Origin of the sequence: Otoolea muris (genome assembly GCF_943193115.1) — a bacterium.
In the GTDB taxonomy this organism is placed as follows: Bacteria; Bacillota; Clostridia; order Lachnospirales; family Lachnospiraceae; genus Otoolea; species Otoolea muris.
The window spans coordinates 1-44,821 of the sequence record NZ_CALPCY010000040.1; the positions used below are offsets into that span (position 1 = coordinate 1).

Genomic DNA, 44,821 nt, shown 5'->3' on the forward strand with positions numbered 1-44,821 from the left:
CGACCGCAGTTTTCTGGATGACCTGCTCCCCTGGTCACCAAGCCTGCCAGCGAATTGCCGCAAGCCTGATAAAAGTGAAGTGAAATAAAGACTGGAGCAAATCTGTTTCTATCATACAGGTTTGCTCATGTTTTGTATAGGTACTCACTATCTACCGTTTACGTTGCCTCTGACATTTCAAATCTGGCCCCTCCATCATAGATCGTTTGTATAGCAAACAGGGTATTTTCATCGTATGTAACCGCAATCTTGTTAAACTCAGAATCATCCCCGCTGCCAGGAGACACTACGATATCACCTCCATTATCTGACTTTTCTGTAATGGCCTCTACCACGGTAAGCTGCCCATCCTTCAGCTCTTTGATATCCCCTTCCAGACTGGGAGTACTGTCCACCCATTCTGCAGATGTGCCAGACGTACTTTGACTTTGTGCTTCCGGCTGTTCTTTCTGTGTGCTGTCTGTTCCCTGGCTGCCGCTTTCACCGGATTGCGGTTCCGGTGATGATTCCGGTGACTCCGGTTCATTCCCGGTGTCGGTTCCTTCTGCATCCGCTTCCGGTTCCGGAGCAGAAGCATCGTCCTCTGTATCATCCTCCGGGATCGGCTCGCCCTGAACCACCTGTGGTTCCTGGGTATCTGATGCTTCCTCCGTCTTTCCACAGGCACATACCGCAAGGCTTAGGATGCACAGCACCCCTGCCAATAAGATCATTTTTCCTGTTTTCTTTTTCATGTTGCCCTCCTCTCATATAAAATTCAATCCACAGTTTATCCAGTATTTCTGCGGATTTTTGTCCATTCTATCAGAGTAGTCTCTAAAAAGCCTCTTAAACATCTTAAAAAAGAATGAACTTAATTTTATTATTGCTCCATTGACCGGTTTTGAGAAGACATTTGTTTTCGGCCCTTCCCAAAATCGGTCAATGGCAGTAAAATTGACAGAAGAGGATAAAATCAGAAACCATGGTGCAGGGACGTGGTCATTACTCCAATTTTGAAAGGGAAAAAATATGACAGGTATCTATTTAAGCGGTACGGGAAACACAGAACATTGTATCAAAAAGCTGCTTTTTTTACTGGATAAAACTGCGCAGGCAGTTCCGATGGAGCAGAAAGACGCGGTACATTTATTATCACAGCATGACTTTATTGTTTTTGCATATCCTGTTCAGTTTTCAAACGTTCCCGTCATGGTAAAAGATTTTATCAAAAGCCATCCGGATCTTTGGAAGGGTAAAAAAATACTCTGCGTTGCCACTATGGGATTGTTCAGCGGAGACGGCGCAGGCTGCTCGGCACGGCTGCTCAAAAAGTATGGCGCAGAAATCGTTGGCGGTTTCCATATCCGTATGCCTGATTCTGTCTGCGATGTAAAGCTGCTGAAAAAATCCTTTCAGGAGAACCGGGAAATCATCCGGAAAGCAGACAGAAAGATTGAGAAATGCGCAGAGGAAATCAGGAAAGGCAGGTATCCCAAAAACGGCCTGCATCTTTATAGCCAAATCACCGGATTACTCTGCCAGCGTTTGTGGTACTACAGCAAAACCAAAAGTTACTCGGATCAATTAAAGATCAGTAATGCCTGTACAGGCTGCGGGCTTTGTACCCGGCTCTGCCCGACAGACAACCTTACCCTGAAAAATGGAAAAGCGGCTGCCGGAAAACACTGTACGATGTGTTACCGGTGCATCAGTTCCTGTCCGGCAAGGGCAATTACATTACTGGGGCACACAGTCATTGAGCAGTGCCGCTATGATAAATATATCCAAAACGGGAAAAAGAACGAGCCTTTAAAATGAAATGAAACATAAAGCAAAGGGAGCAACAAATCAATGAAAATCGAAACATGCAAAAAAGAATCCTTTGTTGTAATCGGAAAAGAAGGGGCGACAACGGACGGAGCCGGCTTTATTCAGAAGTTATGGGATGAGGCGAATTCCCATTTTGGAGAAATCGCGCATCTGGCAAAGAAAGATGAAGATGGGAACATCAGCGGAATATGGGGCGCAATGTCTGACTTTTCCCGTTCCTTCCAGCCATGGGAAGGCTTTCAGAAAGGACTTTACCTTGCAGGGGTGGAGTGTAATGAGGATGCAGAGGCTCCCGATGGCTGGACAAAATGGGTGATACCCGGCTATGAGTATATTTATATGGAACGTGAAAATGATAATACCTTTTCAGAAGTAATCCAATATCTGAAGGACAAAGGTATTGCTCTGGCTGGCGCCGTCCATGATTTTACCTGTCCAAAGACCGGGAAAGGGTATATATTTTTTCCCATAAGGAAGCTGTAAAAAAGAGAATTTGAGGAGGAAAACAGAATGAAATCTATCTGCGGAATTGATTGTACGAACTGTGAATTATGCAGCACTTGTAACGGATGTGCAGCAACAGAAGGGCAGCCTTTTGGGGCGGAATGCCTTGTTGCACAGTGCTGTAAAAAAGGGAAAACAGCGTTAAGCGAATTAAAAGAAAAGCTGATTGCGGCCTTCAATACGCTACAGATTCCAGATATGGAAGAAGTAACAGAGCTGAATGCGCTGAAAGGTTCCTTTGCGAACATTGAATATACCCTTCCAAACGGCCAGACCGTAAAGTTTTGGGATGATAACAGGATTTATTTAGGGAATCAGCTTCATAAAAAGGACAGCGACAGATGTTATGGAATTATCGCTGATGAGAAATATCTCATGGTATCTGAGTACAGCGGCTATGGAACTGATGCGGAAATAATTGTATTCAAACGTTGGAATAAAATAGAGAAAAGCGGAATTATTGAAAGAGTATAATATAAATGATTTCTGCAATTTACAATAAACAAAGCATTAGAAAATTCATAGATAAGCCAATATCCCAAGAAAATATTATAAACAATGGAATGAAAGCGTCTTCTTCAAAAAACAGGCCGCCATGGAACTACACTGTTGTTAACTCTTGGGAGAAAGGGCTGTCTTGGTAATGGAGGCGCACCGACAGAAGTTGGAGGAAACATGTATATAGACAAACAGTTAAAATAGAATGTAAACGGTGTGCCGCAGTTTGTTTCGATACGTGCAGAAAAGGAAAAGGCTCCTTTGCTTATCTATCTGCATGGCGGCCCCGGAGACGCTGCGTTTCCCTTGGTGATGACGTACAATACAATGTTAGAACAGCAGTTCACGGTTGTTATATGGGAGCAGCGTGGCGCGGGAAAGTCCTATTATAAATTTGACGGGCCCGTTACGATTGACATTTTTCTCAATGACCTCTACACACTTGTGGATTATTTGCTGCCCCGGTTTCATCAAAGTTCGGTGTATTTGGTCGGTCATTCATGGGGGAGTATTCTGGGACTGCGCTTTGTCCAGGCATACCCGGAATTAGTGCATACTTATATCGGCTGTGGGCAAGTCGTCAATATGAAAAAATCCAGCAAATCAGCCTATGAATATGCTCTGGCACATGCTGATAAAAAGGACTTGGAAAAACTTAGGAGGATTGATTGCTCCTATCAAACGGACAGTTGGCTGAATGACCTGCTTTTTGTGACCAGGCAGGTTGTTAAACACAAGGGTTCCCTCTATGGAAGAACAAATTATAATAATTTAGCCATTCCCTTTTTGCTCTCTCGATATTACACACTCGCCGATTTGATTCGGCGCCAGAGGGGCAGTCTGCAAGCCATACAATATTTGTGGCAGGAAGTCATGCAGACAAACTTTGAAGCCCAAACACAATATGGCGCTCCAATCATTTTTATCGAGGGAAGATATGACAACCATGTGTCCTCTGCTCTTGCGAAGGAATACTTCGACCGGATTGAAACAGAAAAACAGTTTTATTGGTTTGAGGAATCCTGTCACTTTCCTCAATGGAGCGAAAGCGACAGGTTTAATAAGCTAATTTGCAATTTGCTTACATAACAGATAATAATTTAGTGCGTCTTAATGCTATCAGGTAAAGATGACAAATCGGGGGTTGCAGAAGGGAAATTACAACATGGAAATAATAGCATATGAAATGAAATATGTAAAAGATGATATTGAAAAAAGCAATATCTTGTGTATTCCTTTTGAGCAAAAGTATTTTCAACAATACATGAAAATATATAATACTTGCTTTTATGAAATGCGAAAATTTCTTGCTATTGAGCCGTATAATTTTTTGAATGATTATAAACAAGTTCGTGAAAAAAGTAAGGATATTTTCCTGCTTGTAAGTGGGGAAGAAATTATTGGTTCTATTGCCTGTTATGGAAACGAAATAGACGATTTGATCGTCAATAAGGAATTTCAAGACAGGGGATATGGAAAACAACTTTTATTATGGGGAATGAACCATATTCGCCAAACCAGTAATGAGCCTATTTTGTTACATGTTGCTAAATGGAATGATAAAGCTTTCATGCTGTACAAAAAAGTAGGATTTGTTCTTACAAATACCGTGAGAGTACGTTAAATTTATTTTTGCATTATCCATGCAACAAAACGGACGCGTCACCGTTTAGATGATACGCCCGTTTTGCTTTCCCATATATGGCAGCCGCCCTAATTTAATTTCTCCAGGTTTTCATTCATCTTTTTCAGGATAGAATCCTTTTGGTCTAAAGTTACGGTCTTATCTTTTACGGCCTGGTCCAAAAGCTTTGTTACATCCTCAATATCCTTTTTATAGTTTTCCGCTGTCAATTCCTCAGCGCTCTTTACCAGATCCGGCCTCATAACGATTGTGGGATTGAAGGCAACGATGGTAGTTTCTGTGGATACGGTAAAAGCGCCTTTGTAAATGACAAATTCACCTTTGCCGTTATCCGCCTTCAGTTTGGCCAGGTCCGCTTCCATGGCCTTGACATCCCCATGGTCTGCGCCCATGTATTTTTTAATCTGGTTGATAGATTCCTCATATTCTTCCGGGGTATAAAGCTCAAAAAGCCCTCCCAAAGTAGGATCCGCCGCCGGGTTCTGAACTTCCTGGGCCCAAACTGTAGATACCTGCGGGGCAGGCGCTGCCCCATAGGCAGTCTGTCCGGCAGCCATAAGCATAAGACACATGATTCCTGAAGCTGTAAGGTTTCTCTTTGTATGATGGAACATGGTATAAATCCTTTCTTTTTATTAGTTTATCTTCACAGGTGCGCACCTTTTGAAAAAACAGACTACTATGATAGTCTGTATAAACATTAGACTATCATAGTAGTCCAAGTGCGTCAACGAATATTTTCTGACGAATCTCTTAAGAATTCCGATTACAGCCCGCTTTTTTAATTGGGATAGAAATTTACCACCATAAAAGTAAGCATTACATCCTGCTCATTGATATAGGTGTGCTTGACAGACGAGTCAAAAATAAGAGCGTCACCGCTGTTTAGTGTATAATTTCCCATCTCTGTGTGCAGCGTTTCCCGGCTCGTTTCGCTGAAATGGATATGTATGTCAAAGGTGGTATTTCCTATCCGCTTCACAAGATCGGGCTTCACATCCAGAAGGGCGGTGGTGTGGCTGGTCTTGCTGCTGTCTTTGTTCATAGACTCTCCTTTGCAAAAGCCATTGAAAGAATACATGATGTGTTCCTTGTATGCTTTTGTTGCATTATTTACTTTTTCTTCTGTTGAATTTTTCTTTTGCAAAATCATAGGATTCTTGTATCATTGCTTTGAAATCCTCAAAGGTCTTATCAGAGGGATTTAAAACACATACCCAGCTCATCCATGCGTAGACAGGGTGGGGAATAATGGTATCTAAAACGGTAAAATCATAATCCATTTTTACGATTTTTCCAGCAGGCGGACGCTCTGGAATATACCCAAATTTTTTAATAAAGGTCTGTTTCCTTAAACCGACATTCACACGATATACATTATCACGGTTCAACATAGAGCCTTTATCATTATCACCGTCTTTTTCTTTAACAGTTAAAACATATACTCCCCGTTTCAAAACTCCGTTTGGATTATAAAAAATCCCTCGTTCTCCCCAACTTTCTACCAATACAACATCTTTCAAATTAGACTGGCAGTAGGAAAGAATATCGTTTGGTGTCATGCCATTTCCTCCAAATGGAACATCATTGTTCCCTTGTCTGCTAAAGCAGAACAATACTCCTGAAATTCCGTAACCTGCGGCAACTCTTCCAAAGCCCCCTGTGCTGCCTCCATTGATGCCCACCAAATCATTTCAACCCATTTATCCTGCTTTAAATCCTTTGTTAATGACCGTTTTACAAATCCGGCAATATCTTTTTCAAGCACCTCATTCAATTTGTGATACATTCGTAAAAAATGTTCCTCGGTCACTTCTTGGTTTGTCTGAAAAATAACCATTTCTATCACGTTTTTATTCATAACATCTTGTCCTTTCGTTTGAGTATCATATTGCATTTGGTACATAGATAGTCTATCATGGAATAGTGACAACGGCTGTCATCATTCGGAAAGGAGTTTTTAAAAATGTCAAAAGCAGAACGGCTTATTGAAATGATGATAACGATAAATACCAAAAAGGATTTTACAGTAGGCGAATTAGCAAAAGAATTTTCTGTGTCAAAGCGAACAATACTCCGTGATTTGCAAGAATTAGAACAGGCTGGATTCCCCCTTTATTCTGAAGTCGGTGCTGCTGGCGGGTATCACATCTTGAAAGAGCGCATTTTGCCGCCTGTCACTTTTTCAGAGAATGAAGCCAAAGCTATATTCTTTGCCTGTCAAGCCTTGAAATTCTATCACGATTTACCTTTTGAACAGGAAACAATATCTGTTTTGAAAAAATTTTTGAACTGTCTGCCCTTAGATATACAAAGCAGTATTACACAAATTCAAAATAGTGTAGTATTTTGGATTCCAGACAGGCATTGCGATTCACCACTACTTAAATCAATGTTTCATATTGTCGTTAATCACCATTCAGCAACAATACAGTATTCATCAACACATTCTGAAAGTATACGCACAATTATACCGATTGGGCTATATGCTATGAATGGGCTTTGGTATTGCCCTGCATATTGCACCGTTGCTAATCAAATCAGAGAGTTCCGTATTGACCGTATAAAGGAAATAATAGAGGAAAAACCATATCCCAAAGGGAAATTTCCTGTTCCTGCGTCCATTCAAGAATATCTCGAAAGGTTAGAAATCGGAAATGATTACCACATAAAGATTCAGCTAACCGATATAGGTGTTAAACGCTGCGAAACTGAATTTTTACTGGCAAGGGGATTAAAAACATTCCCAACAGGCGGCGGTATCATCGACATGGAAATACGTCACGCAACCTTGGATTGGGTTGCCGATTATTTCCTGCCATTTGGAATCAATGCAACTGTCTTAGAACCACCAGAACTTGTGGAGCTAATGAAACAAAAGATATACGAATTACATCAGCATTATTGTAGGTAAGCTTCCCTATAACCCTATTATACTTATCGTTTCAATTATATTATCAGCCACATCCAGTGGTTATTCATTGACATCAACAGGCTACTATCAAAAAATGTATAAAGAAAGCCTTGTCAAAAGCGGCGCTCATAAAACAGCATAGGATTGTTTTCGGGAAACGGCGTAGCCTCGGCTATGCCGTTTCTCCGTTTTTCAGATCATTGAGCAGGGAGTACTTCCACAAGGCCATAGGAAATATCAATCTGTTGTCGGAGAATTTTCCGTTGGCATTATCTTTGTGAACATGCTTTATGGAATAGAATTCACTACATCAAGGATTTCTTCCGCAGAAAGGTCATCTGGAGAAACCCCAATATACACATCCTCATAGGCAAAATGAAAGATTCCATTGTCGTCTTTTGTTTCTAAATATTCCCGTAAATCCTCAAAAGAGTAAATGGGGTTATTTGTCCTTGGCTCATAGTCCATAATGAGAACAACAAAACTTGAACCAAACAGGCTTGGGTCTGCAACTGCAGCTCCGCCATCATCGTTAGCGGGAGCCGTTGTTATTTCATCATTGCCTGTTGTATAAGTTACCCGAAGTAAGTGATATTTTGTTCCGTTTTTCATAGTTGTTTCATATAGACTGGCCTTGCCAAAATGATAGCCAGCGGGCAAATCAGCAGGCAAATGATTTCCTAATCCCGGTATTCCGTAGGCGGTATTCTCATCAACGCTTTCTATGGTTGCATCTAAAGCATCCCGAATATCCTCGGTGACCGGATATACAGCCATACTTTCAATTACCGGGTCAACACCCTCCGGATGTTCCCCTGGAGTAACAATGCCGCCGGGAATGTTCGGGCCGCCGCCCGGTTCCCTCAAAATGCCCGGTAGTGTCAGTGCTGTTGCTGTGATAATCAGGCCGGCACAAGCTGCCATAGCCCCCCATTTGACCGCTTTATTGTATCGGGCCCGCTTATATGCTTTCGCATCTTGCACAGCCTCGTCGTTAATCGCTCCAACAGCATCCAAAATATTTTCAACTTTCATTACAAAAATTCCTCTCTTTCCAACCGGTTTAGAAGATTTTTCCGTTGCCTGTGTAACATCATTTTTACTTTGCTTTGTGAAAACCCAAATCTTTGAGCAATCTCGCTAATCGGGTCAAAATACCAATACCTGCAGATGAAAACCCGGCGTTCCATAGGAGATAGCGACATAACGAAACTGTCAATTAGCTGTACCAATTCCGCGGCCTCCACCTCATGCTCTACGTTTTGGTTAGAGGGAATAGCAGTAATTTCCGTACTTTTTAGATGTTTCTGATATTGCATTTTCAGAGCGCGCCCAATAAAGGTTGACAATGCTGTCATCTTCCATTTCCATACCTCCTTTGTCCCCAGATAGAGTTCTTCATCTATCTACTCGAAAAATAATCGTTTAGGTCACAGTCATTTTGAAAAAGTTTAGAAAAACGAACAACGGCCTTACATCCCGAAGCACAGTCGCCCCATGTTAGCGTTTGTAGAACGAACAGGGTACAGGACATATAAACAGCCAGAGGCTGTCGCAAGTTGACAGCCCCTGGTTATGGAATAAATATGTGATTCGCTCAAAGCAATCGAAATGTGTTTTTATGACAATCAATGACCCCATCGCGCTTCATATAGGACAGCTCTCGTGAAAGCGCGCTGCGTTCCACGTTAAGATATTCAGCCATAGCGTTTCTATTCATTGGAATGGTAAATGTCCTTTTTTGTTGTTCGCGGGACATCCGCCATAAATAGGTCAATATTTTTTCCCGTATGGCCGGACGCAGCAGACAATCAATACGTTCATGCAATACAAGCCCTTTTTCAGCGACAAGGCTGATATAGTTGCGCAGCAGCTGATCATGCCGGGGACAAGCCTTTTTACACCAGGTTAAAACACGTTCAAAAGGGATCCGCAATACCAGTACATCATCCTGCGCCTCCACAGTAACGGGGCTTTTATGGTCTGAACTTGCTGCTAAAATAACGCCTATTTCGCTTCCCTTTTTCAGCAGAGTAATAATAATGACCCTGTCGGACGAATCCCACTTTATCGCTCGTCCATGCCCTGATAACATGATACCGAAATCATATACCTTGTTTCCTTCTTCAATGATCGTGTCGCCCTTGACATAACGGACATACCTGGCGCAAAGGCAATGAAGCAGCCCGTCAATTTCCTGCGGTTCAATACCTGAAAACAGGTTTGTTTGTTTCAAATCTTCTATCAATTCGTTCATAGCTGTGCCCTCACTTTTGTTGCGTGTGCAACAGATGATTTTGGCAGATTATACTATAATGGCAGTTGAAAAGCAAGAGAAAGGAAATCAAAACCATGAACAACAACAAGGGAAAAACACTTTGGATTACGCGCACAGCGGTTTTTATTGCTTTGCTTGTGGTATTACAAGCGGCTACCGCCTCCTTGGGAAATACCATAATTACGGGGTCTGTTGTGAATATGCTGCTGGTCGTCTCCGTTATGACCTGCGGTATGATGTCAGGGCTTTGTGTCGCTGTCATTTCGCCTGTCATGGCAAAGCTGATCGGAATCGGCCCGCTTTGGAGCCTGATACCGTTTATCATAGCAGGGAACATTGCCCTCATATTGACTTGGCACTTCATAGGCAACCGGCATTGGGGACATAAGCATACCGCGCAAATGATTGCTTTAGTCGTTGCGGCAACCGGTAAATTCTTAATTCTATACATCGGGGTTGCAAAAATAGCCGTGCCATTGCTTTTAAGATTACCCGAACCGCAGACATCGGTTATTTCTAATATGTTCTCTATACCACAGCTATTAACAGCCCTTTTAGGCGGCGGTGTCGCGCTGCTGGTACTTTCGCCATTAAAAAAAGCGTTTGAGGGAGGACGGTGGTAAAGGTGAACACAGTTTTTACTTATTGGTTTTACGGTTTAGCAGCGGTTTTACTCACCTTTTCCTTTGTGAAAGACAAGAGTAAAACGCTGTTGTCCTTAAAAAAAGCATGGAAAATGTTTACAGGCGTTCTACCGCAATTTGTGGCTATCCTGCTTTTTGTTGGATTGGCGCTTGCGGTGCTTTCACCGGAAACAATCAGGCGCATGATCGGCGAGGAAACGGGATTTACCGGTATGCTCTTAACTTCGCTTATTGGCGCAATTACGTTAATCCCCGTAATGATTGCGTTTCCCATTGTTGCGGAACTTTTGAAAAACGGCGCGGGACTTACACAAATGGCGGTATTTGTTTGTGCACTTACTACGGTTGGGATCATCACAATCCCGGTAGAGGTAAAATATCTGGGCAGGAAAACAGCCATTCTCCGGAATGTACTTGCGTTTCTATTCTCTTTTATCACTGCTTACTTAATGGGGGTTTTTCTCAAATGAAAACGGCAATACGAAAATACTGGTTTCTATTTATAATTGTGCTCTGCAACGGTATCGTTTGGCTATATGACCCGCAGATTGGAAAAACTACATTGGCTTTTAGCAGAAAAAACGTTATCAACTTCCTGTTCATACTTACGCCTGTTTTCGTATGTATCGGGCTGATGGACGTATGGGTTGAACGGGAAAAAATGATACAGATTATGGGAGCTGATTCCGGTATAAAAGGAATTGCCGTTGCCCTGTTGTCGGGAATGATAACGGCTGTACCCTTATATGCGCTGCTGCCTGTTGCCGGGGTGTTGTTAAAAAAGGGAAGCAGAGTTTCAAACGTGCTGATTTTTCTTTGCGCAAGCGCAAGTATCCGTATTCCCCTGCTCTTTTTTGAAATATCCTCTTTGGGAGCGCCATTTACTCTGATCAAGTTTGGTCTTAATCTATTGGTTGTCTTTGCGATTGCCTTTATCATTGAAAAACTGTTGTCCGATCAGGATAAAAAGGCAATCTATGAAAATGCGGACAAGCTATAACAATACTGAACATCCATATCCGGCGGTTATTCATTGACATCAACAGACTACTGTGATAGTGTATAGGAAATGTACGATAAAGAACACACAATGAATATGAGGTGAACACGGGTATGGAAAAGACACTGTTTGATTCAGAAAGAAAGGTAATGGAAGTAATCTGGAAAGAAGGAGAAGTGACAGCCAAACAGATTTCCCTGACCCTACGTGATACCGTCGGCTGGAATAAGAATACCACCTACACGGTCATTAAAAAATGTATCCAGAAGGGCTTTATTGAACGCCTGGAACCGAATTTTGTCTGCAGGGCTCTCCTTTCCAAAGAACAGGCAGTTCAGGATGATACCAGGGAATTTGTAAACCGTGTCTTTGACGGCTCCGTCCCCCTGCTTTTTTCGGCGCTGTTATCCCAGAGGGCCCTGTCAAAAAAGGAACTGGAGGAATTAAAGCAAATGATCAATGAAATGGAGTGAGCCTATGAACCTGCTGCAGATGAGCTTTTCGGCTTCCGTTCTGATTCTGATGGCCGTGGCCTTTCGGAAGTTCTTTTCTGACAGAATACCCGGAACCGTTTTTTCGCTGCTCTGGCTGCTTGCCTGGTGGAAGCTGATGATTCCCGTACCGACGGGCTTTCCTGTGCCTGCGGCGCATTCGTTAAGCGGAAAAATGCCGGATATCACCGCGGCTTTACCTTTTTCGGCGGGAACCTGGCAGACAGCCGGGGCGGACAAAGAGAGCATGAAGCTGATCCTGGAACATGAAGCGGCTCACATCCGGCACCTGGATGCACTGAAAAAGCTGTGCCTGACCATATCCTGTGTCTGCCACTGGTTTAACCCTCTGGTATGGCTCATGGCTGCCCTGGCCTGCCGGGATATGGAGCTGGCCTGCGATGAAGCCGTAGTCCGGGCCGTGGGAGGAGAAAACCGTAAGCTTTATGCCGATTTACTGGTAGAACTGGAAGCAAAGAGAGCCGGAATCCATCTTCTGACCTTCGGTTTTGGGCAAAGCCTTATAAGAGAACGAATCTTTCACATCATGAAAAAGAAAGAAAAAGTTTCCCTCACAGGAATTCTCCTTTCCCTTGCCATGACCATAAGCTGTATAACGGTTTATGGCGCAATGCCCTCCGGCACTTTTTCTCTGAACTTCCGGAAGGATGACCCGACCCTTGGAGGCATATTTGAACTGTACTCCGTGGAAGAATACCAAAGGATCGTAGATGCTGTAAAAGAAGACAGGGGCGAGAAAGACCCGGACGCCGTAGCCATGGAACGGGATCTGAACCGCCTGAAAGCTAACAATGGGAAAGGAGAATATGTCATCTATAAAGGGGCGTTTCTTATGGAAACAGAAACGGTTATGGTCTCCTTTAACCCAACCATTGTCATGCGGCCGGAACTTGTGAACCGAAATGTGCCTCTGACTGCCGAAACCTACCGGAATGATATGGCAGAGGTGGCAGAGATTCTGGACGATGCAATAGCGTACGGATTTCTCACAGAAGCGCAGAAGAAACGGGTGATGGATAAAATGGAGGAGAATCTGGCCGGGATAGAATCAGCCCCAGTGCCTTGAAAAGGAATGGTGAAAAATATGAGCAGGATCCTACTTTTGGAAGATGATTTGAGCCTGGTAAACGGGCTGTCTTTTGCTTTTAAAAAATGGGGCTTTTCACTGGATGTGGCAAGGACGCTGCTGGAGGCGGAGCGTCTGTGGGAGGACGGAACATACGACCTTCTGGTTTTAGACGTGGCGCTGCCTGACGGTTCCGGTTTTGCGTTCTGCCAAAAAGTCCGGCGGGTTTCCAAGGTGCCCATTATCTTTCTAACGGCTTCCGATGAAGAAATGAACATTATCATGGGACTTGATATAGGCGGCGATGACTATATCACAAAACCCTTCAAGCTGGGTGTTCTGGAGTCAAGGATCAATGCGCTTCTTCGGCGGGCAAACGATTTCGGGGCGGCGGACACGGAGCTTGTGTCAAATAATATCCGTATCTGCCTGCTTAAAGGACAGGCTTTCAAAAACGGGGAGCTTCTGGATCTGACGGCGGCGGAATACAGGCTTTTGTGCCTTTTTATGCAGAACCCAAACGTGGTGCTGCCCAGGGAACGGATCTTGGAAAAGCTGTGGGACTGCGAAGGCAGCTTTATCGACAGCGGTTCCCTTACCGTCTATATGCGCAGGCTGAGAATGAAGGTTGAGGATGATCCAGGCGAACCCCGGATGCTTTTAACCGTCCGGGGCATGGGCTACAAATGGAACGTAACGGGGTAAATTTTTATGAAAGTATTTAGGATCTTGGCAAACCGGGAGATCAGGCATCTTTTCCTTCTGATCTCCCTTATTATGGCATTCTTTCTTCTGCTGGCGGAGCTTTGCTTCCTGTTTCTTTACCAGCGGTTTTCCTCGTGTATTGCACTGCTTACTCTGGCTGCGGCGATCGCTTTGTGGACTTCCTGCTGCCGGTATTTTATCCGTCAGGACAGGATCATAGAACATGCGGTATATCAGATCGATTCCTTTCTTTCCGGGAATGCGCGCGCCCGCATCGAATGTGACGAGGAAGGGGAGCTGTATCGGCTGTTTCACTGTGTAAATTCGCTGGCAACGGTGTTAAACGCCCAAGCCGCAAATGAACTGCGGGAAAAGGAATTTTTGAAAAATACCATGTCCGACATTTCCCATCAGCTCAAAACGCCGCTGGCAGCCCTGAACATTTATAACGGCCTGATGCAGGAGGAGGCAAAGGACTGGCCCGCCATGGAAGAATTTGCCGCCCTGTCGGAGCAGGAACTTGACCGGATTGAAGCCCTGGTGAAAAACCTGCTGACAATCGCAAGGCTGGACGCCGGTTCCATCTCTCTTGAAAAGACTTCGGAAAACCTGGCGGAGATGATGCGGAATATTCAGATGCATTTTGCCTACAGGGCCAAACAGGAACAGAAACAAATCGTTCTGTCCGGCCCCAATCAGGTTTCCCTTTTCTGTGACCGCGGCTGGCTGACGGAAGCCATTGATAATCTTGTGAAGAATGCCCTGGATCATACGCAAAAGGGAGATACGGTGCGGATGGAGTGGCGGGCTCTCCCCAACCTTGTCCAGGTTTGCGTAAGAGACAACGGCAGCGGCATTCACCCGGAGGATTTGCACCATATTTTCAAGCGGTTTTACCGCAGCCGCTTTTCCAAAGACCAGCAGGGCATCGGGCTGGGCCTTCCTCTTGCCAAGATGATTATTGAAGCCCACAGCGGAACCATCGAGGTGGACAGCACACCGGGCGCAGGCACCGTATTTACCATAAATTTTCTGATTCCTACAAAATTGTAATCTTACGGTAGCCTTACAGTAATATTCATGTGCTAATCTCTCAGGTACAGGAGGTATTTACACAATGAATTTATTAGAAGTCAGTAACATCTGCAAGACCTACGGCAGGGGGGATACTGCAGTGAAGGCTCTGAGGGATGTCAGCTTTTCCGTTCCAAAAGGCGAATATGTGGCGATTGTGGGAGAATCCGGTTCCGGCAAGAGTACGCTCCTTAACATGATCGGCGCCCTGGATACCCCCACATCGGGGAAGGTAACGATTGACGGCAGGGATATTTTTTCCATGGACGAGCGCAGGCTTACCGTTTTCCGGCGCAGGAATATCGGTTTTATCTTTCAGGCATTCAACCTTGTGCCGGAGCTTACGGTGGAGCAGAATATCATTTTCCCCATGCTGCTTGATTATCAGAAGCCGGACAAAACGTATCTGGAGGAACTTCTCGCGGTGCTGAATCTAAAGGAACGCCGGAATCATCTGCCCAGCCAGTTATCTGGAGGACAGCAGCAGAGAGCCGCCATCGGGCGGGCGCTGATCGCGAGGCCGTCTCTGATTCTTGCCGATGAACCCACGGGAAATTTGGATACGCAAAACAGCAGCGAGGTAATCGCCCTTCTTAAAGAAGCGTCCCGTAAATACAAGCAGACCATCATCATGATTACCCATAACCGCAGTATCGCACAGACCGCCGACCGGGTTTTGCAGGTATCGGACGGGGAACTGACTGATCTGGGAAGGGCAGGGGATGTCCGGGGGACGTCTGCCATGAGCGGACCGGAATGGAAAGGAGGCCGGAAATGAAAAGTTATCTCAGCCTTATTCCAATTTCTGCAAAGGTACACAGGCGAAGGAACCGTATGACGATTTTGTGCATTGTGTTTGCAGTGTTCCTTGTGACTGCCATTTTCAGTGTGGCGGACATGGTGACCCAAGGAGAACATATTGCCATGATAAATAAACACGGAAACTGGCATATCAGTCTCTCTAATGTCTCGCGGGATACGGCACAGGGAATCCGGGTGCGCCCGGATGTGACTGCGGCAGGTTTTTCCTCGGTGTTTAACCTTGATGGGGAACAGCCCTACTACGTCAATGAAAAAAAGGCGGTTCTGTACGGTACGGAAGAAGCCTGTATAAAGCAGATTTCAAACGGCATTACCGAAGGCGATTTTCCGCAAAAGGACGACCAGGTCATGTTAAGCCCCAATGCCGCCGGCGCCCTTAAGGTATGGCCCGGCGACGAAATAACCGTGCATACGCCTGCTGGTGACAGGGTTTTCACGGTATCCGGTCTTGGCACGGATGACAAGGGTTATTATGAGGGCCAGACTTATCTGGTAGGTGTCTATATGACGCAGGGAGCTTTTTCGTCCCTCATGGAGCAAAACAAAATTGCGGACAATGACACAACCCTTTACGTGCAGTTTCAGAGCGCGGCAAAAGCAGCAAAGGCAAAAAAGGAGCTTGCGGCGCAATATGGGCTGCCGGAAGAGAGTATTTCTGAAAACACCGGCGTTATGGGCACGGCAGGCTACAGCAAAAGTAAATCCATGAACGGCTTCTATCAGATTGCGGCCATCCTGTTCGTATTAGTGCTGCTGGCAGGCACACTGATGATTTCCGGCAGCATGAACAGCAATCTTGCCCAAAGGACCCAGTTCTTTGGTATGATGCGCTGCATTGGCGCAAGCCGCCGGCAGATTATCCGGTTTGTACGTCTGGAAGCGCTGAACTGGTGCAAACGGGCGGCGCCAATGGGAATGCTGCTTGGGACCCTTGCAAGCTGGGGTTTCTGCGGGATGCTCCGCTACGGCATAGGCGGTGAATGGGATACTATGCCGGTGTTCAAAGTAAGTTCTGTGGGCCTTATCTGCGGAGCCATGGTAGGAATCATAACCGTTCTCCTGTCGGCAGAGTCCCCGGCCAGACGGGCGGCAAGAGTTTCCCCTGTATCTGCGGTTTCCGGCAATGCAGGAAATACGCCGGCAGTCCGCCGGGCCGCAAGTACAGGCTTTCTAAAAATCGAATCCTCTCTGGGTATCCATCATGCGGTGGCGGTCAGAAAAGGATGGTTTTTCATGACGGCGTCCTTTGCGCTCGGTATTATTTTGCTGCTTTCTTTTTCGGTGCTTTTGGACTTTGCAAAGCTGCTGATGCCTTCCCAGTCCGTTACAACCGCGGATCTGGCGCTGAACGGGTATGCCAATGCAAGGATACTGGATCGTGAACTGGTTGACGAAATCAGGAAAATGGAAGGGGTCTCCAATGTCTACGGATGTAACTACAGAGACAATATTCCGGCAGTGTCCTTGAGGGAGGGAATTGATCATGTCAATGTGGTATCCTATGACGAGACTCTGCTGGAGTATGCAAAAGAAAGCGTTGTACAGGGGGATTTGTCAGAAATTTACGGAAACAGTAACAAAGCGGCAACGGTTTTTAATAAGGATAACCCGTTAAAGGTGGGCGATATCGTTAAGATAGGCGGCACAGAGATCGAGATTTCCTGTATCCTGTCCCAGGGGCTGTTTGGCGACAGCCAGATTTTAATCTGTTCCCAGAAGACCTATGATCGATTGATGGGACCGGAAAAGTATTGCTTGATCGGTGTGCAGCTTGGGAGAAATGCCACGGAAGAAACCGCGGCACGGATCAGAGACTTTGAAAACAGCCAGGTGATTGTCAGCGACCTGCGGGAGTCCAATCAGCAGAACAATACCACTTATCTGGCAACACGGATGATCACTTATGGGTTCCTTGCGATTATCGGAATCATTACCTTGTTTAATATCGTTAACAGTATTTCCATGAGTGTGTCTGCTAGGACAAAGCAGTACGGGGCCATGCGGGCCGTGGGTATGGATGGAAGGCAGCTTACCCTGATGATTGCTGCAGAGGCTTTCACCTACGCTGTTTCCGGCCTGATTGCCGGTTTCGGAATCGGGATTCCCCTGAGCCGTTTTCTGTATATTGGACTGATCACCCGCCATTTGGGAGTGGAGTGGCGGCTGTCTGGAGCGCTAATTGGAATTGTGATTGTTTTTGTTGTTTTCTCTGCTCTAATCGCGGTATACGCTCCGGCCAAAAGGATATGCAATATGGCGATTACGGCCACAATCAATGAATTATGATTGAATGCTGATTCCTGTCCGGTACTGATACTCCGAAATATTTAGCATCCCATCATGGTACTACTGGCACAAAAATACAAACTTAACAGCGTGTGCAATGCGGAGAATATTCCGCATACAGTCTGGACGGACTGCATTTCCCATATGGGTACGCACAAAAATCAATTACAAGGACAGTTTAGTACAAGATATTGTTTTAGTCAAGTAATCAATACTATATATAGTATTTTAACGTTTTTCATATAAAATGCAAATTTGAACAGTAATCACATACTGGCTATCTTTCTAACCGTATTTGCTGTCCTTATGGTCAGCTTCGTGCTGATCTCCGTACCTGCTGTCTTAGAGCGTGTTTGAAAATTCATTCCTGGCATCTGCACGCCCCACTTCGCGGTATATTTGTGCCAAATTCACTTAACGTAGCCCACTACGCCGCGTTCATTTGGCACAAATCTCCCACAAAGTGGCACGCACAGCTACCAGGAATGAATTTTCAAACACGCTCTAGGCCACCAGTTTGTCTTTTGGTAATCTTTACGGCTGAAAGACCAGAATATCACTTCCTTGTAATCCTTTATCCTCTCCAATTCCTTTCTGGGTTCTCCGATTTCATTATATACATCGGAAAATGCAGCCGGCGGTATTATGAAAATCAGATTATCATAGATTTCTTTGTTCTCACTGCCCCACCAGTCGGGCGCATTTTGTAAAATATCCTCAAGCGCTTCCCTTGACAGGATAAAAACAGGAATATCCAGTCCAAACTGATTTTTTATCATTTCCTCAATCTTGTCCGTAAGCTTCCTTATATTATCTTCATCACTGGAAAAAATCACATTGCCGCTGTTCAAATATGTTTTCACTTCTACAAAAACAAGTGTTTCAAATCCCTTCTTTAATTCTGCCATTGGCACTTTATTTTTCCCGCTTATATTGATACCCCTTAATAAAGCAATATATCTTTTCATATCCGCAAACACCCCTGCCACTTCCTGATTTATTTATTCATCAATCCAAACGCTTTTTCAAACGAGATACATTCTGTATATCTTCCATTCCACATGAACCCATTGTAATATTTATAAGAATTATCGGCTGATATATATGCATTATCAACCATACTGGTTTGCCGGAACAATCATTTTAAAACCGTGCTCAAAGCCACCTTTCACAGATGCATCTATACAGTAATCCGTCTACAGCCCAATAATAATACCTGAAAATCATATAACTCATTATTCATAATCAAATTTGGGATATCAACAACCAAAAGTACGATTCTATTTTCTCCTATTCATATAGATAGACTCTCGGAATCTTTAAGCCTTTATTTATGCGGCTTCTGAGAGTCCTTTTTTATTTTTTCTCCACCTTTTTTCAAAAATCACTTGACAAATGCCTAAAAAAATGCGGCGCTTCGCGCCTCTTAATTAACAAGGTATATCCTTTCGGCACTGCCGGAACAGACTTTTTGATTTGGAGGTGTGTTTCTTTGAAACCTATTAACATTGGCGGTCATTCCGCCTATCAGAACCGCGTTCTGACTCAGCTTCGTAAATATTATCCTAACGCTGTAAATTCTTTATCTGATTCCTGATAATGCTCAATTTAATCACTCAGAATGACTAAAACTCATATCTTGTGCCATGGGAGAGTAACAAGCCATCGGTTAATTCTATGCACAGAATGATCGTATTTTCGTCACCAAAATTATTATGTCCGTTATCAATCCATTCTGCAAAGACATTCTTCAGTTTATCAGCAATCATACGATTCTCTTTTTTCCCAAAATACCCCAGGTTAATACCTTTTCCATGCGCTGTAAACCATTCACCGGCGATAGCAACTACAGGATTAGCCCTTATATGCTACATTTTATTTGAGAGTGCATAGGTAATAATATAAAATGCACCATTTTCATAATAGGCATTTACATATCGCACATAAGGTACCTCATTTTCCGTTGTTGCCAGCGCTATCAATGTGTCCTTTCCAAAACGCTCAATCATAATCTGTTCAGCTTCCTGACTAAATCTTTTCATGAAACGATTCCCCTTTCCAGGCATGATTTATTCCCTATCCAGGATCTCCGTAATCGGAGTTTGGAGAAAAACTACATACTGACTATCTTTCTAACCGTATTTGCTGTCCTTATGGTCAGCTTCGTGCTGATCTTCGTACCTGCTGTCTTAGGCCACCAGTTTGTCTTTTGGTAATCTTTACGGCTGAAAGACCAGAATATCACTTCCTTGTAATCCTTTATCCTCTCCAATTCCTTTCTGGGTTCTCCGATTTCATTATATACATCGGAAAATACAGACGGCGGTATTATAAAAATCAGATTATCATAGATTTCTTTATCCCCACTGCCCCACCAGTCGGGCGCATTTTGTAAAATATCCTCAAGCGCTTCCCTTGACAGGACAAAAACAGGAATATCCAATCCAAACTGATTTTTTATCATTTTCTCAATCTTGTCCGTAAGCTTCCTTATATTATCTTCATCACTGGAAAAAATCACATTGCCGCTATTCAGATATGTTTTTACTTCTACAAAAGCAAGTGTTTCAAATCCCTTCTTTAATTCTGCCATTGGTACTTTATTTTTTCCGCTTATATTGATACCCCTTAATAAAGCAATATATCTTTTCATATCCGCCCCTCCTGTCACTTCCTGATTTATTTATTCATCAATTCAAACGCTTTTTCAAATGAGATACATTCTGTATATCTTCCATTCCACATGAATCAACAACCAAAAGTACCATTCTATTTTCTCCTATTCATGTAGACAATACCTGTTCAGACATTAAATCCTGCTTGTTATACACAGTTTGTCATAAAATGGCTCTGCAACTTTCATATTCCTGCTATGATGGTATACGCTTTCTGAGATTGATAAGGCGAAATACATCATCCATAATTTCTCTATCCCGCACATCCAGCATCAGCCATTTCTGTCCATTTCCGGTTTTTGTGTTTTTGAATACTGTCTGCACATAGTCGGAACATTGCGGCATAAGAAACTCTGCCTCCGTAAATTCATGACTTCCTACAACCACGAGAGCGATAAAATAGCCCTGCATCGGATAGAGTGTACAAAGAGACTTTCCGCCTTTTTTATACTTAATATTCCAGCCTGCCTGCATAGAACAACGGCTGTGTTCCATGCAGGGCCTGATTCGATAGGTGGACTGAATACGGTTATTAAAATCTGTCCATAACGAATTGTTAATGTATTCTGTGACTTGCTCCATTGAAGGAGATTTTTCCTTTGAATACAGCACATTCCAATCCATTCTGAATTCCTCCTTAGCCTTTATTTTTCAGCGGCAGGGGCTTGACCCAAATTTCCATACAGGCCATCCCCTCCAGGTCACGGTAATATTTCTCTGCCGAGAAAGGTTCCGTGGTTAAATTGTGGCGGGGCAGCCAGATACCAAAAAGGTATTTGCCGGCCTGATCTAAAGCAGCCGTTACCAAATCCTCAAAATTTTCTGCTTCAACTCTGCAAACGATGTATTCTCCTGCCGGGAGTTCCCTCTTAACAAAACCATCCTGCAGCCGGTCCGGAATATTCTGAACAAGGCCGCCTGCAAAATAAATGAAAAGGTTTTGTGCAGTACCTTCCCCATGGGACATTCCCATTTCTACAGCAGTATTTAGATTGGCTGCGATAGAAGCCTTCTCCATGTGATAACGTTTCCAAAGCTGTCCCGGTACATCTACACCTGTGCTTTCACCAACCGGCATTTGTTCGCAGATACGGACTTCCGTTTCCAGGCCAAGGTAAATTTCCGGTTTTTCCAATGTTCTTCTCTGGATTTCCAGGACGATATTTCCCGCCACCAGCGGAACCCCCTCGTCTACTAAAACATAATTCATGGAAACTTCCGGCCTGGCGAATGTATTGAGCATTGGCAAATCCCTCCTGTAGCTTTCAGGCGTAATCCCATACGTTTCCTTGAAAGCCCGTGTAAAATTCCCGTGACTTGAAAAGCCATAGTCCAGGGCAACGTCAAGAATCCTATGGTTGGTACTTTTCAGGTTTTCAATAACCTTTGCCAAACGGCGTAGCTTCACATATTCCTGAACCGGTTTGTTTACCAGCCTTTTGAATAATCGCTGAAAATAAAAGGGGGACAGACCGACAGTATTTGCCAGTTCTTCCGTTGAAATTTCTTTTGTCAGGTGTTCCTCGATAAAAGTCAGGGATTGATCGATTGCTTCATATGCGTGCATTGCGGCGCCTCCTTAAGTTGATGATCAAATCATATCATTTTATTTTTTGCCGGGCTTTTCACGCAATGCGCATTTTGATTGGGAAATTTCAATATAATCATCCTTAATCATACCATACAAATAGTAATCGCAGTATGTGTTTACCATTTTACCTTCACGGATAAGTCCCTCACGCTTGAAGCCTGCCTTTTCCAAAGTTTTATAGGATGCAATATTTTGTATGTGAACATCAGCCCATAAACGCTGTAATTCCGTTTCTTCAAAGCAGAAGGTAACTGCTCTCACCAGCGCTTCTGTCATAAGCCGTTTGCCCTGGCAGGCAGGTGAAAGGCGAAATGCCACTTTTGCCATGCGGTCATTTTCAATGAGATATACCCACATATCGCCAATAACTTTATGATCCTGCTTATGGATAATACCCCAATGAAAACTTTTCGCAGGTTTCTCCTGCTTTTGGAAAAGTAATTCTGGGTTTAAGTCACTTTTCCCGGGGCGTTTGCCCCAATACTGATAAATAGAGCTGTCACCCAGCCATTCTTTCAGATCCGTAACATCCTCTTTTCGCAGAGGGCGCAGGATAAGCTGTTCCGTTTCAAGAACAGGTTTATTCTGAACATAATCCTGTAATTTCATAAGCTGTCCCTTTAAAAGTTAAACACCTGTCCCCAATCAAAACAGCCGGACGCTTCTGTGCTTTTCGGCCATTCGCTGCACCATGCGGGAACACCGGGCGTTTCAACCCTGTCAAAACTCGGTGTATAGGGCTTGATGTCCAGTACAGGCGTATTGTCATCCGCATCAATGAACGCAACACGAATCATTCCGTTGGTGAAATCAATGTTGATTATTTCGGACGCTGTTAATGCAACAGGGTTCGGACGTGCAGGAGACCGTGTCGCAAATACACCCATGACTTTGGGTGCGCCTTTATAGGGCTGTTTCGTTTGTAGTTCATTCCGGTCCGCATGGTTGTCGCAATCGCTGAACCACCAGAGGACCTGGATGTGGCTGAAGCCTTCCAGGGCCTGCAGTCCGGGAATGTACTCTGGGGCCAGCTGAATAAATGTGCCGCTTTCATCATTTTTCACTTTGCCAATGGCTTTTAACTGACAGGTCATATTTTTTTCCTCCTTGCTTTGTTGGTAAAACCAGTATAAGACCTCACATCATGTGAGATACAAGAGGGAAAAAATGCCCTGCATTTTTAGCGGGGCATTTCAATTTCTATATGGCTATGGTGTTCCAGTGGTATTTGAAGCTCAATCAAATTCTTTTCAGGGTTCTTCTCATTCCACGGGCCTCTATGCACGATCTGACGCATGGGGTCAGACATTTTGTATTCGCTGTTTTTCTGCAGCCATTCGGCAAAGGCAAGATAAGCTCCTTTTATATTTGCAAAATCGCCATAGACCATTGTGCAGGCCATATGCGGGACTGGTTCTGTCGTGCCAAAACAAAATGGTTCTTTTGCCTTCCCCATTTCCTTTACCGGAGCGCACAGTTCAATATCAACATCTGTCTCCCGAAATTCTGTATCGTGATAAATAGAAAATGTACTGCCCGTTATTTCTATTTTTTGCTCTCTCGTAAAAGCAGAAAGCTCTTTCCATAAGTCGCCCTCGGAATAGTAGTCTGGTACAACCCTCCGCAGGGACAGCACCTGATACCCAGGGATTGGCTTAATGGAGATGTTATAGTGCAGCTCTCCTTTGCCACCCTGTATTTCACTTTTTGCAAGTTCGATCTTTTGCAGTTTTTCCTGTTCGGCCTGTATTGCATTTTCTATCTCCATGCGCTTTTTGTCGAGTTGTCGGAGAAGTGATTGCCCGTCCAACGTCAGAGCAAGCGCAATTTCTGAAACATTCAGTCCGCTGTCCCGCAAATACAGGATTTTATTCAGGCGCGGTATTTGCTCTACCGAATACAGCCGGTGTCCCGTCCACTTGTCAACCTCTGCCGGTGTCAGGATACCTGTCTCATCATAATAGCGTAGCATACGAATAGATACCTGCGTCAGCTTTGAAAATTCTCCTATCCTGAACATTGTTTCACCTCCTGCTCCAGCTTAATGAGATCACTGTAAGTTGTCAAACGGATCTGTAGTCTATCCCCTCAGATTTTTTAGGGCATCGGGGTTATTTGAGATGATCTCTCCAACAGTCTGACAGCGTTCCATGTCTGAGCAGTCACCACATGTTTCCACATTCTTTTTCAATGCGCATTGGCGAATACCGCAAAGACTATCGCAGAATACAGTTTTCATTCCATCAACACGACATCCTTCACAATTGATATGTTCAGGCAGAATGGGGGCATTATTTAACTCGGCCCATAGTTTTGCAGTTTTCTCACGCAGCGCCTGGTCATCATTGATTGTTGCGAGATATGCATCACATTTCTCACAATCCAGCCCGCAGTATGCAATCATATTTCTCATGGTTATGTACCTCCTAAAGTCCCGATTTATTGTGTTCCTCCCATTCGGATTTCCTTATTTCATTTTTTCTGGCACTCACTACATTCTCTGTTGTGAATAGAAATAATACCGCCACATTGGGAGCAGGTATATATTTCTTTCTGCATATCCATGAATTTTTCCAAACCAAATTGACGGACAAATTCGCTGTTTTCCATAAGGCTTGCCCGATATCTTTTGTTATAACTTTTTTCCATGTTTTTAATCAGTTTACAGGGATAATCGGAACATTCAAAACAATAAGGCAATTTTTTGATCTTGATACAATCTTTTATTTTACACTTACGGCAATGCTCTGGTTTTCCCTTATCACTATTTAAGCAGCCTGCACATGGTTTTTTGTGGCAGCAATGTTTATAACAAACAAGACAATTCATTCCACATGGAGCAAACATACTTGTGCCAATATTTTCTTTAGGCATTTTCATAAGTTCTTATCCTTCTAAAAGCTGGAATTGAACAAAATCACTGTGCGATGGCCTGCCAAGGCTGTAGCATAAAGATTTTGTTCAATCCCGATTTGTTTGTTAGTCCACCATTCTGCAGATCTACTGTTCAACTTCTATCTTATTTACAAAGTCCAAATTATAACGCACAGCACCGTGGTCTCTAAATATCGTTGCACTTGTAATACGGATTGCCAAAATAATGCAGTTTTCATCCTGCTCATTATTTGCATCATCGTACCAGTCTGCAAATGCTTCACGGAGTTTCGTTCTTAGGGCAGCGTTTTTGGGCTCCAAAACCCATCCAAGGTTTTCTCCAATTCCATGACCGTATATTCCCTCAAAGCAAACGGAAAACGCAACCTCTTTGTTATGGGCGATCTGCTGCATTTTATTTGATTTTGCCGATGTTGTGACATAAAACACGCCATCTTCATAATAAGCACTCACATCACGGACACCAGGGCGAGGAAATCCATCAGCGCCCGGTTCCGTAGTAATCGTTGCGAGCGCAATGGTGTTATCTTTCTTGTTGCCACAACTTTCTTCAATTAATTTCATTCCTTCTTCATATCTGTTCATTGTTAATTCCTCCATCCATTTCAATTTGCTTATTCGTCCACCATGCATTCACTATCCAGAAGTTTCGTCAAGTCCTCCACGGAAGCGTTTTTACAGAGATCTTCTCCATCGTCATACCCGGAGCAAGAAAACGCTTTATCACCATTTTCATATCCTCACCGACCTCTATGATATGCCCGTCCGGATCATAAAAACGGATCACCCGCTGGCCCCAGCTATGTTCGATCACTTCTCCCAGGTATTCCATATCCGGGTATTCTTCCAGCCTGCGCAGAAATCCGTCAAAGTCCTGTTCCTCAAAGACGATTTCCGCATTGTTGGATTTTTTTAATACCTTTTCTTTGGGCAGGTTCACAAGCCAGTCAAAATCCTGCTGCAATGCCAGACCGCAGGTAAAAGCGATATTCCTTCCGTAGTCCTGAAATACTTCCAGTCCAAACAGATCCTCATAAAATTTCCTCGCAGTCTTAATGTCGGCCACCGCTATCACCGTACATGTGTATTTCATAGAATGATTCCTTTCCGCTTTGCTTTTTCTGTTTCTCTTTTACTTTTGTCTGATTTAGATAAAAATAAGTGCTGCACACTGATTATCACTTTTTCCTGTGCAGTTTCAGGTCAACCTTTCTATGGGATGCAATCTCCGAAAGCACCCCTGCTGCAAAAGCGCTTTTCTCTTTGAGCGTGAGAGTTTCCATATCCGGTCTGCTCTCGATTTCCCTGAGCGCCTCCCTAAGTTCCTGCAGATTCAAAAGGTTTACCGCAACGCAAAAAAGGGTCTTTTTACGGCCGTCATTATAGCCGGACAATAAGATATCCAGTATTTTAATCTTTTCCATCTGCTCTGTATTGTAGGCTTCAGCCCCAAACTGCCGGACCTTTTCCAGATCGGCCCTTCGGTTGCGATGTGTAATAAAGGAATCAAAATCGTCAATATGTTCATATTTTTCACATGGGTACTCCCTGCATTGACAGCAGTATTCTACTCCGTTGTGTTCCATGCTGCACCTTGCGATCCTGCATGACTGATTCCCTTCCCCTCCACCGCAGCCAGGGCAGTTTTTGTTTAAAAACATGGGGCAAAGTCCACAATTCAGACCACAAAGGGACAAGAACTGATTTTGCCTGTTGAATCCTTTCATGATACCTCCCAAACAGCCTGCCTGTACCTGATTTGACAGACAACAACTGAATCCTCTCTGATAAACAAAAATATAGGAAATTATATCATTGTCTATGGAGTTTCACAACCGAAATGGTATAAGTGGTCGAATGAAAAATACTGGAAAGAAAAACAGGATTGCAGGTCCCAACCAGCAATCTTTTCTATCGCTTATAAAGCCTCCATATCAAACAGGCTTAATTGTACTGGCTGCTCTTTTTTCTCCTTTTCTTTTAGCTGACGCAGCTTTTCCAGTTCCGCTATCCTCTCCGGCCCAAGCCATTTATCTGCATGGCGCCGGTCTGTGCTGTATTCCTCCAGGCTCTCATATCCGTTCTCCAGCAGTTTCTTTTCCAGGCCCCTGACTGCGGCCGCCCGTGACTGCCGCCGTCTCTCCCGTTTTTCCTCTGAATTCCGTTTTTCCATATCGGAAGCATGCACGATCTGGATTCCGTTCCGGATATCCTCCAGGTCTTGCATCAGATCCCGGCTCTCCCTGCGTTCTGCACGGACGTTCTGGATCTCAAAGGAAAAATACCTGCCATGGTATTCGGAGAAAAACAGTTCCGTAAAATAATGGTTCCGCACTTTCTCCTTTATCCTGTCCTGACAGAGCCTGGCGCATATCTTACAGATATCCATGCTCACCGGATGGTCAAAGAGCTTTTTCCCTTTGATGATCCGGGTATCCACCTGCCCTTCAAACAGCGTGCCGCTTAGGTCATTTCTAAGATAGGAAATTTTTATATCATAAAATACATTTCCCCTTTTCTTATCCAGCTCATGCCCCAGGACCGGGCACATCCCTGCACATCTGTTCCGTCCGCAGTCATAAGGGTCATAGTTCATCTCCCATTCCAGTGTATCCCGGTTGAACCGCATATGCTCCCGGCAGACACGTCCTTTCTTCTGCAGTCCGAAACTGATCTCCTGCCTTCGTATCTCATCGTCATGCAGTTTCAGGATATGCTCCACACTCCCCTCATAACAGTATTCTTCCTCCGTCATATGGACCTTGCAGTCATACCGGAGTATGCCATGCTCCTGGAGATATTCATGTTTCAGCTTACATTCTTTCTTTTCATAAGGGCAGTGGATGGTAGCCATATCATTTTCAAAAGTCCACTCAATCCCCATGTAGCTCATGTTGCTGTGGCACTGGAGCCCTTTGCACTGCAGGCCGCAGGGTGTCTTAAAGGTCTGCTCAACTATCCACCATTTTTCATAAGTAAAGCCCCCATCATAATTATCAAGAGTCTTTTCCTGCCACATGGGTATGTCAACCCTTACATAGTCTGGATGGTGCTCTGCGCTATAACCTTCCTCCAGCAGCCGTTTTGTCAGAGCATTGTATTCCTCATATTCCTTTTCCCTCATTTTGTTCCTCCTCGTATAATCCCTGGCAGGGACGCATCCCAAAATAGTTTTCCATGCGGTCCCGCAGCCTTTCTGCCGACATATCATATTCTCCGGCAATACAGGATTCACAGCACGGGTATTTGTACGCCAGGGTTTTCGATAACCGGGCATCCCAGCTGTTTAACTGTCTGCCACATTTGTTACAGTCCTGATCCAGCCATCTTACTTTCTGCAATCGCTCTCCACCTTCCTTTCTTTCTTGTGAATGTTGTTGTATCCTTATATGCCTTCCGGCTTTCAGGCAGCAAAAAAGCAGGAATGACTCTCTGATATTCCTGGCGTCCGTAGTTTCCTGTGAACCCGTGTCATTCCTGCTCTGAAAAGAGATAATAAAATTTTCCAAAATAAAAACCAGCGGTATATCACTCACAGGGCGTAGTGATACTGCTGGTACAATCATACAAACTTAACGGCGTGTGCAATGCGGAAGTTTGCCATATACAGGCAATTCCGACTATATCCACAAAAGGATGCGCACAAAAATCAATTACAAGGGAAGTGTAACACAAGATATGGAATCAGTCAACAACTTAAAACTATATATAGTATGAAAGAAATTTAAAAAATTTCTGATTCTTGCAGAAATATCTGGTTTTCACCCTATTTTATTATTATATAGGTCATTTAAAAAGATGCCATAGAACGTACATTGACAATTTCATAGCATGGTACTGGGAGTTATACAGGTGCATGGGACAGGTCTGCCATAAAAAGCCTGCCCCTGCTTAATCGCTGCACAGCACGGCCTGAAAATACGCGGCGGAAACTCCGGCGCAGGAAGTGGCCCAGGGCGCCATGTGGGATCAAACAAATTTTTTAGAATTAGAACGTCTTGTTTTTATTTTTTTGTTGAAGTGGCTGGCCCTGATTTCGTAAGTTATATAGGTAAGGAACCGTAGGCTCTTTCCAGCCACACAGAAAGGAGGTCACTGTGGCTGAACATACAGATAATTTTCCGAAACCCGATCCGGAAAAAAGAAGCTATTCTGTCGCGGAAGCGGCAGAGATACTCGGCGTCAGTAAACGCTCAATATACAATCTCTGCGCTGCGGAAGCTTTCAAAACGGTACGCATTGGAAAGAAACTGCGTATCTCCAGAAAATCCTTTGATGAATGGCTTGACGGGAGCCGGGAAACATAAAAAGTAGAAAGGAGCCTGTATATATGGCATCAATTCAAAAAAGAGGAAAAAAACATGCTGTCGTCTATACCTATACAGATCAGGAAGGGCAGAAAAGACAGAAATGGGAAACATTCAACACCAAAGCGGAGGCGAGGAAAAGGTAGTCAGCGGTGGAAGCCGAACTTGATAACGGAACTTTTATCCCGCCCAATACAACAACGGTGGAAGATTTCTTAAAGGAGTTTGTTGATCTTTATGGAGAAAAGAAATGGGGCCTTTCGATTTATGCCAGCAATACGGCGCTGATCAACAACTATATCAATCCGCTGATTGGAAACCTTGTTGTCCAGGACATCAACAAAAGGACTGTGGATAAATATATCCAGCAGCTCCAGAAAACAGCCCCTGTAAACACTCCGTATCGTCATGCAAAAACGGAGTATGTGACGCCCTGCACCATCGAAAAGATTATCAAGCTCCTCCGGTGCGCTTTCCATCAGGCAGTGCGGTGGGATATCATTGGCAAAAATCCGTTTGAGGATGCCGACCTGCCGAAACGGGAAAAGAAAGTCCGGGCAATCTGGACGGCGGATACCATCCGCCAGGCTCTCAACAACTGCCAGGATGGGAAACTCTACATTGCAATCAATCTGGCTTTTGCCTGCTCCATGCGGATGGGGGAGATCACCGGTCTGACCTGGGACTGCCTCCACATCGCAGATGAAGACATTGCAAACGATAACGCATATGTATGGATTGAAAAGGAACTTACCCGTGTTGACCAGAGGGCGATTGACGCACTTGGGGAAAAGGATATCCTTTTTGTATTCCCCAGGCTGATGGGAGGCAGATCATCCACCAGGCTTGTCCTGAAAAAACCAAAGACAGAAAGCAGCATCCGTAAGGTATGGCTTCCCAAAACCCTTGCCCTTATCCTGCGCGACTGGAAAGAAAAGCAGGACAGGCTGAAAGAGTTCATGGGGCCGGACTATACAGACTACAACCTGGTACTGGCTCAGGAAACGGGAAGGCCCTGCGAGGACCGCATCATCGGCAACCAGTTTGAACGCCTTAAAAAGTCTGCCGGCCTGCCCAATGTGGTATTTCACTCCCTGCGTCACTCCAGCACGACCTATAAGCTGAAACTGAACAAAGGGGATCTCAAAGCTACCCAGGGAGATACCGGACATGCACAGATTGACATGATCACGGAAATCTATGCGCATATCTTGGACGAAGACCGCAAGATCAACGCACAGAAATTTGAGACGGCTTTTTACTCCAATCCCGATATGCGCCCCGTGGAGCGCAGCCTCCAGGGAGAGGAAAGCGGTTCCGTGCCCAACCCGGACGTTATGATGAAACAGCTGGAATCATCCCCGCAGGCGATGGACGCTTTCACTCAGAAATTCATCGAGCAGTATGGCGACCAGATTATGACGCAGCTTGCAAAAAAAATGCTCGGTGCATGAGACGACACAGGATAACATGGGATGCAACGGGAGTACATAAAAGTATAAATTAGCAGAATGATTAGCAGACCTTGTTTTTCCCGCAAGAGGGTTCTAATCCATTTCGGACTTCCCCTGCAGGCGGCAGGTCGAAAATAAGGTTATGAAAGGAGGGCATGTTGGAATCCCTGAAGGAACAAAAATGCCGCAACCCTTGAAGTTACGGCATTTCAGCGTCCCCGAGAAGATTTGAACTTCCGACCCCACGCTTAGGAGGAAAACTTATACCTTGCCCTGCGGTTACCTTACACCTCTTTTCATGCTCTTTCATGTCAAAAGTGTCCTCGTAGAACCCAGTTTATTGTGCCTTTTTATTGCATATTGCACAATTTCATCTACTACTATCAACTTTCATCAAATTAGCAGAAAATTAGCAAAAGCCGTTTTCAGGAACGTCGATTAGCAAAAAATTAGCAGAATCATCGACTGATTTTTATGCTAATCCAAGTAGCTTAATTCATTTTAAAGTCTATATTTTGTTGTTGCTGTGTACCCAGGCAGAAACGTCTGACTACATCGGATGATGTCATTTTACCATAGCCCACATTGGCTGACAACAAAAACGGACTTATTATTCCAGAACAGGCTTTGCTGATACATGGAGGGTTCTATGTCAGAATATCAATTAGAGATCAAACAGATCGTGGATTATCCACGCTGCCGGATCTACCGGCAGTTTATCCAGAACTTAATGGCAGACCGAAGCATTCGCACTGGCGGGGGCTCCGGTCTTTTTTATTATACGGTGCTTTGCAACTATGCAAATTTCCGTACTTCTTACCTCCGCATAGACGGTATTGGCTATACCGTATACCCCGGTGAGTGGATCTGTACCGTGAAGGAACTGGCTACATGGTTCCGTACCCGCTTTCAGTGCCAGGCCGTCTCCATCCTGGATGAGCTGCAGAAACGCCATCTTATCTCCTATCTTTTCCTTGACCGTGGGAAAGTAATCAAATACAAGATCCGCGACTGGAAAAAACATAATACTGTGCTGGACTATAACTGCCCCTGTCAAAAAGATACGGGCTTTTTCTTTATGCCTACTGTGGTTGCAACAGAACTGGTCAGCGCCGGCCGCTGCTCTGAAATGGATATCCTGCTGGACCTGTGGATGTCCGCTGTCTACAATGACAGCCAGGTGCAGGGTTCGGAGATCGGCCCGGTTGTCTATTTCCGCAATGGCACCGGCTCCCCGCTGGCGGCTTACAGTGAAATGGCTGTTCGCTGGGGCATCTCCAAAGCTACAACAGGACGTGTGCTAAAAAAGCTCGCTGACATGGACTATATCTCCTTAATGTCATTCCCCGGAAGAACAGGCAGCGTGATCTATCTGAACAGCTACCTTTCCACCATGTTCCAGATATCAGATGTCCTTGTTGACAAGGAGGAGGTTGCCATGGTTCTGAAGATCAATCTTACACTGCCGGATGAAATGGATAAAACAGATACACAGACAGATTCTGCTGTTACAGAGCATGAGATATGCGTTTCAGAGGAATTATCCTGCGTTTCAAAATCGAACATGGAAACTGTCATCACAAAAATGGCGCAAATCCTTGATGCACAAGGTATTTCCTGCTTCCGGTGTCCGAAATCCATATATAAGTTATATCCTTTATCAGACGCCTGCAGGGAAGAGTATATATCCCACATACAGAAGGGGGTTGTACGGTTCGGGATGACCGTATCCTGCGGGGAGGACAAGCCGGTCTACACCTTTGAGTTGACGCTCTCTCCTGCCGAAAAAGACAGGGAAGGGGGTGCCAGGGCATGAAAAAGGATCAGAAAGAAATAAATATTGCCGATAACCCGCTGTACCATGACACCTGGAAGCTGCTGAAGAAATACAGGGATGTGGTGTGGAGCCTGGAGCTGTCCGTCCAGCAGGTGCGGAGCCGGTTTGAGATAGAGTATGGGAGTTCCATTGAGGACTTTCTGGAATCCGTTTATGTGGCGGGAGTAGATTTGTCAGACCGCAGTATTGAACACCATGCCAAATGTATTGAGCGAAGCCACCGGATGCTGAAACTTCTGGATACCTCCATCGACCTGCTCCGTACCAAACACAAGAATGGGGAAAGTTATTACTGGCTACTGTATTACTCTTTCCTCTCCCCGCAACAGTTAAGAAATGTGGAGGAAATCATAGAGAAACTGCGCCCCCATATCCGGGATATCAGTTTCCGCACCTATTACCGCAGGAGACGGGAGGCGATTGACGCACTCAGCTCTATCCTATGGGGGTATACATCTAAGGACAGTATCGACATTCTGGAAAAGTTCTTTCCGGATGATAAGGATGTAGGGGAACAGAAATAAGCAGCTATATGATATTTACAGGCGATCAGGCCGGATTGGAGGAAATATATGATAACATTGACCGAGGATGAAAAGAGGATGGTGTTCCAGCTGGAAGGCTGCCGTAGGTATGATGCGGTACAAGAGATTGCTATGCTCTGCCGGTATACCCATGACCACGATAAAAGAGCCACTGCAGAAAACCTGTTAAAGAAACTCCGAGAGCTTTCGGAGGATGACTGCAAGGAGCTGATCTGTGGCATACAAAGAAACTATCGCCTGCCCTGGAAAGCAAGGACTGTTGGGGAGATGATCGCTGTGGCAAGGCAGGAATCCGGCGCCCGGAAACTGGAAGGGCATGACATCATGGCACTGGAACGCTTTGACCCGGAAGTGACGCATATGATAGTGTTTGATGTTCTTTCAGATGAAGCGTCCATAGGCGATAAAGGTGACAGAATGCGGCTGTTTCTGACCGAAGCAGGATATAAAAAGGCATTGGAAAATCAGGACAAGGCTTTTATACAGATCCTGAATCATGCAAAAGTAGTACAGGGGCATTTGCAGTATGACCGGATAGACAAGAATCTATAAACAAGTAAAATAATCTTAATATTATATTCCCTTATATACTCAATTCAACTAAATATTAAAGAGAAACGAGTATGCCGCCTAAGCTGTAGAAGCTATACGGTTAGAAACTCGTTTCTCTTTGTTATTATTTTACAGAATATTTGGTAATATATCAATCCCAAATCTAAAAAATTATATCAAAGTGCTTGTATGACACAATTAGGTGTTTCGCAAGACATTCTATAAAAAATAAATTGAAAAGGCAAAAATAGCTTATTTTCTCTTTGTATTTTTTAAAGGGAAATGTAATTTAATTCGTACCTTCCATTATAATCCTCAACAAACATTTGATATTTTGAAATTCCTTTCTCATCAGCCATATTTATCAAAATTTTTTTATAAACATCTGAAATTTGACTTCCAAAATAAATTGCTACTGGCTTCTTATTTATTGGATAGCTGTCTTGCTGTTCTACCTGTATATTAGGGGTTGAACATAGAATTCTCCATTCATCCTCATATTTCCAATCGTTTGATTTATACAATGCAGCTTTTGTATATATGAGTTCATCTTCATAAACAGCATCTATATTGATTCCCAAACACTGTTTCATATACTGTTCTACATACCATTTCCCATATTGCGTGGCATCGAACCGATAATCCGAATAAATTATAGGATAAATTGTAGCCAATTTGATGTTACTACATGAATGATTCATACAATTTGTACATTGAGAAATATTGTTACCTCTAAAATCATACCCTATTGCAAAACCTTTATGATTGCTTGCATAATGAGCCCACATCAGTGGAGATTTTATGTTTTCTGAGAGGCAAGCCATTTTTATTTGATTCCTAATATTATTTTTGAGGCTTTCAAAACAGGTGCCAAGAAATATATTAAGGTTTGGAATAAGTTGTTGGACCATTCCATAGAAAGTCTGTTCATCCAATGTACTTAGTCCATTTGCTATAGCAGTCTGCATATCTTGATTGTTAAACTCAAAACGGCTTAATATAAATTGTGACTGCTTGAAGTTCTGGAATATAACAGAAAGATTTTCTGGCGAAAATATTTGTTGAGCCTGTGACAAGATTGAGGGTTTGTCAAAAAATAAAAGGCTATCATGTAAATCATTAAATCTGGATGCTTTTGACAACCATATTTCATCTTTATCAAAAGCCTCTATATTATTTTCTGTGCATTCCCTAAATTTATAAAGCTGGGCTGGAACATTTCTTTGAATAAATTGTATCATTGGTTGCATACGATTATTAAATTCTTCTTGCGAAATCATTCTATTAACCTTTGTAGCCTCTAAAATTTTCTCAAATTCATCTCTGTAATTCATTATTGTTTTCTCCCTTTAGGCGGTATATGGTTTCTTTTAAATCTTGTAATTGGATTAAATACTCGTTGATATCACCAACATATCCATTTAGCATTCCTACATAGGTAACAGTCGAAAACAACAGGCCACTTGTAAATCTGTTTGCCTGAGTAATCGACAATATTGAAAAAAATAATAGGATCATTTGAAGAAAGTTAGTCACAAAAAATATTTTTGTATCTAAATCAGAGTTTAAGATGCCGATATTTAAAACCTTCTTAATATATTCTCCATATATCTTTTTATCTCTACTACTAATATTTTTCATCCGTTCTTCTTCTAAATTTTTATATTTCTCGTTATTACTTACTATTTCCTTCTGTAATTTGTATGTGGCAAAAGGAATTAACACAATGCTTACTAATGCGAAAGAAAACACTAATAACGTGGAATTAAGATATAAAAAAATCATCGAAACAATAATACCACCTATCACATTTAAAATTTGGAAAAAATCTATTTCAAGAAAATTGGGAATGTCATCTACCATATCCAATCTAGCATCAATTAGAGAAGTATCTTCATTTGTCTTTATCATCTTAGTGTAATAATCATAACTCTCATATCCCACGATTTCACTATATATTCTTGTATCAAGAAATTTATTTACAGATCTTGAAAGCCAGAAAGTAGTATCTATAACTACCAATACAATAAACCAAAATATATCCTTTTTCAGCAGACCATCAATACAATTACCAATGATATATGGATTAGAGATAAGTATTAGAGCCTCTACAAGATCCAAAAACCAAATCATGGTTATCTTAATCGGAGCCTTTTTATATACACGAAAAATCTCAGCAACCAGAATTTTCATATTATCAATCTTTCCTATTCTGTTTTTCATTCTATAGGCTGTGATCCTAGACTTTTATTTCAGTCCTTATCTTTAAATGCTTTTACTGCCTCTATACGCTTGCATATAAATTTTGTCTGCTTTTTATAAGCAAACAAAAACAATAAAGACAAAAAAATTAGTGATAGCCATTTCCAATTTAAAGAAAACCATTTAATATTACAAACTGATATTTGTAATATTGCTATCACTATCAGCAAAAGGCAACTTGTTAATAAAGCTCTAAAATAATTATTTGCTTCAGATAATACATCTATTTTCGAATCAACCTTCGCCGCTTTAGCATAGTCGAAATAAGGCACTTCATGGATAAACCTACACCTCTTTAAAATAGGTTTTACAATTAATGAACTTATTCTGTTAATGATAAGCCCCATAAAATAATAAACCATGATTTCCTCGCCCATGTTTTCCATTGGCACAGTTATCCCCAGCAGCAATCTTAAAGCCATTCCAAAAAACACCCCAGGCAATAGATTTGTTATAATTTGATAAGAGCCGAGCTTTTCAATAAAATTATTCATATAATACCTCCATAATCTTCCGGTAATATAATCGGCGATACCTTATTAAAAGCAAGCGAAACAGCTTTCATAAATCCTTTATGTCTGTTAGAAAATAATAAGCGTTCTGATAAAGAAGTATCAAAACCAAATTCCCCTACATTACTCAATAAAGTTGACTGGCGTAAATTATAATCTTCTTCCACATCCAATGCCTGCTTAGAAAACCAAAGTTCAGCCTTTTTATTTATCCGCATCATGCAGTACAGAATTTGTTTATTTGATGTTTTTTCCCAAATACATGTATTCGCTATAACAAAGTCGCCCGTTGCAATTTCCCGTAGGGAGCATAGTCTTTTAACTTCTCCTATATGTGCCGTTATAAATGTTCCATTCAGCTTATCATTGGTTATACAATAAAAAAACGCTTTTGGAAAAATACTACTTTTCTGAGTTGTGAACCATTCTGTTACCGATACATCAGTAACAGAATGGATATATTGTAGCCTTGCCTGCATATGGGTTGCATCCACAAAGACTTCGGGATCAGAACTTACAATCCATTTCACCTAACTTCACTCCTTGTGTTCTGGTATTTGAAATATTCCCATATGTGCTTATAGGTATAGAAACCACACCACTTTTTGTATTAAAGGCCGGGCTATAACGTTCATTTTTCATATATTCCACCAGTTTATCAGAGCCACCGCTTGTAGCCCCCGAACCCGTATTATCCGATATAAGGTAATCCTTGCTGTATGAATCCTTTAAAGCCTCAAATATTTTCATCGCATTATCCAGTTTTCCATGATGGGGCAACTGGATTAAATCGTAATTATCAAGATGATGTAAATATTCTGGAGAGGCATCACCGCATAAAAGGACTGTCTCAGCATTTTCTAATTTGTATTTCAGCTGTACACTTGCCGCATTCATCACCGTTTCACCATCTATTTTTGTTACTTTATCATCCTCAATAGCTTGTGCAACAACTGCAGCAAATTCATCTTCTGTTGGACCAACAATACTCCCCAATAAGACTTTTGTACCTATAACAGCATTCTCTATGGAAAAACCATATTCCTGGGCTTTTTCAACAATTTTCTTTATATTATCAAATGTATCAAGAATATGCTGTTTGGTTGCTGGTAATGTCCTGCGCCCATCGTCAAGCAATTCTAATACTTTTTTCGCACTTTTCAAGTATAAAGAAGAATATACTGTAACATCGTATCCTTTACTATACAGATACTCCATCAATTTTTCAATTCCGTCAATATGGTCGCCATCGTTATGCGAAATAACGATATGTACTTTGGAAATCAATGCGTTTTTATACAGGAGATCCTCAACCACTTGTGCATGCTGAGCATGTCCACAATCATAGACCACCAAAGAAGTACTATCATACAACAATATGCAGTCTCCATATCTTGTATCCATATCTCCATTGTAATGACTTAATGCTTTTAGTTTCATATATATTCCTTTCTACAAGCATGCTCTGGCGGCTTGTACGCCTAAAATTTTCTCGTTCAAATTTTGTTAGCACTTTCCTATGAGTGCTGCTATACAAAATCAAAAGTAACCCCTTCGTTTCCTAAATACAAGTCATTCTTCTAAAGCTTTATTGATTATTTGTATCCACTTGCTATCATCCATCGAAAAATATTCGATAAATTTCCCAAAGTTAGTGCTTCCTTCTACCTCATCATCAGAAGGCAGACATTTAATCCTCTCCTGCATTTCCTGATAATTTTCTTTAGTGATCCTGGAGAATAATTCCTGGCGCTGATCTGCTCTGCCCTTATATCCCTCTATACCTGTAAGGTTAAAAATAATTGGAGCATTTTTCTTCTTTTTATGGGAACCAAGTACTACATCATCCCAATGCTCAATGATAATCTGCATAGTACATGGATTCCCATATATGACAACATGGTCTGCTGCATTTTCAACCCCATGGAATTCACTAATCTTTCGCTTGATATCTACATACTGCTCATAGGGCTTTTTATCTGTATCACAGAATATTAAAACCAAATCGTATGAGCCGTTCTGAAATTTATCTTGATATCGCGCAGGAATATTTCCATTTCCTTCAGCATTCTCCAACTGGAAACAATAATTTTTACTCCATACATCTAAAGAGATCAATTTTTCCAGATATTCATATTCTTCATCTCCTTCGCATATAATACATATTTTACTGCCCGTAAAAATCTGAGGAAGCTTATTCGCCATCAACTGGCACCTCCTTCCGATTTCCTTTGAGGCTTAATAAGGATCGAATCAGTTCGGGATCTGGAAGGGCACCTAAAACCCCTTTTCGGTACTTCTCCATAATATCCGTAGTATCTCGTACTCCCTGTTGTGCGGTAAACTCTGCCAGAGAATAAACATAAATGCCTGTATCATTCTTATGGACAAACCAGATCTGTTCTTTGCGGAACATTTTTTTGCAATCCATCAAGTTGATATCATGTACAGTGAATATCATCTGTGCGTTGGTATTCAGTTCATTATTAAACATAGCAACTATTGCTCTGGTCAATTTAAAATGAATGCTGCTATCCAGTTCGTCCACAACAAGAATTCTGCCCTGTTCAATTCCCTCTATGATATAACTTGCAAGGGCAGCGATCTTTTTTGTTCCCGTAGAGTCAAAAAGCACGCTGGGGACCGCAACCCCTCTATAAACGGATACCAGTCGGATCTGATCCATAATCTGCTCGGGGATATCAAGAGCCTTTTCCTCCGGTTTTTCCTCGTCAGAATCCATTTTTACGCGAATCTTATCGATATCCACATATTCAAAATCATCCATATACAGATCAGAATTCTTGATGAACTCCACGACTTTCCTTTGAATATCATTTTGATTTTTCATGAGGTTGATGGTACGTTTTAAAGGGATATTATTCATATTGACAATATCAATCCTAGAAGCAAACTTTGTGACAATCCGCTTCATTTCCGCCAGCTGCTGGAACTTACTGGAATCTACCAGATAGAATAGCAGGTTGCTCTGAGATATAAGCGGCATCATTTTTAAAAGATCTTCATCACCATATTGGCAATTCCCATTGATGATATCCTTTAAAAGCCAAACCGTTTCTTTTTCGTTCCCATATTGATCTTTTGTGATTTCAGCAAACTTTTCATAAGGATATTCTTCCTTTTTATCATCATACCAAAAATCATAGGAAAACTCTCTGCCCTCCTCCAAAAATGTAATACCCAGTTGGCATATTGTACTTTCTTGAAAAATATTGGGCATGATACGGGGTTTCTGGTTTAATAAAATGTTCATGGCACTGCGGATACATTTTACCAAGCATGTCTTACCTGCGTTATTTGGACCATAGATTCCTACTGTTTTCAAAATATTAAAATTATTCTCTGTATGGACATTGGATGAGAACTTTTTATTTCTCATATCTGCTTTTGTCGAAAATCGAATCTCATCTGAAAACGAAAAGCAGTTTTTCGCCCTTAATTCTATTAACATGCTAATTCCCTCCAAGATTAAACACCTATTTATCTTCTTACTCATTACATACTATACCACACATATATTTTTTATGCAATATATTTTCACAAAAAATATAAATTCTTTTCCATATACATTTATTAAATTTTTTCATCTTATCGGACTATACATCAAAATGCAATGAAAACAGGATATTTTGTTTTCCAAAAGGTCTGGCACAAAATTGGCACAATTCCGCACAAAATTGGCACGGTTCTGCTCTTTCCCCGTAAAAAGGGATATGTTACACTAAATATGCTTAAAACTGCACCCAAAAGCAATCCGGGCTGGCATGGCACCTTTCCAGAGAGGTGCTTTTTTTGCGCCTCTTACCGTATAATCCGGCTTTTCCCCGCCTGCCAGCCCAAAGAAAGAAGACCGTGCCCGTCTCTGTGGCAGGGTCTTTTCTTTCACAACCAAATCTTATTTAAAGGAGGTCCACAAATTGAGACTGAAAAACAAACTGCAGACGCCTGCCCCAGCAGGTAAGAAGCCCCGCCGCAGGTTCTCCCCTGCGAAGGCAGCCTACTATGCCTTCCTGTGTTTTATGATGTTCTTAATGACTACCCAGCCGGTCTATGCCGCAGATGTATGGACGAAAGCCACAGAGATTATGAAAGACGTCTATAACCAGATCGTGCTTATCTCCACCGTGGCTGCTATCGTCACCGCTTCGGTGGCCCTGCTGATGATGAACTTCTCCCGCTCCGGCCGCACGGTGGATGAAAGCCGCGCATGGCTGAAGCGCATCTGCATTACCTGGGCGATTTTAAACGGCCTGGGGTTCATCATGGCCTACATCACCCCGTTCTTTGCGGATGGCAAGTGGAGTGGCTGATGCCGGAAAGGAGTGATCGTTTATGGGTATTTTAGACGGCATTGTGGAGTGGATCGCCGAACAGGTAATGAACGGCCTTGACCTTATAACCACCTCGGTCCTGGGGGCGCTGGGCTGTGACATGGCCGTGTTCCTCCGCTACTTCCCCGCTGCCGAGACCATGTATAAGGTCTTTGTGGCGCTGGCTATCGGCATCATCCTTTTAAACTGGGTATGGCAGCTGTTCAAAAACTTCGGCCTGGGGGCCGGCATTGAGGCGGAGGACCCGGTGCGCCTGAGCATCCGCTCCGTCCTCTTCATCCTGCTGGCCTATTTCTCAGACGGGATTGTGGATACTGTCTTAAAAATTGGCGGAACCCCGTACCGCTGGATCATGGACTCCGACCTGCCCGCTTTAAGTTTTGCGGACTTTAATTCGGTGATGTTAGCCATCATCGGTGTCTGTGCCAACGGTGCGGTGGCGCTGATCACGCTGATCATCGTTCTGATCCTGGCATGGAACTACCTGAAGCTCCTTTTTGAAGCGGCAGAGCGGTATGTCCTTTTGGGGGTACTGGTCTACACGGCGCCCGTAGCATTTTCCATGGGAGCCTCCCAGTCCACCTCTAACATTTTTAAGTCCTGGTGCCGGATGTTCGGCGGGCAGGTGTTCCTCCTGCTCATGAACGCCTGGTGCCTGCGGCTGTTCACAAGCATGGTCGGGGCGTTCATCGCAAACCCGCTCTCACTGTGAGAAAAATAGAAAGGAATGACAATAACCATGAAAAAATATAAAAAGGTACTTACTGCGGCCTTTCTGATGGCGCTCCTCCTCTGCCTGTCCTGCCAGACGGCCTTTGCCTTTTCGGAGAGTGACGCACAGGCCCAGGTGGATGCGGCAGGCCGGGAGGCGGTATCGGGCAATGTCCTGGTCTGGTTCCTGTGTGCCATCGCCTTTTTAAAGGTATCCCAGAAAATCGACTCCTTCATGTCCAGCCTGGGCGTGAACGTGGGGCATACGGGCGGTTCCATGATCGCAGAGGCCATGATCGCCGCAAGGGGCGTGGGCGCTGTCCGCAATTTTTCCCGCCAGCATTTTGGCGGCGGCCACAGCAGCAGCTCTTCCCATGTAAACAACGGCTCCGGCTCACCCGGAAGCCCCGGCAGTCCGGGCAGTCCAGGCGGGTTTATGGCAGGCGGCCTTGCGGGGGTAGTCAGCCGGCAGGTCACAAACAGCGCCATCCGCACAGCCACCTCCCACACGGAAACAAACAGACAGGGCGGAAAGGCTCCCGGCGGCAGTATCGGCGGGTTTGCGTCCGCCATATCCGCCGGCATCGGGGGGAACATGTATGCATCCTCCGTTGCAAAGGGCGGCGATTTTGCCAATAACGTCATCGGCACAGTAGCAGCCGGAAATATTTCCTCCGTGGGCACCATGACCGGGGAAAAGGCTGCCCAGGCCCTCCACTCCTACATGGGCTATGCCGCCCTGGAGGAAGGCGCACAGCATGTGCCGTCCTTTACAGGCGTGGAGATCGGGGGCGGGCGCATCACCGGCACGGAAATCTCGGAGGAACACCCGGAAGGTATTTCCTTCGGCATGTACCACGCAGACCAGTACGCTGCGCCGGAAGGGGCTTATTCTACCGTGCAGGCCGTGGACGGCACTTCCTGGTACAAGCAGTACGCACAGGACGCCGTGGAGAAATCCCCTTACATGGCAGCGGACGGCTCCATCGCCTATAAGGAATCCATTGTGAAAAAAATGCCCCCGGCGCCCAAAAGAAAGGACAGGCTATAAATGGAAGGAAGACAGAAGAACGGGCTGGAAGAAGCCCTTGAGACCGGCGCGTCTGCGGCACACCTTGCCAGGGGCGCCGTAAAAGCGGGGAAGGCGGTGTCCGGGGCCGCAAAAGGCGCCGCTGTGGGCGGGCCCTATGGTGCAGCGGCAGGGGCGTTATGCGGAGGGCGTAAGTTTGCCGGAAAGGTCCTGGCAGCCGCCGCTGTCCTGTTACTGCTCCCGGTGCTTTTTGTGCTGATGCTCCCCGGCCTGATCTTTGACGGCTTTTCCTCCGCCTTTTCCCCCGCTGACTCGGAAAACCCCATCCTGAACAGTGAAACCGCCATTGTGGAGAATGCCAACACCATCACCTTCACCATCAGCAGCATCCTGGGGGAAGGCATGGAAGATGTCATGGAACGGATCGGGCGGGATTTTGCCGCCTCGGACGGGGATGAAATGGAGGTCATCAATCCCTATGAGGCAAGCCCCGTATACAATGCCAACCTTTTTGTCTCCCAGTACTGCGCGGCAAAGGATAAGGAATTTGCGGATATCTCCATTGCGGACATGGCGGCTGTCATGCGCCGTGGGAAATCCCACCTTTACTCCTATAAGCGGACCGAGGAGATCCGTGAAAAGACGGTGGAGGACCCGGAAACCGGGGAAGAGACCACCGTATCCGAAAAATGGATGGTCTATACCATTTCCTATAACGGGGAAGATTATTTTGCCGACCAGGTATTCTTCCTCACGGAAGAACAGAGGGAGCTTTCCGCCGATTACGCACAGAACCTGAGCCTCTTTCTGGGGGACGGGTTACTTCAGAACCTGGAAAACTGGGAAGGGAACAGCATCCCCTCCCTGGGTGATGTACGCTTTACGGATGGCAGCACGGAAGTTGTCTATTTCAACCAGCTGGATGAACGTTATGCCGGGAAGCCTTACGGCACCGACCATATCGGCGGTTACGGCTGCGGGCCTACTTCCATGGCAATAGTGGTGTCCTCCCTGGCCGGCGAAACTGTTGACCCGGAACGGATGGCACGGTGGGCTTATGAAAACGGCTACTGGTGCAAGGGCAGCGGCTCCTACCATGCGCTGATCCCCGGCGCCGCAGCAAACTGGGGGCTTGCCGTTTCCGGCTGTACCCCTTCGGAACCCCAGCGGCTGCTGGACGCACTGGCAGACGGGAAACTGGTGGTGGCCATCATGTCAAAAGGGCACTTCACAAGCGGCGGCCACTTTATCGTGCTGCGGGGGGTGAAGGACGGGAAGATCCTGGTGGCGGACCCCGCCAGCTACAAACGGAGCGGGCAGCTCTGGGATCTTTCCATCATACTGAACGAAGCCAGCAGACGTGCAGGCGCAGGCGGCCCATTCTGGATCATCGGCTGAACCGCCCTGCCACAGTCCGGCCATGAACCCTGTTACAGATGTTCCGCTCTGACTTACTTTACCATGGCCGGAACTGACACACTGCGAAAGAGAGGTACTACCATATGAACAATCAGAATGACCACGATACCTATATCATCCCGCCGAACTTTGTGGACACAGGCACGTTTTTTGGCGGCATGTTCCGGGCAAGGAACGTGATCGAGGCCGGCATCCTGGCCGCCGTGACCGGGCTGCCGGTATTCCTGTTCCTGCCCTTTAGTCTGACCGCACGGATCATCGTGCTATGCCTGACTACCTTGCCCCTTGTCCTGTTTGCCCTGATCGGCATATCGGGGGAAAGCCTGTCGTCCTTCCTTGTCATCTTCTTAAAATACATGAAGAACCGCCGTATCGTGGGTGGCGGTGAAAGCCAGGAAGCAATGCGGGCGGCCACATCTGCAAAAAAGGGCAGGAAAAGCAGCAAAAAGAAAAGTCCTGTTCCCAGCGAAAATACGGCATCCACCGGCACCAGTCAGCAGATAAAGATAGACCAAAATAACCATAAATCTGGCAGAAACGAAAAGATTGGCGGCATATCCGGCTGGCGGCGCAGGGGGGAGGAAGATTTCCCCGCAGAGTTTGACCAGGTAAAGGGATATGAGATCCGCCAGAAGCTCCGCCCCAGCCAGACACAGAAAAAACAAAATCCCATGCCCCAAAGCAAAAAACATGGAAAAGCCGGGAAAAAGGGCGTCAAAAAAATAGATAAACGGAGAGCATCTGCAAAATCTGGAAAGGAGTGTGGCAGCCGCCAACAGAAAAAGGACCATTCCACCAGAAAGCCACTGCACACACCGGAACCGCAGATTACCCACTTAAACCCTGGATTCTCGGAGTTAACATGACGAGGTTGGTACCTTCACTCCGAGAGCCTCATATATTTTTGCCTGCTTATTGA

At 44.2% G+C, this 44,821-nt stretch carries 55 protein-coding genes and 3 pseudogenes; 27 read left to right on the forward strand and 31 right to left on the reverse strand.

Annotated features, from left to right (window positions below):
* Positions 1-158: 158 nt before the first annotated feature.
* Positions 159-734, reverse strand: coding sequence for a hypothetical protein (locus NFS31_RS18985; RefSeq protein ID WP_251498678.1), 576 nt, complete (start codon positions 732-734; stop codon positions 159-161).
* 277 nt (positions 735-1,011) lie between these two features.
* On the opposite strand from NFS31_RS18985, the gene NFS31_RS18990 reads away from it, so the two are divergent.
* The 5 genes from NFS31_RS18990 to NFS31_RS19010 all read left to right on the forward strand — a co-directional run bounded on the left by NFS31_RS18990 (position 1,012) and on the right by NFS31_RS19010 (position 4,438).
* Positions 1,012-1,800 carry an EFR1 family ferrodoxin gene (locus NFS31_RS18990; RefSeq protein ID WP_251498681.1) on the forward strand — a complete coding sequence of 263 codons (789 nt, stop codon included), beginning with the start codon at positions 1,012-1,014 and terminating at the stop codon, positions 1,798-1,800.
* Between the two features lie 33 nt (positions 1,801-1,833).
* A complete protein-coding gene (locus tag NFS31_RS18995; protein WP_251498684.1) occupies positions 1,834-2,295 on the forward strand; it encodes a GyrI-like domain-containing protein in 462 nt (153 codons plus the stop codon).
* 27 nt (positions 2,296-2,322) lie between these two features.
* On the forward strand, positions 2,323-2,790 hold the full coding sequence (locus tag NFS31_RS19000; RefSeq protein WP_251498688.1) for a DUF3795 domain-containing protein: 468 nt from the start codon (positions 2,323-2,325) through the stop codon (positions 2,788-2,790).
* Between the two features lie 240 nt (positions 2,791-3,030).
* Entirely contained in the window at positions 3,031-3,903 is an 873-nt protein-coding gene (locus NFS31_RS19005) for an alpha/beta fold hydrolase (RefSeq protein ID WP_251498691.1), read from the forward strand.
* Positions 3,904-3,979: 76 nt separating this feature from the next.
* Positions 3,980-4,438 carry a GNAT family N-acetyltransferase gene (locus NFS31_RS19010; protein ID WP_160558258.1) on the forward strand — a complete coding sequence of 153 codons (459 nt, stop codon included), beginning with the start codon at positions 3,980-3,982 and terminating at the stop codon, positions 4,436-4,438.
* Positions 4,439-4,527: 89 nt separating this feature from the next.
* Here NFS31_RS19010 and NFS31_RS19015 read toward each other — a convergent pair whose 3' ends face one another.
* The 4 genes from NFS31_RS19015 to NFS31_RS19030 all read right to left on the reverse strand — a co-directional run bounded on the left by NFS31_RS19015 (position 4,528) and on the right by NFS31_RS19030 (position 6,320).
* A complete protein-coding gene (locus NFS31_RS19015) occupies positions 4,528-5,022 on the reverse strand; it encodes a hypothetical protein (RefSeq protein ID WP_251498694.1) in 495 nt (164 codons plus the stop codon).
* Between the two features lie 218 nt (positions 5,023-5,240).
* Positions 5,241-5,504 carry a hypothetical protein gene (locus NFS31_RS19020; protein ID WP_251498697.1) on the reverse strand — a complete coding sequence of 88 codons (264 nt, stop codon included), beginning with the start codon at positions 5,502-5,504 and terminating at the stop codon, positions 5,241-5,243.
* A 64-nt stretch (positions 5,505-5,568) separates the two neighbouring features.
* Entirely contained in the window at positions 5,569-6,021 is a 453-nt protein-coding gene (locus tag NFS31_RS19025) for a DUF6194 family protein (protein WP_103237946.1), read from the reverse strand.
* On the reverse strand, positions 6,018-6,320 hold the full coding sequence (locus tag NFS31_RS19030) for a hypothetical protein (RefSeq protein ID WP_251498700.1): 303 nt from the start codon (positions 6,318-6,320) through the stop codon (positions 6,018-6,020). The genes NFS31_RS19025 and NFS31_RS19030 overlap by 4 nt, the downstream gene beginning before the upstream one ends.
* A 105-nt stretch (positions 6,321-6,425) precedes the next feature.
* On the opposite strand from NFS31_RS19030, the gene NFS31_RS19035 reads away from it, so the two are divergent.
* Positions 6,426-7,373, forward strand: a complete 948-nt coding sequence (locus NFS31_RS19035) for a helix-turn-helix transcriptional regulator (RefSeq protein ID WP_251498703.1) — start codon at positions 6,426-6,428, stop codon at positions 7,371-7,373.
* A 288-nt stretch (positions 7,374-7,661) separates the two neighbouring features.
* Here the strand turns inward: NFS31_RS19035 and NFS31_RS19040 are convergent, their stop codons facing one another.
* The 3 genes from NFS31_RS19040 to NFS31_RS19050 form a co-directional block, all read right to left on the reverse strand.
* The gene (locus NFS31_RS19040) at positions 7,662-8,408 is read right to left on the reverse strand and encodes a hypothetical protein (protein ID WP_251498706.1); all 747 of its coding nucleotides are present in this window, start codon (positions 8,406-8,408) and stop codon (positions 7,662-7,664) included.
* On the reverse strand, positions 8,408-8,731 hold the full coding sequence (locus NFS31_RS19045) for an RNA polymerase sigma factor (protein WP_331482762.1): 324 nt from the start codon (positions 8,729-8,731) through the stop codon (positions 8,408-8,410). Before NFS31_RS19045 ends, NFS31_RS19040 begins: the two co-directional genes overlap by 1 nt.
* Positions 8,732-8,970: 239 nt before the next feature.
* The gene (locus NFS31_RS19050; RefSeq protein WP_251498709.1) at positions 8,971-9,630 is read right to left on the reverse strand and encodes a Crp/Fnr family transcriptional regulator; all 660 of its coding nucleotides are present in this window, start codon (positions 9,628-9,630) and stop codon (positions 8,971-8,973) included.
* A 95-nt stretch (positions 9,631-9,725) separates the two neighbouring features.
* Here NFS31_RS19050 and NFS31_RS19055 point away from each other — a divergent pair, with 95 nt between their 5' ends.
* From NFS31_RS19055 to NFS31_RS19095, 9 genes are all read left to right on the forward strand, one after another.
* Positions 9,726-10,274 (forward strand): ECF transporter S component family protein, encoded by a 549-nt coding sequence (locus tag NFS31_RS19055; protein WP_251498712.1) that lies wholly within the window; start codon positions 9,726-9,728, stop codon positions 10,272-10,274.
* The gene (locus NFS31_RS19060; RefSeq protein WP_331482763.1) at positions 10,268-10,765 is read left to right on the forward strand and encodes a hypothetical protein; all 498 of its coding nucleotides are present in this window, start codon (positions 10,268-10,270) and stop codon (positions 10,763-10,765) included. The genes NFS31_RS19055 and NFS31_RS19060 overlap by 7 nt, the downstream gene beginning before the upstream one ends.
* On the forward strand, positions 10,762-11,295 hold the full coding sequence (locus tag NFS31_RS19065; protein WP_251498715.1) for a permease: 534 nt from the start codon (positions 10,762-10,764) through the stop codon (positions 11,293-11,295). Before NFS31_RS19060 ends, NFS31_RS19065 begins: the two co-directional genes overlap by 4 nt.
* Before the next feature lie 113 nt (positions 11,296-11,408).
* Complete coding sequence (locus NFS31_RS19070; protein ID WP_251498719.1) at positions 11,409-11,768, forward strand: BlaI/MecI/CopY family transcriptional regulator; 360 nt, start codon at positions 11,409-11,411, stop codon at positions 11,766-11,768.
* A gap of 4 nt (positions 11,769-11,772) precedes the next feature.
* Positions 11,773-12,873, forward strand: coding sequence for a M56 family metallopeptidase (locus NFS31_RS19075; RefSeq protein WP_251498722.1), 1,101 nt, complete (start codon positions 11,773-11,775; stop codon positions 12,871-12,873).
* 18 nt (positions 12,874-12,891) lie between these two features.
* On the forward strand, positions 12,892-13,578 hold the full coding sequence (locus tag NFS31_RS19080) for a response regulator transcription factor (RefSeq protein WP_251498724.1): 687 nt from the start codon (positions 12,892-12,894) through the stop codon (positions 13,576-13,578).
* A 6-nt stretch (positions 13,579-13,584) separates the two neighbouring features.
* Positions 13,585-14,631 (forward strand): sensor histidine kinase, encoded by a 1,047-nt coding sequence (locus tag NFS31_RS19085; protein WP_251498726.1) that lies wholly within the window; start codon positions 13,585-13,587, stop codon positions 14,629-14,631.
* A 64-nt stretch (positions 14,632-14,695) separates the two neighbouring features.
* Complete coding sequence (locus NFS31_RS19090; RefSeq protein WP_251498727.1) at positions 14,696-15,430, forward strand: ABC transporter ATP-binding protein; 735 nt, start codon at positions 14,696-14,698, stop codon at positions 15,428-15,430.
* The gene (locus tag NFS31_RS19095) at positions 15,427-17,760 is read left to right on the forward strand and encodes an ABC transporter permease (RefSeq protein WP_251498729.1); all 2,334 of its coding nucleotides are present in this window, start codon (positions 15,427-15,429) and stop codon (positions 17,758-17,760) included. Before NFS31_RS19090 ends, NFS31_RS19095 begins: the two co-directional genes overlap by 4 nt.
* Before the next feature lie 266 nt (positions 17,761-18,026).
* Here the strand turns inward: NFS31_RS19095 and NFS31_RS27935 are convergent, their stop codons facing one another.
* Positions 18,027-18,170: a DUF6783 domain-containing protein gene (locus NFS31_RS27935; RefSeq protein WP_334303113.1), complete on the reverse strand. Its 144-nt coding sequence runs from the start codon at positions 18,168-18,170 to the stop codon at positions 18,027-18,029.
* Here NFS31_RS27935 and NFS31_RS27940 point away from each other — a divergent pair.
* A pseudogene (locus NFS31_RS27940) lies at positions 18,162-18,209 on the forward strand (hypothetical protein); the annotation flags it as partial. The gene NFS31_RS27935 and the pseudogene NFS31_RS27940 overlap by 9 nt on opposite strands.
* Before the next feature lie 27 nt (positions 18,210-18,236).
* Here NFS31_RS27940 and NFS31_RS19100 read toward each other — a convergent pair.
* The 15 genes and pseudogenes from NFS31_RS19100 to NFS31_RS19175 all read right to left on the reverse strand — a co-directional run bounded on the left by NFS31_RS19100 (position 18,237) and on the right by NFS31_RS19175 (position 28,262).
* Positions 18,237-18,728 carry a DUF1697 domain-containing protein gene (locus tag NFS31_RS19100; RefSeq protein ID WP_251498731.1) on the reverse strand — a complete coding sequence of 164 codons (492 nt, stop codon included), beginning with the start codon at positions 18,726-18,728 and terminating at the stop codon, positions 18,237-18,239.
* A gap of 657 nt (positions 18,729-19,385) precedes the next feature.
* Positions 19,386-19,802 (reverse strand): annotated as a pseudogene (locus NFS31_RS27945) (pyridoxamine 5'-phosphate oxidase family protein).
* Positions 19,803-19,873: 71 nt separating this feature from the next.
* Entirely contained in the window at positions 19,874-20,413 is a 540-nt protein-coding gene (locus NFS31_RS19115; RefSeq protein WP_251498733.1) for a DUF1697 domain-containing protein, read from the reverse strand.
* A 217-nt stretch (positions 20,414-20,630) separates the two neighbouring features.
* Positions 20,631-21,059, reverse strand: a complete 429-nt coding sequence (locus NFS31_RS19120) for a DUF3788 domain-containing protein (RefSeq protein WP_251498736.1) — start codon at positions 21,057-21,059, stop codon at positions 20,631-20,633.
* A 13-nt stretch (positions 21,060-21,072) separates the two neighbouring features.
* Positions 21,073-22,002, reverse strand: coding sequence for a helix-turn-helix domain-containing protein (locus NFS31_RS27950; RefSeq protein WP_251498739.1), 930 nt, complete (start codon positions 22,000-22,002; stop codon positions 21,073-21,075).
* Between the two features lie 39 nt (positions 22,003-22,041).
* Positions 22,042-22,635: a GNAT family N-acetyltransferase gene (locus tag NFS31_RS19130; protein WP_251498742.1), complete on the reverse strand. Its 594-nt coding sequence runs from the start codon at positions 22,633-22,635 to the stop codon at positions 22,042-22,044.
* A gap of 11 nt (positions 22,636-22,646) precedes the next feature.
* A complete protein-coding gene (tsaA, locus tag NFS31_RS19135) occupies positions 22,647-23,120 on the reverse strand; it encodes a tRNA (N6-threonylcarbamoyladenosine(37)-N6)-methyltransferase TrmO (RefSeq protein WP_120423395.1) in 474 nt (157 codons plus the stop codon).
* Between the two features lie 86 nt (positions 23,121-23,206).
* Positions 23,207-24,046 carry a MerR family transcriptional regulator gene (locus NFS31_RS19140; protein WP_251498746.1) on the reverse strand — a complete coding sequence of 280 codons (840 nt, stop codon included), beginning with the start codon at positions 24,044-24,046 and terminating at the stop codon, positions 23,207-23,209.
* Between the two features lie 60 nt (positions 24,047-24,106).
* Positions 24,107-24,439, reverse strand: a complete 333-nt coding sequence (locus NFS31_RS19145) for a DUF3795 domain-containing protein (RefSeq protein WP_251498749.1) — start codon at positions 24,437-24,439, stop codon at positions 24,107-24,109.
* Positions 24,440-24,498: 59 nt separating this feature from the next.
* A complete protein-coding gene (locus NFS31_RS19150) occupies positions 24,499-24,906 on the reverse strand; it encodes a DUF3795 domain-containing protein (protein WP_251498751.1) in 408 nt (135 codons plus the stop codon).
* A gap of 120 nt (positions 24,907-25,026) precedes the next feature.
* Positions 25,027-25,506 (reverse strand): pyridoxamine 5'-phosphate oxidase family protein, encoded by a 480-nt coding sequence (locus NFS31_RS19155; protein ID WP_251498758.1) that lies wholly within the window; start codon positions 25,504-25,506, stop codon positions 25,027-25,029.
* 29 nt (positions 25,507-25,535) lie between these two features.
* Positions 25,536-26,014 (reverse strand): annotated as a pseudogene (locus NFS31_RS19160) (VOC family protein).
* Positions 26,015-26,099: 85 nt separating this feature from the next.
* Positions 26,100-26,648: a DUF3795 domain-containing protein gene (locus NFS31_RS19165; protein ID WP_160263469.1), complete on the reverse strand. Its 549-nt coding sequence runs from the start codon at positions 26,646-26,648 to the stop codon at positions 26,100-26,102.
* A 191-nt stretch (positions 26,649-26,839) separates the two neighbouring features.
* Positions 26,840-28,045, reverse strand: a complete 1,206-nt coding sequence (locus NFS31_RS19170; RefSeq protein WP_251498761.1) for a hypothetical protein — start codon at positions 28,043-28,045, stop codon at positions 26,840-26,842.
* The gene (locus tag NFS31_RS19175) at positions 28,026-28,262 is read right to left on the reverse strand and encodes a hypothetical protein (RefSeq protein WP_251498762.1); all 237 of its coding nucleotides are present in this window, start codon (positions 28,260-28,262) and stop codon (positions 28,026-28,028) included. The genes NFS31_RS19170 and NFS31_RS19175 overlap by 20 nt, the downstream gene beginning before the upstream one ends.
* A gap of 756 nt (positions 28,263-29,018) precedes the next feature.
* Here NFS31_RS19175 and NFS31_RS19180 point away from each other — a divergent pair.
* The 6 genes from NFS31_RS19180 (at position 29,019) to NFS31_RS19200 (ending at position 33,616) form a co-directional block, all read left to right on the forward strand.
* On the forward strand, positions 29,019-29,228 hold the full coding sequence (locus NFS31_RS19180) for a helix-turn-helix domain-containing protein (protein WP_016300362.1): 210 nt from the start codon (positions 29,019-29,021) through the stop codon (positions 29,226-29,228).
* Positions 29,229-29,251: 23 nt separating this feature from the next.
* Positions 29,252-29,374, forward strand: a complete 123-nt coding sequence (locus tag NFS31_RS26915) for a hypothetical protein (protein ID WP_275563912.1) — start codon at positions 29,252-29,254, stop codon at positions 29,372-29,374.
* A gap of 6 nt (positions 29,375-29,380) precedes the next feature.
* Positions 29,381-30,682, forward strand: coding sequence for a site-specific integrase (locus NFS31_RS19185; protein ID WP_251498764.1), 1,302 nt, complete (start codon positions 29,381-29,383; stop codon positions 30,680-30,682).
* 649 nt (positions 30,683-31,331) lie between these two features.
* Positions 31,332-32,498: a helix-turn-helix domain-containing protein gene (locus NFS31_RS19190; protein WP_251498767.1), complete on the forward strand. Its 1,167-nt coding sequence runs from the start codon at positions 31,332-31,334 to the stop codon at positions 32,496-32,498.
* Entirely contained in the window at positions 32,495-33,043 is a 549-nt protein-coding gene (locus NFS31_RS19195) for a hypothetical protein (protein ID WP_251498770.1), read from the forward strand. The genes NFS31_RS19190 and NFS31_RS19195 overlap by 4 nt, the downstream gene beginning before the upstream one ends.
* A gap of 48 nt (positions 33,044-33,091) precedes the next feature.
* Positions 33,092-33,616, forward strand: a complete 525-nt coding sequence (locus tag NFS31_RS19200) for a DUF5720 family protein (RefSeq protein WP_331482767.1) — start codon at positions 33,092-33,094, stop codon at positions 33,614-33,616.
* Between the two features lie 272 nt (positions 33,617-33,888).
* Here the strand turns inward: NFS31_RS19200 and NFS31_RS19205 are convergent, their stop codons facing one another.
* The 7 genes from NFS31_RS19205 to NFS31_RS19235 all read right to left on the reverse strand — a co-directional run bounded on the left by NFS31_RS19205 (position 33,889) and on the right by NFS31_RS19235 (position 39,862).
* On the reverse strand, positions 33,889-34,950 hold the full coding sequence (locus NFS31_RS19205) for a DUF2971 domain-containing protein (RefSeq protein WP_251498773.1): 1,062 nt from the start codon (positions 34,948-34,950) through the stop codon (positions 33,889-33,891).
* Positions 34,934-35,809, reverse strand: coding sequence for an ABC transporter six-transmembrane domain-containing protein (locus NFS31_RS19210; protein ID WP_251498774.1), 876 nt, complete (start codon positions 35,807-35,809; stop codon positions 34,934-34,936). The genes NFS31_RS19205 and NFS31_RS19210 overlap by 17 nt, the downstream gene beginning before the upstream one ends.
* 59 nt (positions 35,810-35,868) lie before the next feature.
* Positions 35,869-36,372: a hypothetical protein gene (locus NFS31_RS19215; protein ID WP_251498777.1), complete on the reverse strand. Its 504-nt coding sequence runs from the start codon at positions 36,370-36,372 to the stop codon at positions 35,869-35,871.
* Positions 36,369-36,920 carry a hypothetical protein gene (locus NFS31_RS19220; RefSeq protein WP_251498778.1) on the reverse strand — a complete coding sequence of 184 codons (552 nt, stop codon included), beginning with the start codon at positions 36,918-36,920 and terminating at the stop codon, positions 36,369-36,371. The genes NFS31_RS19215 and NFS31_RS19220 overlap by 4 nt, the downstream gene beginning before the upstream one ends.
* Entirely contained in the window at positions 36,898-37,830 is a 933-nt protein-coding gene (locus NFS31_RS19225) for an MBL fold metallo-hydrolase (protein ID WP_251498781.1), read from the reverse strand. The genes NFS31_RS19220 and NFS31_RS19225 overlap by 23 nt, the downstream gene beginning before the upstream one ends.
* A 132-nt stretch (positions 37,831-37,962) precedes the next feature.
* Positions 37,963-38,595 carry a hypothetical protein gene (locus NFS31_RS19230; RefSeq protein ID WP_251498783.1) on the reverse strand — a complete coding sequence of 211 codons (633 nt, stop codon included), beginning with the start codon at positions 38,593-38,595 and terminating at the stop codon, positions 37,963-37,965.
* A complete protein-coding gene (locus NFS31_RS19235; RefSeq protein ID WP_251498784.1) occupies positions 38,585-39,862 on the reverse strand; it encodes an AAA family ATPase in 1,278 nt (425 codons plus the stop codon). The genes NFS31_RS19230 and NFS31_RS19235 overlap by 11 nt, the downstream gene beginning before the upstream one ends.
* Before the next feature lie 466 nt (positions 39,863-40,328).
* Here NFS31_RS19235 and NFS31_RS19240 point away from each other — a divergent pair, with 466 nt between their 5' ends.
* The 5 genes from NFS31_RS19240 (at position 40,329) to NFS31_RS19260 (ending at position 44,768) form a co-directional block, all read left to right on the forward strand.
* Positions 40,329-40,721 carry a fimbrial protein gene (locus NFS31_RS19240; protein WP_251498786.1) on the forward strand — a complete coding sequence of 131 codons (393 nt, stop codon included), beginning with the start codon at positions 40,329-40,331 and terminating at the stop codon, positions 40,719-40,721.
* A gap of 22 nt (positions 40,722-40,743) precedes the next feature.
* Entirely contained in the window at positions 40,744-41,454 is a 711-nt protein-coding gene (locus NFS31_RS19245; RefSeq protein WP_251498787.1) for a hypothetical protein, read from the forward strand.
* A gap of 27 nt (positions 41,455-41,481) precedes the next feature.
* On the forward strand, positions 41,482-42,504 hold the full coding sequence (locus NFS31_RS19250; RefSeq protein ID WP_251498789.1) for a hypothetical protein: 1,023 nt from the start codon (positions 41,482-41,484) through the stop codon (positions 42,502-42,504).
* Positions 42,505-43,881, forward strand: coding sequence for a C39 family peptidase (locus tag NFS31_RS19255; protein ID WP_251498791.1), 1,377 nt, complete (start codon positions 42,505-42,507; stop codon positions 43,879-43,881).
* A gap of 104 nt (positions 43,882-43,985) precedes the next feature.
* Positions 43,986-44,768, forward strand: coding sequence for a lipid droplet assembly factor 1 (locus tag NFS31_RS19260; RefSeq protein WP_251498793.1), 783 nt, complete (start codon positions 43,986-43,988; stop codon positions 44,766-44,768).
* The last annotated feature ends 53 nt before the right edge of the window (positions 44,769-44,821 follow it).

Bases quoted from the DNA above. Each gene is read 5' to 3' on its own strand.
- NFS31_RS19250 (WP_251498789.1), top strand. From the start codon at position 41,482: ATGAAAAAATATAAAAAGGTACTTACTGCGGCCTTTCTGATGGCGCTC.
- NFS31_RS19030 (WP_251498700.1), bottom strand. From the start codon at position 6,320: ATGAATAAAAACGTGATAGAAATGGTTATTTTTCAGACAAACCAAGAA.
- NFS31_RS19040 (WP_251498706.1), bottom strand. From the start codon at position 8,408: ATGAAAGTTGAAAATATTTTGGATGCTGTTGGAGCGATTAACGACGAG.
- NFS31_RS19140 (WP_251498746.1), bottom strand. From the start codon at position 24,046: ATGTTCAGGATAGGAGAATTTTCAAAGCTGACGCAGGTATCTATTCGT.
- NFS31_RS19015 (WP_251498694.1), bottom strand. From the start codon at position 5,022: ATGCTTATGGCTGCCGGACAGACTGCCTATGGGGCAGCGCCTGCCCCG.
- NFS31_RS19115 (WP_251498733.1), bottom strand. From the start codon at position 20,413: ATGAAAAGATATATTGCTTTATTAAGGGGTATCAATATAAGCGGAAAA.
- NFS31_RS19095 (WP_251498729.1), top strand. From the start codon at position 15,427: ATGAAAAGTTATCTCAGCCTTATTCCAATTTCTGCAAAGGTACACAGG.
- NFS31_RS26915 (WP_275563912.1), top strand. From the start codon at position 29,252: ATGGCATCAATTCAAAAAAGAGGAAAAAAACATGCTGTCGTCTATACC.
- NFS31_RS19155 (WP_251498758.1), bottom strand. From the start codon at position 25,506: ATGAACAGATATGAAGAAGGAATGAAATTAATTGAAGAAAGTTGTGGC.
- NFS31_RS19165 (WP_160263469.1), bottom strand. From the start codon at position 26,648: ATGAAAGGATTCAACAGGCAAAATCAGTTCTTGTCCCTTTGTGGTCTG.
- NFS31_RS19035 (WP_251498703.1), top strand. From the start codon at position 6,426: ATGTCAAAAGCAGAACGGCTTATTGAAATGATGATAACGATAAATACC.
- NFS31_RS19070 (WP_251498719.1), top strand. From the start codon at position 11,409: ATGGAAAAGACACTGTTTGATTCAGAAAGAAAGGTAATGGAAGTAATC.
- NFS31_RS19065 (WP_251498715.1), top strand. From the start codon at position 10,762: ATGAAAACGGCAATACGAAAATACTGGTTTCTATTTATAATTGTGCTC.
- NFS31_RS19190 (WP_251498767.1), top strand. From the start codon at position 31,332: ATGTCAGAATATCAATTAGAGATCAAACAGATCGTGGATTATCCACGC.
- NFS31_RS19100 (WP_251498731.1), bottom strand. From the start codon at position 18,728: ATGAAAAGATATATTGCTTTATTAAGGGGTATCAATATAAGCGGGAAA.
- NFS31_RS19150 (WP_251498751.1), bottom strand. From the start codon at position 24,906: ATGAAAATGCCTAAAGAAAATATTGGCACAAGTATGTTTGCTCCATGT.
- NFS31_RS19025 (WP_103237946.1), bottom strand. From the start codon at position 6,021: ATGACACCAAACGATATTCTTTCCTACTGCCAGTCTAATTTGAAAGAT.
- NFS31_RS19080 (WP_251498724.1), top strand. From the start codon at position 12,892: ATGAGCAGGATCCTACTTTTGGAAGATGATTTGAGCCTGGTAAACGGG.
- NFS31_RS19230 (WP_251498783.1), bottom strand. From the start codon at position 38,595: ATGGCGAATAAGCTTCCTCAGATTTTTACGGGCAGTAAAATATGTATT.
- NFS31_RS19085 (WP_251498726.1), top strand. From the start codon at position 13,585: ATGAAAGTATTTAGGATCTTGGCAAACCGGGAGATCAGGCATCTTTTC.
- NFS31_RS19045 (WP_331482762.1), bottom strand. From the start codon at position 8,731: ATGACAGCATTGTCAACCTTTATTGGGCGCGCTCTGAAAATGCAATAT.
- NFS31_RS19000 (WP_251498688.1), top strand. From the start codon at position 2,323: ATGAAATCTATCTGCGGAATTGATTGTACGAACTGTGAATTATGCAGC.
- NFS31_RS27950 (WP_251498739.1), bottom strand. From the start codon at position 22,002: ATGCACGCATATGAAGCAATCGATCAATCCCTGACTTTTATCGAGGAA.
- NFS31_RS19225 (WP_251498781.1), bottom strand. From the start codon at position 37,830: ATGAAACTAAAAGCATTAAGTCATTACAATGGAGATATGGATACAAGA.
- NFS31_RS19215 (WP_251498777.1), bottom strand. From the start codon at position 36,372: ATGAATAATTTTATTGAAAAGCTCGGCTCTTATCAAATTATAACAAAT.
- NFS31_RS18990 (WP_251498681.1), top strand. From the start codon at position 1,012: ATGACAGGTATCTATTTAAGCGGTACGGGAAACACAGAACATTGTATC.
- NFS31_RS19010 (WP_160558258.1), top strand. From the start codon at position 3,980: ATGGAAATAATAGCATATGAAATGAAATATGTAAAAGATGATATTGAA.
- NFS31_RS19050 (WP_251498709.1), bottom strand. From the start codon at position 9,630: ATGAACGAATTGATAGAAGATTTGAAACAAACAAACCTGTTTTCAGGT.
- NFS31_RS19145 (WP_251498749.1), bottom strand. From the start codon at position 24,439: ATGAGAAATATGATTGCATACTGCGGGCTGGATTGTGAGAAATGTGAT.
- NFS31_RS18995 (WP_251498684.1), top strand. From the start codon at position 1,834: ATGAAAATCGAAACATGCAAAAAAGAATCCTTTGTTGTAATCGGAAAA.
- NFS31_RS19210 (WP_251498774.1), bottom strand. From the start codon at position 35,809: ATGAAAATTCTGGTTGCTGAGATTTTTCGTGTATATAAAAAGGCTCCG.
- NFS31_RS19205 (WP_251498773.1), bottom strand. From the start codon at position 34,950: ATGAATTACAGAGATGAATTTGAGAAAATTTTAGAGGCTACAAAGGTT.
- NFS31_RS19170 (WP_251498761.1), bottom strand. From the start codon at position 28,045: ATGAGGGAAAAGGAATATGAGGAATACAATGCTCTGACAAAACGGCTG.
- NFS31_RS19055 (WP_251498712.1), top strand. From the start codon at position 9,726: ATGAACAACAACAAGGGAAAAACACTTTGGATTACGCGCACAGCGGTT.
- NFS31_RS19195 (WP_251498770.1), top strand. From the start codon at position 32,495: ATGAAAAAGGATCAGAAAGAAATAAATATTGCCGATAACCCGCTGTAC.
- NFS31_RS19200 (WP_331482767.1), top strand. From the start codon at position 33,092: ATGATAACATTGACCGAGGATGAAAAGAGGATGGTGTTCCAGCTGGAA.
- NFS31_RS19090 (WP_251498727.1), top strand. From the start codon at position 14,696: ATGAATTTATTAGAAGTCAGTAACATCTGCAAGACCTACGGCAGGGGG.
- NFS31_RS19260 (WP_251498793.1), top strand. From the start codon at position 43,986: ATGAACAATCAGAATGACCACGATACCTATATCATCCCGCCGAACTTT.
- NFS31_RS19255 (WP_251498791.1), top strand. From the start codon at position 42,505: ATGGAAGGAAGACAGAAGAACGGGCTGGAAGAAGCCCTTGAGACCGGC.
- tsaA (WP_120423395.1), bottom strand. From the start codon at position 23,120: ATGACCTGTCAGTTAAAAGCCATTGGCAAAGTGAAAAATGATGAAAGC.
- NFS31_RS19245 (WP_251498787.1), top strand. From the start codon at position 40,744: ATGGGTATTTTAGACGGCATTGTGGAGTGGATCGCCGAACAGGTAATG.
- NFS31_RS19235 (WP_251498784.1), bottom strand. From the start codon at position 39,862: ATGTTAATAGAATTAAGGGCGAAAAACTGCTTTTCGTTTTCAGATGAG.
- NFS31_RS19120 (WP_251498736.1), bottom strand. From the start codon at position 21,059: ATGGATTGGAATGTGCTGTATTCAAAGGAAAAATCTCCTTCAATGGAG.
- NFS31_RS18985 (WP_251498678.1), bottom strand. From the start codon at position 734: ATGAAAAAGAAAACAGGAAAAATGATCTTATTGGCAGGGGTGCTGTGC.
- NFS31_RS19020 (WP_251498697.1), bottom strand. From the start codon at position 5,504: ATGAACAAAGACAGCAGCAAGACCAGCCACACCACCGCCCTTCTGGAT.
- NFS31_RS19075 (WP_251498722.1), top strand. From the start codon at position 11,773: ATGAACCTGCTGCAGATGAGCTTTTCGGCTTCCGTTCTGATTCTGATG.
- NFS31_RS19130 (WP_251498742.1), bottom strand. From the start codon at position 22,635: ATGAAATTACAGGATTATGTTCAGAATAAACCTGTTCTTGAAACGGAA.